This window comes from Acidobacteriota bacterium (assembly GCA_016196065.1).
Taxonomy (GTDB): domain Bacteria; phylum Acidobacteriota; class Terriglobia; order Terriglobales; family Acidobacteriaceae; genus Acidiflorens.
The window spans coordinates 461,238-518,908 of sequence record JACPYL010000025.1 but is presented as its reverse complement, the minus strand read 5'-3'; the positions used below and the strand labels follow the sequence as shown (position 1 = coordinate 518,908).

Sequence of the window (57,671 nt, the reverse complement as noted above, 5' to 3'; positions counted from 1 at the left end):
CGGCAGATCGTGCTGCGTATCGGGCCCGACCACGATATCGCCGTAGTCGCGGAACCAGATTCCTTTCCTGGCGGCCAGGTTCCACAGATACCCACCCAGCGGGTTGTCGGCTTCGTCGCCGGCAGTGTCCGCCCGCCGGTCGGAATACATGGAAGGAACTACCTTTTCGCCGTAATCGGTAACATAGGCCGCGGTGGACCAGACGTGTCCTTGGCCACTTACTTCAGCATTGGTGAAAAAGCGGTCAAACAACCCGAAGCGAAGGGCCAGCGCGTGATGGTTCGGCGAGACGTCCTGGCCGAAGAACACCAGGCTGGGGTCACCGTCTCCTTCTTTCATATCACCAAGAACTTGATCGTAGGTACGGTTCTCCTTAACGATGTAAACTACATGCTTGAAAGGCGGATATCGCTTGGTGGATCGCTTCTGTCCCCAGCCATTCGCTTCCGCTACCCTGCGGGAATCCTGAGCCAATCGCGCGGGACTAAGATCAGCAGAAACCAGCCGTAGTGTTCCGTTGAGCTGCCCAAGGCCATAGCCTAACGGGCGTTGGATCCCCTTTCCGGGAGTTGGCCCGTCTGGGTTCGCGTGGCTACCGTGCCCCTTTCCATTCAGGATGAGCAGCCCCTTATCTGTTTCCAGAACGGCGGTCGGATACCAGTCTGTAGGAATGCGGCCAGCCGGATGCAACCCAGCTTGCGCGGCTCCTTCCAAAGTATGAAAGACGGCGACGGCATTGTTGTCGGCTTCGGCCACAAACAGCTTGGAGCCGTCCCGGGAAAGGCTGAGCGCATTGGGGGTACTTCCCTGTGAAGGAGCGCCGGGGGCTTCGTCTTTGAGATAGCGCAGAACTTTTTTCGCATGTGTATCTACCACTGCAATCCGGTCTGTGCCCGCTAAGGCAACGAACAACCGCGATCCGGATGGATTCGACTTAAGCGCCGACGGCCGCTGCCCAACCTCGAGCCGGCCGGTATAGACCAATGTTCCGTCCGGGTTTGTCCGGAACATTGAAAGAGTGTGACCGCCCCACGCGGAGACATACACGTTGCCATTCGCAGCCACTTCGACTGCGTAAGGATAATGGTCGGTCGAAAATCGCTGCACGACCTTCCCCAAAGATGGGTCCACCACGGCAAGGCTGTCGCCGACATTCTCCACAACGTAAAGAAAATCGCCCCGCTTTGAGGCCGCAAGGCCCGCCGGATATCGTGATCCTGTTTTGTCCTCTTTCTTTTGTCCCAGGACAATTTTTTTGTCCAGGGCCGCAACCCCGTCGCGCCACGAATAGCAGTAGATCAAATCTTCATTGCCGCCGGAAACGTACAGCTTGTTGCCATCGGGAGAAAATGCCGCACCATAAAACGCCGCTTCCTGAGGAAGAGTCTGGGTCACGCGCCGGGTGGCAAGATCCACAACCTGGACTCCCTGCTCGCGCCAGCCGCTCAGGACTACAACCAGTTTCTTACCATTTGGCGCCAGCGCCATTCCCAGAGGCATGCTGCTCAAATCAACGAATTCGCCTTCGGGATCAAGGCGCACTCCGGTTGCCAGAGGAGTGGTGTAGGTTGGGGCCGAAGCCAGTTTTTGCTCCTGCGACAACAGCAACGCTGGCATGAAAAAGAAGAAGCCGACGTTCAACAGAAACCGCACCGTGCGGGTAACTCGTGGTGCGTACTTGTTTCCACCATGAACCATAGTTTGCGCAACTCCTAAAGCGGAATGCTGGGCATGCCCGTGCAATTGCATAGACGTTCCAGTACGGTATGGGTGAGCCTTCTCTGTGGGTCCACGCGCACACATGGGAATAGTGCCCGGGCCGGTTTACACAAGTTGGTTCGGGAACTCATATCTATAGTTCATAAATCAGTCCCTCTGAGGTTCTTAACGATGCAGACGAAAATCTACTGTTCGTCCTTTTTAATCTTCTTGCTTTCATGGGCAAGCCAGCCAAGTTTCGCCCAGAATCGCGTGCATCAGATGGCTCAAGATGTTTACTACTGGTCTGGTGACCTCAGCAGGCACGAACAGACCAACGTGGGCTTTGTTGTATTTCGCGACTACGTATTGGTGATCGACGCGAATTTTCCCTGGGCGGCTGGAAAGATCATTGGGGACATAAAAGCCATCACTCCCAAACCGGTCCGTTTTGTATTCAATACTCACTACCATGCCGATCACACGTTGGGAAACAGCGTATTCACTGCCCACGGCGCCACCATCGTAAGCACGGACGATCTTGCGCTGGAGCTGGGCGCCAAAGGGATGGAAGATGTCAGGGATCAGACCAAGATCAATTTGAAACATGTGGAATTACCATCGATTCGATTTCAAGATCGTCTCGTATTTGACGACGGCCAACATCGGGTCGAGCTAATCAAGTACGGACAGGCCCACACCAAAGGCGATGGAGTGGCCTATCTGCCCGCAGAAGGCATCGTTTTTGTGGGAGACTTGGCGGTCAATTGGACCCACGGAAACAATCTTTCTGATCAGGATGTCAGCTACGTGGGTTGGATTCGCGCACTCGACAACATTGCCAAGCTCCCCATCAAGACCGTGGTTCCGGCGCACGGAGATCTTGGTGATGTTGATCTGCTGCATCGCCAGCGGGACTTTATCGCCGACATGTGGAAACAAGTCAAGCAGGGTCTCAAAGCCGGAAAATCTTCCGCCGAATTAAAGAAGACAGTGCAATTGACCCAGCATGGGATCTTCGCAGCCGATCGGCAAGAAACGGAAGATACGATCGAGTCGATGTGCGACCGCGCCGCAACTCAGCCAGATTGGAATTCTGGCAATGGAAACCCTGAATAGGTCCTGATGATCTGTTCACATCGTCTGTCCCTGAATTTCTGTCCCCCGTGGACCTACTGCTGCAGTGAGAATCCAGGCGGCAAAGCTGCTTCAAGATTGATTTGTTCGCCGGTGATGGGGTGGTGGAATTTTAGAAATCGGGCGTGCAGGAAATATCCTCCATCGCCCGGGAGGCCGGGGAGATTTTCCAGAGGCTGGCCGGATGAACCGTACAGAGGATCGCCCACCAGGGGATGGCCGATGGATGCCAGATGGATCCTGATTTGATGTGGGCGTCCCGAATTTAGGCTTACCTCAAATGTTGTGGTGCCTTGTGTGCTGCTTGACGCCGTGCTGCTTGGCGCCCGTGAGATCACCTTCGCCAACGACTTTGACGGCTTGCCACTCGGGCTGGCGGCCCACACCGATCCGATACGCGGGTGCGGCACAAGTCCGATGGGTGTGAGGATCTCGTAGGCGTCGTGCTGTGCAATGCCTTGAGCCAGCGCCCAATAGATTTTTTCAATTCTGGGAGTGTTCCAGTCCGCGCCTAGTTTAGTGGCGGCCTGCGCTGTTTTGGCGAAGAGAACGATGCCGGTCGTGGCTCGGCCCAACCGGTGGACAGGGTTTGCGTTGGGGATTTGCTTTTGCACCAGGCGCAGAAGGGTGTTTTCCATGAAGCCGCCGCCGGGAAGAGTCGGCAGCCCGCCAGGTTTGTTGACCGCCAACAGATGAGGATCATCAAACAGTACTTCGAAGTGCTGAGGAGTGTCTGGTTCGATCCAGGGTGGACGGTTCCAGACAAGGGTTTGGCCTGCAATGAGTGATTCGCTTCCGGTCGCAGTGACGCCGTTGATGGTGACTTCGCAATTGTTCAGTTTTTGTTGCCAGGCTTGTGGAGTTGAGTGTGGGTAAAGGCTTGCCAAGTAGGAGAGCAGGGTTCGTCCATGATATTTGTCGCTGATGATTGTGGTGTAGGCGTAGCCCCGGTTCAGCATGTGGTTTGAGTGTAAGGTATGGCGAGTGGCGGCAGGCCGGCGTTCAAGTGATCGAGTCAAGTTTCGGGATTCCGCAATCGCAGCCCGAGTTCCATGTAAAGTCAAGTCTCATGCCGTTTGTGCAATTGGAAGAATCGCCTCACGCGCGCGGGATCGTGCCCGTGCCGATCTACTGCCGCGACGCCGGCAACGGTAGGCCTATTGTCTTTCTGCACGGTGGTTGGGGCTATGGAGTCTACTCCATCGGGCGACAGATCGAAGCACTGCAAGGTCAGGCCCGCTTCATCGTTCCAGATCGCTCCGGCCATGGGCGTTCGGCAAGATTCCCCGGATCATTGCCGACAGATTTTCATCGTCGCGCGGCGGATGAGACGCTGCTGGTGCTGGAGGCACTGGGGATTGCGCGTGCTGTTTTGTGGGGCCATAGCGACGGAGCGGTCATTGCTGCGATGATTGGCCTCACCGCTCCACAGCGATGTGAACACCTTGTTCTTGAGGCCTTCCATTTCTTCCGCAGGAAACCTGCATCGCAGAGCATCTTCTTTGAAAAGTTTGCCGATCCTCAAAATCACGTGAGCGGAAAAATGGCCGAGTTGTTGAAATCGGACCACGGTCCTGAGAATTGGGAGAACGTAGTGCGAAGAAATTGCCGAGCGTGGCTGGAACTTGCGGCACAGAGCACACGACCGGAGGAAGACCTTTATGACGGGCAACTCAGAGGACTGCGTGTCCCGGTTACGTTCATCCACGGCCGAGGCGATCCGAGAACCGAACCTGATGAGATGAAGCAGGTGCAAGAATCGATTCCGGAAGCGGAGATGCACTTCATCGCCAATGGCCGGCACAGTCCGCACAGCGAAGAAGCGTCTTCGCAGGAATGCACCGAGATTCTCCGCAGCGTGATAGCAGGGAATGACAGGGCGCGATAGCTCGATCCCCAAGCGAGACCAGTCAATCTCGAACCAACAAGTCGCCGAAGGCGCACGGCGTCACGTCGCCACAGAGGGATTTTGTGCAGCTCCCGCCGCCGGCTCGGGTAGTAGTTGCTGTCCGCAATAGGCGCAATTCGCCCAACTGGGCTCAACGGGCTTGTCACATTTCGGACACGTTGCATGCAGCAAAGTGCCGCAGCGGGGACAGAATGGAAATTTTGCCTTTTCGACATGCCCGCAGCCCGGGCACGGCTTCGGCAGAGGATCGCGGAGAATGAAGTACAAGATGATCCCAATCGCATTAGGAATGAAGATCGCCAGCAGCGTCCACATTACATACCGCATCTGCCGCCGCTTCGCGTCGCCGTAGATGTATCCGATCAGCGCAACCAGAGCCACCACGAGCAGGAAAACTCCGTAAACGAGCAGCGCTTGTCCCCAGCGTGGCCATTTGCCTACTTCCCGATCCGTTGGTGCGACCAAGAAGAACACCGGCAGCGTGAGGCACAGATAGGTGAACCATGCAACGATCCACGCTGCTCCTGGAATCACGCGCAATTCCTTTGTGAGGGCGCTCATACCAGCCTCCTTTCGCCGCGCTGCCGGATTGCCAGCATCACTGCGGCCACCCCTCCCGCGAGCCACCCGAGCGCGGTGAACGCGGCAAAACTGATCCATGTTTGACTGAGTAGCGTAGGGCTGAACCCCGGCTCCATCAAGCTGCCGAAACGCCCGCTCACAAAGCGGAAAACTGGCCAGCTCGCAATCGTCAGCAGCCACGCGAAAGCCACGACGAAAATCATGACGCGGCGGTTCCAATCATGCTCGGCCTGTTCGGTGAGCTTCGTCGCCGCGCGCGCCAGCGTGGCCTGCACCAGCCACGAAGAAGGCTGAGGCGTCGGCAATCGGCGGAGTTCGCTCGCAATCGGACGCCAAAACCCCAATTCGTTCGAGCAGGCGATGCAAGACCGCACATGCTCCGCAACTCGTTTTTCTTCGGCGCTGGTCAGCGCGTCGGCTGCGGCCAGCGCCAGAAGTTCTCGAATCTTGTTGTGCTCGCTCATTCTCATTGCCATGTACCTCCGGGATGCCGCGCTTCGAGCGCGTAACGCAATTGTTCCAGCGAACGTCGCAGCCGCGACTTCGCCGTTGATACCGGGACCGCTGTAACGTGCGCGATTTCCTCAATCTTCATCTCATCCTCAAACCGCAGCGTGAGGACTTCGCGATAGATCACGGGCAGTTCCGCCATCGCTTCGCTGATCTCCGTTCGGCGCTCGGCCGCCAACACGTGATCGAGCGCCGTGTGGTCTTTACCCGGAATCCGTTCTGCCACGGTTTCGCTATGCCAACTGTTTGCGAGCGGCTCGGCGATCGGTTCGTCCAGGCTCTGCGGACGAATCCGGCGCAAATGATCGATCGCCAGGTTGTGCGCCAGCGCGAACAGCCAGGCGTCAAAATTACGGCTTGCGTCAAAGGACCGAATCTTCTCGACCACTCTCAACCAGGTTTGCTGGAACAGGTCTTCTGCCTCGGCGGGCTGCCGCACGATGCGCAGCAGGTACCGATACAGCCGATTCTGGTACCGGGTAATCAGTTCCGAGAGAGCGTTCAGGTCGCCTCGGCGAAGCCGGATCACATCGGCATCCACGGCCACAAGCCCCTCCAGCGATAGTGCGGTCGCCCCCACCATACTCGTAATACGGATGAGTGCCCAAAAAAGACGCAAGAGATGCAGTTGCTTCGGATACTCCTCATACCGTGCATCCTTTTGATGTTCTCGCCCGTATTCCCGAAATGCTCAATGCACAGTGCAGAGCGCAGGAGAGCAACTGAGATCCTGCAAAGCTCTTTTATGGGAGGTTGGCATGCATAACACAAAGGAGCGGTTGTCTCTATTCTGGATCTTCGCGTTATTGAACTACCTGTATGCGGACGTTATTGCCCTGTTTGCCATTGTTGGCTCGCCGAATCTAGCCGACGCCCCACATCTCGCACCATGGGCTCTGCTGGGTTCCGCGGTCTTGATGGAAATACCCATCGCCATGATTCTGGCGTCTCGACTGCTTCCGTTTCGAGCGAACCGGCTGGCGAATATCATCGCGGGTGCGATTGAGACTTTCGCCGTCATTTCGATGCAATTCGTTTACCCTTTGGCCAGCGGTGCCTGGCACGAGCACATGTTTGCATCGTACATTTTCTTCGGGACGATCGAAACAGTATGCACCTCGGTCATCGTCTGGAACGCTTGGACTTGGTCAGCGGTTGAGACTGTCCGCATGTCCTAGCTGGCCGCTTAAATAATGAGGCCAACATGAAAAGAGCACGCCTGACACAGATCGTCCTGGTGATCGTGGGGCTGATCAATCTGGCCCTGATTTATTTCTTATATACGGATCTGCGGCATTCCAGCTGGCTTTTGGTTCAGAAGAACGAGTGCGAGCCGATGTTTCTGAGCTTCTTTATTCCGGCCGGGGTCTTCCTACTCATGGCCGTAAGGAGACCATCTGAACATCGCTCGATGATTGCGCTGGCAGCCTGGTGGAACATCTCCCATGGCACGGTGATGGCGATTCAAACCGTGCAAGCCTGGAATCACGGCGTCCACAGGAACTTTGCTGATGTGATCATATTTCTTGTGATCGGAGTCGTCCTGTTAATGCTTCTGCCAGCAAAACGGGAGGCAGTCGCGCCAGGAGTTGCGTGAACGAGCGGGCGTCTCTTCGTAGAATTTGACTTTCTCTATTCGTATAACCAAACTAGGGTGACCGATCGAAATGTTGGCTTCGCTTGATAAGCGAATAGGTTCTCAGGTAGTAGAGATTCGAGACATGTCGAGAATACGACTATTGCTTTTGCTAGCGCTGTTTGTGACGTCTTTCGATGTTTGTCAGGCGCAGACGGTCGTACCTGACTCTCTTCCGGAACTGAAATATCCTCAACTGGCGAGGGCCGCTAACATTCAGGGTGATGTTGTAGTGAGCTTCCGAAAGAGAGCGGACGGTCAAACTGTCGATGTAACTCCCATCTCTGGTCATCCGATGTTGCAAGGAATCGCAGTCGAAAACGTGAAGGCCTGGCTTTTTCAGCCGAAAACGGAGGTTGCGGGGCAGGCCTACAAGGTCACCTTTCATTTCCAACTCAATCCACCTGATGATGGATACAACGATGGCCAGCCAGCGACGAAGGTGATGATAGATGGAGGAGGACAAGTTCAGGTCATTTCGGGCGCTACGACGGGATTGAATCGCTCAGAATGTCCAACCCCCAATGATCGCGTGCCTCCGGCAACCGTCATGGACGGAGATTTCGTCGAACTGCGACGTTGGAACGAAGAAGTTAGGGTTGATGCAGACGGCTCGGTTCTTTGGAAGCAGGGCGATCTTTCCCAGAAAGGACAGATCACACTGGCCGAGGCAAACTCCCTGTTGGAGCGCTTTCGCACTCCAGAGATTTGGAGGCTGTGCGGCCACTACGAACAGGCGGGGCTGATGGATGGTGGCAGTAGTTCGTTTAAGGTGCGCATCGGTGGGCGGGAGAAGAGTGTCGGCGAATATGGCGATGCCGCGCCGGCGATCTTCGGAGACGTGGAACTAGCCGTTGACGAATCCGCCAATACACATCAGTGGCGGCATGGTGATCCGGCGACTGAAAGTATCGCGGAAATTACCTTCGAGTATCTACCCAAACCTGGCAGGACAAATCTCATGGATGCGACGCATCGCGGAGACAAAAAAGCCTTTTACGCCGCGTTAGCGGCGGGCGATAAGCTGTCTGACGTCGACGACAGCGGATGGACGCCTCTGATGTATGCCGCTAGTTCCTATGGCGATTCGCAGTTGAGTGAAATCATCAAAGCAGGAGTAGATGTGAATGCCCGCTCCAACAGAGGCGAAACGGCGCTGATGGCATCTGCTGTCACGGGTATGGCGGATGAGGACCTTCTGAATGCGGGCGCCGAAGTAAATGCAGTCAACGATGACGGCATGACCGCGCTTATGCTTCTGGTTCAGCGCGGGGATCCAGGTGAGGTCGACACATTGTTGAAAGCTGGGGCGGATGCTCGCATGAAAGACTCAAAGGGACGCACAGCTCTCGACTATCTCAACGCAGCGAACTGCGGATCGCCAATCATCCACGAGAAAGATCCTCGATGGATGACCGTGGGATATTCGAGATGCAATGCGCTTGACCATGACGATTATGAGAAGTCGAAAAGCCACTTAATTAACGCAGGTGCTCGAGAAACACGTACAGCAGTACCAGCTCCATTGCCAACGCAAAACCGCTGATCGGCTCGACCTTCATCCTCTTTCATTAGGTCACCTGCTGTATTCGCACCGGAAAGACTGCTCATGCGAAAAGGCTTTACAAGAAATCCAAAACCGGACGAGCCCGCGACGCCGGTCAAGAACTACATCACGCCGAGCGGTTTGCAGCGCCTCAAAGATGAGAAGCACTTTCTGCTCACCAGGGAACGTCCGGCCGTGGTGGAGGTGGTGGCGTGGGCTGCCAGCAACGGCGATCGCAGTGAAAACGCCGACTATCAGTATGGCAAGCGGCGGTTGCGGCAGATCGATGGGCGAATTCGCTTTCTCACCAAGCGAATCGAAGCCGCGGAAGTGGTGGACCCGGAAGCTCCGAGAGCGGGGCAGGCGGCGGCGAGAGCATTCTTCGGAGCGACCGTGCGCTATGCCAATGCCGCGGGAGTATCGCGGGTGGTGAGCATCGTGGGCACCGACGAGATCGATCTCGCCCGCAACCACATCAGTTGGGTATCACCTCTCGGGCGCGCGTTGAGGAAGTCGGCAGCGGGCGACGAAGTAGTCCTTCAATTGCCGGGCGGTACAGAAGACCTGAACGTGCTGGAAGTGCGCTACGAGCGCATTGCTGTGGAACCGTTCCGTGAACCGCTTGGATCCGAGGCCTCGGCAAAGGGACGCCCTCGCCGACGCTAAGCCGTCACCCTTCTAATCCCGGTATTGGCACTTCTTCATTCAAGTCTCCTTCACTAGTACGGGAGCGACCCCACGCCGTTAATTTCTTTGTCGAGAGCCAGCTTGCCGGGACAATGGGTATAAACTTGTCGCCGCGTTTGAAGTCAGCAAGGGGATTCTGGATGAAGATATCGCGACGTGAAGTGACGAAGATCCTGTTGGCGGCTACGGTCGCGCCGTCTGGACTCGCGGCCCGCGCTGCGTCACAAGCGGCCGCTGCGAAAACCTGGGACGTGGCCGTTATCGGCGCCGGTGTGTTTGGAGCCTGGTCCGCATACTGGCTAAGGAAAGCGGGGCTGCGTGTCATCCTACTCGACGCCTATGGAGCGGCCAACAGCCGCTCCAGTTCGGGAGGCGAATCGCGGATCATCCGAACAGCTTATGGTGAGGACGATTTCTACAGCCGATGGGCTTTGCGCTCCCTGCCTCAATGGAAGGACCTGGCGGCCCGCTCTGGGCAGGAGATTTTTCTAGAGACCGGCGTCCTCACATTCTCCGATGACACCGTGGATATTGTGCCCCAGAGCGCGCGTAGCCTGGAGCACCTCGGAATCGCGCACGAGGTACTCAACGCGTCGCAGTTGGCCAAGCGGTTTCCTCAGATCGGGTGGAGAGGAAATGAAGCCGGACTTCTTGAGCCACGCAGTGGAGCGCTGCTGGCCCGGCGCGGAATCCAGATATTGGTCGAAGAAATGGTGCGACAGGGAGTCGACTACCGCGTGGCTGCGGCCACTCCGCCTTCGTCGAAAAGTCCTTTGAGTTCGATCGCGACCACTGGGAATGAGACGATCTCCGCGGGAGCATTCGTCTTCGCCTGCGGGCCATGGCTGCCGAAAGTTTTTCCAGCACTGCTGGGACGATACATCCAGCCGGAGCGGGCGGAGGTTTACTTTCTGGGAGTGGCGCCCGGCGACGCACGGTTTTCCGCACCGCAAATGCCCACATGGATCTACAAGAGCAAGGAAGTCGAAGCCTACGGATTTCCCGTACTCGAGAATCGCGGTTTCAAGGTCGCCGTGGACAAACTATCGTTGCCGGCCGACCCGGATACGATGGATCGCGAGCCGACTGCTCCGTACCGCGCTCAGGTTCGGGCCTTCGTGGCCGAGCGCTTTCCTGACCTGAAAGATGCGCCGGTGATCGAGACGCGCGTATGCCAGTACGAGAATACGGAAACAGGCAACTACCTGGTCGATCGTCACCCGGAAATGGAGAATGTGTGGATCGTCGGCGGCGGCTCGGGACATGGCTTCAAGAACGGCCCCGCGATGGGGGAATACGTGGCGAGCGTAGTGGCCCACAAGGCTCCCATCGATAAATTGCTCACCTTGGGATACAAGCCGAAGCCGGGCCACCTGGTGGAATAGTGAGCGGCTCACATGCTTGCTTGTGAAAGTGCGCTTCTCGGGTAGGACTCGCGTTGGTTCAAGATGAGTAGTCGGCAATCCAGAAGCAATCCGCAAGCAGTGATCGAGAGGAGCGGCCCGAAATGAAAACGCAGTCCTACGATTCACAATTGAGATGACCCGTGCAAGAGCCTCATCGCACCCGATGGAAACTGCACGGGATTAAGAGACTTGATGTAGCCTTGGTGAAAATGCTGGCACTGCATGCCAGCCGATACCACGACGGAGTCGAACTCTTATGCGCAAGATCATTTCGGTATCATCCATCTCTCTTCTTTTGCTCGCGTCCTTCGCTTGGCCGCAGGCCACCAAAACGCCGGTCACCCGGCGCGGACCGAGTGTCGCCACCGGCAGCCATGGCGTGGTTGTTTCCGGCAGGCCAGTCGCGACCGCGGCCGGTATCAAGATTCTGGAACAGGGCGGAAACGCTGCCGATGCTGGCGCCGCCACCTTGCTGGCACTCTCCGTAACCTATGTGGGCGCGTTCTGCGTGGGAGGAGAGATTCCGATTCTGGTTTACAGCGCCGACCAGAAAAACGTGAAGCTGCTGGAGGGACAAGGGGAGGCCCCTCGCGATCCCAAAGCGATCGCATGGTACATGGAACACGGAATCCCGGATGGTGACGTGAAGGCAGCCGCAGTTCCTGGCACCATCGACGCGATTGTCACCCTGCTGAAACTTTACGGGACCAAGAGCTTCGAAGAGGTCGTGCAGCCCACGCTGGCCATTCTCGATGCGGGCGGCCCCAGTTGGTATATCGATACGGGCAGCGACAAGAAGATCGAAACCGGCGTGAACTGGCAGGCGGACATGGCGGTGACGTTTCGCAAATTGGTGGAGTCCGAAAGGGCCGCGAAAGGTACGCGGCAGCAGAAACTGCAAGCTGTTTCGGACCGCTTCTATCGCGGCGACATCGCCGACGCCTTGGAAGCCTGGTATGTCGAGAAGGGCGGCTTCCTTCGTAAATCGGATCTGGCCGAGCACAAGACTCCCGTGGTCGATCCGCTTACAACCACGTACCGCGGCTACACGGTCTACAAAGCAGGTCCGCTGACGCAGGGTCCTTATCTCTCACAGACGCTGCGGCTGCTGGAAGGCTTCGACCTGAAGAAGATGGGATTCAATTCGGCGGACTATATCCACACGGTGATTGAAGCGGAGAAACTGGCGCTGGCGGATCGCGACGAATATTACGGCGATCCGAACTTTGCGAAGGTGCCGATGCAGCAGTTGCTGTCCGATCCGTACACCAAAATGCGGAGCGAGCTGATCAATCCGAAAAAGGCATCTCTCGAGCTCCGCCCGGGCGACCCTTACAACATGAAACCGACCAAGCCGCCCACGATCACCGGCCCGTGGCATGGTGGAACCACCGTCATGTGTGTGACGGACAAGTTTGGGAACGTGATCGCGGCGACTCCCAGTGGCCTGTCGAGCACAGCCGGAGTGGCCGGACGCACGGGCATTATTCACGGAAGCCGGCTCAGCAGCCTGAACACGTTTGCGGGAACTCCGAATGTCATCCAACCCGGCAAGCGGCCGCGCATCACGCTGAGCCCCACGCTGCTTTTCCGTGACAATCAACCCGTGATGGCGGTCTCGGTAGCGGGCGGCGACATGCAGGATCAGGCGGCTATCCAGGTCATCCTCAATACCGTGGAGTTCGGCATGAGTCCCGAGGAGGCCTTCAATGCGCCGCGCTTCTCCACCACGCATTTCATCAGCTCCTTCGGTCAGGACCGCGCGAGCCTGGGCAGCCTCTCTGTGCCCAACTCCCTCCCCGAAGCAGTGCAGGCCGACTTGAGGGCTCGCGGCCACGTGGTAACTCTCGGCCGCGAGGGAGTGGGCGGAGTGGCGCTGATTGGAATTGATCCCAAGACCAGACAAGCCACCGCGGTAGGTCCGGCTGCCGGCAGAATGGAATAGGACTGTGTATTTAGTGTCAGCGAGCGACAGCCAAACGCCGGTGTTAGAGTGCTTGCCATGAATCGGAGTTGGAATCTGCGAAGGCTTCTTGTTGGTGCGCTCATTGTGTTGGGGACTGCCGCATTTGCCAATGCGCAGCCACCGTCACTGCAAACCGAAACGGACGAATACACCAGCTACGAACTCCTTGCGCCCGAGAGCGCCAGTTTCGCGATCCGTTACGAGGTGACGGCCACAACCGCCGGGGCGAAATATTACTTCAACCCGATCCGCAAGGGCAGCGTGGCTCGTGACGAATCTGTAATTGACGTGATGACCGGACGGCCCCTGCACTTCGAAATCGTGAGCGGCGAGGAGGCTGTGAAAGATCCGCTGATGAAGGGCGAAGACACGTCGGTGGACTACATCAAAGTCTCCCTCGCACGCCCGGTACCAGTGGATGGGCAGGCGCGAATCCTGATTGCGAAAACATATAAGGACGCGAAGAGCTATTACCGCGCGGGCGACAAGATCGTCTTCAACCGGTCGCTCAGCATTCCTCGAAACAAGGTCGTCTTGCCCGCGGGCTACGAAGTGGTCGCGTGCAACGTACCTTCACAAGTTCTCACCGAGCCCGACGGGCGGATTGGCATCAGCTTCATGAACGGCAGCGGGGCCGAAGCTCCGCTCATTCTGAAAGCAAAGCTCGGCGCCCAGACCGGATCTGCGGCTGCGCCGCGTCTGCCGGGTGAGGCAAGAAGTTGGGAAGCTCCGTTTGAGGGCGAGACGGAAAAAGAGCGACTCTCGCAGCGGGCGCTCGAGGACCGAGAGATTGTGTACTTCCTCCAGCAGCCGGAAACCCACGCCTTCCGTCTCTACCACGACTACACCGCGTCGCGCCCTGGCGAAGAGCGCTACTTCAACGTGGTCCGAAGCGGCAGCCAGGTTTCGGATCCTTCCGCAACCATTCTCGATACTGGTGAAAAACTGGACACCAAGATATTGACCGGAGCGGACCTGCCGGCAGCGAGGCTCGATGCTGGGGAACCGGTCGACGCAGCTGCGCAGGTGGTCGTGATCTCGTTTGCTCCCGTGAAGGCGGGACAATCATTACGGATACGGATTTCAGAAACGTACACGGCTGCGGCGAGCTACCGTTTGAACGCGGATCGAGACGGCGAAGAACTCGTCTTCGATCGTAGTCTCGGACGTCCGCGCAACGCGGTTGTTCTGCCAGACGGATGGTACCTGACAGCCAGTTCCATTCCTGCAACCGTTTCGCAGATGGCCGATGGTCGCATCCGTTTGGATTTCTGGAATGGCCGGCCGGATCCAGTCGACGTGCTGATCAAAGCGAAGCGCCGCGTGCGGTAACCTTCATGTAGAGGGTTCCGTCATCTCGTTGGCTTCCCATCTTCCATCCCGCATAAAGCAGTTCGCAAGCGAAGCAGGATTTGACCTCTGCGGAATCGCGCCGGTCCACGAGTTCCGCGAGATCGAAGCTTTCCCTGCATGGATTGCCGCTGAACGTCACGGCGAGATGCGTTATCTGGAATCGCGTGACGAAGCGGGCTATCTAAAACGGGCGTCTCTGGCTCGCGTTGCTCCATGGGCCCGCAGCGTGATCGTTTGCGCCATCAACTACAACACGGCACAACCTTATTCGACGCAATTCAACGATCCCGATCGCGGCTGGATTTCGCGTTATGCCTGGAGCCGCGAGGACTACCACGATTCCGTACTCCGCCGATTGCGAGTGCTGGAAGCCGCGCTCCAGAATGACTTAACCAATCACCAACCACTAGTCACTAGCCACTCTTTTCGCTCCTACGTCGATACCGGCCCCCTGATCGAACGGGTGTATGCAAAATACGCCGGGATCGGATGGCTGGCGAAAAATACCTGCGTCATCAATCAGAAACTGGGTTCGTGGCTGTTTCTGGGAACGATCCTGACGTCGCTCGATTTGCAGGCCGACTTGCCCGCCGCGGACCGCTGCGGAAGTTGCCGGCGCTGTATCGATGCCTGTCCCACGCAGGCAATCGTCGCTCCCGGCGAACTCGATGCTCGCCTTTGTATTTCCTATCTCACGATTGAGAAGCGCGGAGAAATCCCCGAGAGCCTGCGCACCGGCACAGGACGGCATGTCTTCGGCTGCGACATCTGTCAGGATGTGTGTCCCTGGAATCGCAAAGCACCGGTCTCCGCAGCCGCCGAATTTCAGCCTCGCGAACGACTCGTCAATCCGGACCTCGCTTGGCTCGCCACGATGCAGCCCGAAGAATTTCGCACGGTCTTCCGCGGCTCGCCGATTCGGCGCACGAAACTGACCGGCCTGCGCCGCAATGCTGTAGTCGCAATGGGAAACAGTGATGACGTAAAATTTGTGCCGACACTAAGAGACCTTGCAGAAGATCCTGACCCCGTCGTAGCCGAGCACGCCCAATGGGCACTCGACAAGTTGAAGCGAGTAGCCAGGAGCTAGAAGCCAGAAGCCAGAAGCCAGAAGCCGCACTCATGTTCAAAAGCGATCTTCTCCGCAATAAGCGAATCCTCATCACCGGCGGCGGCACTGGACTCGGCAAGGCCTCCGCGCAGCGCTTCCTCGAACTCGGCGCTGAGGTCTACATCTGCGGACGCCGCGAAGACGTGCTCAGCGCGACCGGCGAGGAATTAACGAAACGTACGGGCGGTAAGATCCATTTCCGCCGCTGCGACGTGCGCGATGCTGCGGCTGTTGACGCCATGATTAGCTCGATCTGGGCCGATGGCCCGCTCGACGTCCTGATGAACAACGCCGCCGGCAATTTCCTGGCGCGCACCGAAGAGCTTTCGATCGGAGCATTTCAGTCCGTGATCGGCATCGTTCTGATGGGCACGCTGCACACTACGCTCGCGTGCGGGCGCCTCTGGCTTCAGGCTGGACGCAGTGCGGTCGTCCTGAATATTACGACGACTTACACCGAAACCGGCTCCGCGTATGTCGTGCCCTCCGCTGTTTCCAAAGCTGGCGTACAGGCGTTGACGCGCAGCCTGGCGGTCGAGTGGGGCAATCGCGGGATTCGCATGAATGCGATTGCGCCGGGTCCTATTCCGACCGAGGGAGCGTTCTCGCGTCTACTGCCGCGGCCGGAACTCGAGCAACGCGCGAAGCAGAAGAATCCGCTCGGACGTTTCGGCACAGTCGAAGAGTTCGCGAACCTCGCCGCCTTTCTGGTCAGCGACGGTTCCGGCTATATCAACGGGGAAGTCGTCACCATGGACGGAGGCGAGTGGCTGCAGGGCGCGGGTGAATTCACGGAACTCGGCCGCCAGCTCACGGAGCAAGAGTGGCAGTCGATGAAGCCGAAGAAAACTCCTTCCCCGAAATAACGACACATATCTCTCGATTTTCCCGGCGTCTTCCGGGATAATGAGTATCTACTAAACCGATTTAGTTGGAGACGCCATGTCCTCTATTTGCCGTGCAGCTCTGCTCGGGGCTCTTTTCAGTCTCTTTTCCAGCTTTGCTCCCGCACAAGCACGTACAGAAACAATCGTGATCGACGCTTCTGCTCCCGCACATGCGTTCCCGCATTTCTGGGAACAGACTTTTGGATCCGGCCGAGCCGTGCTTGCCATGCGGGAGAGTTACCGCAACGATCTGCGGGACGTCCGCAAGGTCACGGAATTCCGTTACGCGCGCTTTCACGCGATCTTTCATGATGAAAACGGTGTCTATGACGAGGACGAGCAAGGCAATCCTGTCTACAATTTTTCCTATGTGGATCAGATTTACGACGGGCTCCTGCAGAATGGCGTGCGTCCTTTTGTGGAGATCAGTTTCATGCCGCGCAAGCTGGCAGCGAAAGAAGCGATCCATCCTTTCTGGTACAAGCAGAACGTTGCGCCACCCAAGGACTATGCGAAGTGGGACGGACTGATTCGCAACTTCGCCGAACACCTCGTCGCACGCTATGGCATCGAAGAAGTCGCGCAGTGGTACTTCGAGGTGTGGAACGAGCCGAACATCGATTTCTGGGCCGGAGAGCCGAAGCAGCCTACCTACTTTGAACTTTACGATCACACGGCGCGCACACTGAAAGCGGTCAGTCCGAAGTTGCGGGTGGGGGGACCGTCGTCCTCCTCCGCGCATTGGGTGGATGACTTTCTGGCACATGCCGCTCGCGAGCATGTTGCGGTCGATTTCGTCTCCTCGCACTCGTACGGCGATGACACGGTCGAAGATCTTTTCGGCACCAGCGAAGAAATACCGATGGACCAGCGCGTCTGCCGTTCCATCCGGAAAGTACACGATCAAATCGCGGCCTCGGCCTTTCCCAAAGCCCCTCTAATGTGGACGGAATGGAACGTGCCGTCGTTTGGCGATCTCAAGTCGCGGGACACGATCTATGTTGGCGCGGCGCTTGCCGACGACATCGCGCAATGCGATGGCCTGGTCGACATGATGTCATTCTGGACGTTCTCCGATGTTTTCGAAGAAGGTGGCCCCGTGCAGGAACCCTTCTATGGCGGTTTCGGACTGATGGCCGCTGGAGGAATCAAGAAGCCCTCCTACAACGGTTTTGCACTGCTCCACAAACTTGGCCACCAGCGAATCGCGAATGCCGCTCCCGGAGTATTGGTCACGAAAGAGAAGAACAAACTCGCTGTGGTCGCATGGAATCTCGTTGATCCGGACCGCACCGGCCCGACGAGAACCGTGCGTTTCGATTTCAAGGGTGTGCCTGCGAGCGCCAAAGTCCGAGTGACGCGAGTTGACTCCCAGCATGGCAACACGTTGGCGGCGTACGAGAAAATGGGCAAGCCACGGTATCCCACGCGCAAGCAGATTGCCGAATTGAATCGCGCTTCGGTTGTCGTCCCGCAGACGAGCGTTCTGAAAGATGGAAAAATCGAGATTCAACTTACGCCGAACGCTTTGGTGTTGTTGGAAATCGAAAAATAAGGCGAGCAAAACTGTTCGCGAGACACGTAGTGCGATCCGACTGACTCTGCTGCCCGGATGTGTGTGGCGGGCCCGGGGTGACTCGAACACCCAACCCTCGGATTAGAAACCTGAGCGCCGGAACCTTAAGAATCTAAGGCTTTCGGCTCCCTCCAGCGGGCGCTCAGGGGTAATTTTAGACCTACTTGTTATGAAGCACTTCCGCAGTGGCTTGGCTTGGCTCGGCTCGGCTCGGCTCGGCTCGGACTCTAGTTCAGGGAAGCGTATAGCCAATCTCACTACACCGCTTGATATAAGCGCCCCACCACTCGGCACGAATTCGTTTTTCTCCGTGCAGAATCTTCACGACCTTATGAGGATCTAGGATGAGGATGTAGCCTTGAGGTCGGGTGCCCCTCGGGGCGATGCGTACGAATCCGAGTTCGACCAGCGTGTCGATGCGTTCCTTCCATGAGCGCACGCTTCGTTCCGTCGTGAAACCCGCCGCGAACGCGCAGGATTCTTCGTCCGGACCGTCTAGAAATCCTTCGTCAAAGGCGCGGCACCAAAGTTCGAAATAGACTCGGGATACGTCGTGTCCTTTTTTCCTTTCAACCAACTCTTCAATAAGAGTCATAATTAGGCCGAGCGTCCTAGGAATTGTCGTAAAACCCTTGCCCACCTTCCTGTTCCAAACCTCCCCCGACAAACCAGGCCACAGTTGCTCTCGCAGAGTTTCCCGTTTCACGGCTGCTGCATTAATTGTTGTTCTTGGGATCATATAAACCATTCGTTTTGCTGAAGATGCACCGCGTGAGCGCGCTCACGCGGTGTGAATTGCCCAGATCGCTCGCCGATACGAAGGACGATGCCTTCTGAACTGCTGTCATGATGCTACATAACTACATTAAATACAATGACTTAGATGCGCCGAGTCACACATGACCTGTCTACAGATACGACATAGAGACTATCAAACCTGTGCGCGCCTGCGCGAGTCGACTAAAGATTATCGCGGGTTTGCGCCTGACATTCATTGACCCTATTGAGTTTACGCTCACTTGGCGTGCTCCATGTGCTATATGTGCTCGCAATGTGCTCCATGTGCTCAAATGTGCTCCCAGTGGAGAGGGGAGGGTGGGGAGGTGGGGCAGAAGCCTTCGTTCAGTCGGCGCCGTTATAGCGAACAAAAAGCGAACATGATAACCTGCCGTGATGGACGAGGGGCGCAAGCGCGTGCTGCTGATCGCCGCCGCCATCCTCGCCGCGCGGAAACTGAGCCAGCTAGACCCGGACAAGCGGGTTCCCGCCACGATCACCGCAATCACGGAGGCGGTTCGGTGGGCGGAACGGCTGCTAGACGAGATTGATCGGCGGCACCCATCGAGGTAAGCGATTACGCACAAGAGTCAGTAGAATGACTGGCCTATGGATTTCACTTTGGCAATTGCGACGGTTATGTTCCTTTCCGGGGGAGGAGGCGCCTATCTCGGAAGCTACCTCAAAAAGAAGGGTGAGAATCTAGCAACCCACGAAGACATAGATCAACTCGTCGAGCAAGTGAAAGCTGTCACCACGGCCACGAAACAGATTGAAACCAAGATCTCCGGGGATCTTTGGGACCGCCAAAGGCAGTGGGAACTGAGGCGCGAGATCCTACTCAGCGCTGCGAAGAAGTTGTCTGAAATCGACAACAACCTGCTGGGTTTGCACCATTTCGAGAAGCAGTTGGTAGGCGGAGAGATTGAGGGTGAGGAGTCAAAGATTCGCCTTAAACATGACTATGTTTCCAGTTGGAACAATTGCATGCATTCATTTGAGGAAACCGAGTCGCTCATTTACGTCACATGTTCGAAGGAAACAATGCGGGCGTTCGCTGAGCTTGCCGATTTGCTTCGATGGATGGCTGGAAAGATCGTAAAAGGCGATCTTGAGGTTTATGACAAGAGAAAAGATGATCTATTTGCGAAATTCACATCCGTGAGGATAGGAATTAGGAAGGAACTCGGGATCGGTTTCGACCTAATACCTCAATCGAAATCAGGCGAATAGATTGGCAACAACCTTCGCCCGCTTCCAAAGTTTCGTGCGGCAGGGACCCTCGGGCCGGGCCACGCAACGGTCCAGCTTTCGATGGATGTTTACGATTCCATCGACGCAACGGACCTGCATGGAACGTTATGTGATGTTATGAAAAGTCCGACGGCGGCCTGAAAAGTGCCAACTGTATGGCATGTGGTGGGCCCGGGGTGACTCGAACACCCAACCCTCGGATTAGAAATCCGATGCTCTATCCAGTTGAGCTACGGGCCCGCACCCTGATTTTATCAACGAATTGTGAGTTCGAGCGGCGGATGTTCGGCACGTGATAGTAGTCAGGAAGAGGCAATTTTGATCGCCGTCTGGGAGGCCGCGAAATGAGGATCGAGTTCCTAACCTCGATCCATACTCAGAATCGTCTGCAACAACACGTTCGCACCGTTCGCGCAATCCGGCCAGCGGGAGAGTTCTTTGGGCGAATGGCTGATGCCGGCCACGCTGGGAACGAAGATCATGCCCATCGGCCCGAGCATGGCGATCACCTGTGCATCGTGGCCTGCGCCGCTGGGTAGACGCATGGTCTTCAGCCCTAACCGGGCGGCAGCAGACTCGATCTGCGACTGAATGGCAGACGTGGCCACTGCCGGTGGGTCGTGCTCGACCTTCCGCATGGTGATGTCTGTCTTGGTTTCTTGCGCGATTTGCTGAGCGCGTTTCTGAATTTCGTCTCCCAGTCGCGCGATCTTTTCAGGCGAAAGGTCGCGCAGCTCGATGGAGTGCTTGACCACGCCGGGCACCACGTTGCGGGCGTTGGGCGATACTTCCAGGTGTCCCACGGTTCCAACCTGCCGTCCCGGCTCTCGGGTAACGATTTCCTGCACTGCTTCGATCAGCTTGGCGGCGGCCAGCAGTGCGTTGCGGCGTTCGGGCATGGGCGTGGTTCCGGCATGATTGGCGAAACCATGAATCTCGACCTCGTACTCGTCAATAGAAACGATGCCTTCGACTACCCCGATCGGGATGCCTGCTTTGTCGAGAGTTCCACCCTGCTCGATGTGCAACTCCAGATAGCAATGGATGGACCCTGGGGCCATGCGCGCTTCCGCCAACCTAGCCGGATCGCCACCAATCTTGCGCAAGCCATCGGCGAGGGAGATCCCACCGTACATTCTCTCCAAGTCTGACGCCTCCATGTCGCCGGCTGCGGCACGGCTTCCCATCGTCAGGGACTCCTCGTTCGACCAGATCGCGATCTCAAGCGGATGCCGCGTGGGGATGCTGTGTTCCTTCAGCGTGCGCACGACTTCGATGGCGGACATCGAACCCACATCGCCGTCGAAGTTACCGCCGCTGGGCACGGAATCGATGTGCGACCCAAACAGTATCGGCTTGAGAGAGCGGTCGCTTCCCTCGCGCCGCCCTAGGATGTTTCCGGCGGTATCAATTCGCGGATCGAGGCCCGCCGCTCGCATCAACTCCATGGCGTACTTTCGTCCGGCAATGTCCGCATCCGAATAGGCCACACGGCTGACGCCGTCGGCGAAGGTGCCGCCGGCGGGGCGTCCGAAAATGCTGAGCCCTTCCAGGCTTTGCTGCAGACGGGCAGCGTCGATGTGCAACGCGGAGACACTACTTTGAGCGAATCCCAGGTCAGTTAGAGCAGAAGTGACAGACGCGGCGGCCAGCCCGGCAAGCAGTTCACGACGAGTGATTAGCATGCCGGGGATTGTAGACTAGACAGACGTCCTCCCGCTCGCTCGCGGAAGCGAATCTGGACGATGGCCACCTTTTTCGTAGTTGGCGTAATCGCCTGGTTACGCCAACCGTCTAGAACCTGATGTAAAGTGTGGGCGTGAGACGAAATCTCGCCGTTCTTGGCGTCGTAGGCATTGCCGCCGTCGCGGCTGCTGTATTGGGTCGTGATGTGCGACCGGTTCTGATTCGGATGCCTTTCGGCGTCAATCAGGAAACAGGCGACCACAACTACGTGCTGTTCAATCCCTTTCGTGACCGATCACCAGAGCACGCAGCAGCAGCGTACCTAGACGCAATGAGGAGTGGTAACTGCACGGACGCAGCAAAACTGAGCACAGACCTTGTACTTCCCAACGCACTCACGTGTGAAGAGATGCAGAGCGAGTATCGTGACCACCGATCCCTATTCGTGCAACGATTGCGGGATCGCAGGAAGGAGGGAAGCGATGTCGTCCTGTACTACTCGGACACTGGAGTTGGTGTTGAGGGCAACTGGGTGGCTGTGCGACAACTCGGAGGCGACAGGGCAGGTTGGCGAGTCGTCGGCTTCAACAAGATTTGGTAGCACGACCACGGGTGCGGGATCGTAGTTGGTGTAATCGCCTGTTAACGCCAACTACTTCGATTCTTGGAATCTTTGGCCCACATCAAAGAATAGGCGAGCCCAACGGTTGGGTACACGAAAACCAAATAGTCCCACAAACCCCACGATGAGGTTTGCCTTAATGCTAGACCGAGCAGCGATACGCAGAAGGACAACCAGAATGCGAAATGGAGGATCAGGAGAACTACGTTGAAGCCGTCCGAAACTGGCCATCTTTCTCGCGTCCACAAGATCAGCACACAGATGGAAACCAGTAGTTCGCAAGCCCCGAAGATTCTGGGGAGTGCATATAGACACACAAGCGGGAACCCTGCAACTGCTATGAATCCCGTAAAAACCCTGAGAGCTTTGAGCGTCGAACGGAAGTGCTCAACCGCTACTACCGAAACGAAGACGGCAATCGCAGGGATGAGGAAAAAGACAACATACGTCAGTAGGAAGCCGTCTAGGCTTATGCTCGGGGACTTGGGATGCCACATATAGAAATATCGGTGCGGCAAATCCCACGCGTAAGGAGGTTTGCAGACGACGGCAAACGCGATGAGAAGAGATGCGTAAGCAGCGAACATCGCGTCGAGATGCAGCGGTGGTCTCAGCTTGTTCGTATCGTCCGTGCTCCTAGTCGATGACACAAATCGCAGCATAATGCTGGCGAGCAAGCTGTGCACGTTACTTTCGGTTTGGACGGCGCAGCTTTGCGAAAGCATGAGGACGCCGCATGACTGGCGTCAAATCGCCATTACACCAACAATCGCCCCAGGCGCCTCCCCGCCGACGCCTTACCAGGGTAGTTGGTGTAAACGCCTGTTAACAACAATTGAGGACCAGTTCGCGTCCGATGTTTATCCCGCAGCGAGCTTGCCTCTAGGTAGAATGGTGTCCTTTTCACGTTTCCCCAAGGAGGCCGGATGCGGATTACGAAGACAATCGCTGTATGGTCCTGTTGGCTGGGACTGCCGATCGTTTGTGCAGTCGCGCAAGATCAGGTTGCACACCTTGGCGAAATTCACGTTCCCCCGCCGGACTCTAAAGCGGGTGTTCTGCTCTCTCTCAAACCCTCCGGGAGCAAGATTGCTGCATCGCCCGAAGCAGTGAAGGTGATGGGTGAACTCATCAAGACAAACGGGCTCGAAACTTTGCCAACCACACCTTGGCACATTGAGCTTACTTATGATGAATTCGATGAAGATGGAGATAATGCCCACAGCGGGACTCTGGAAGAGTTTTACGTTAGTCCGAAAAAATACCGCGTGGTGATCAAGACGGACGAGTTAAGTCAAACAGAAGTCGCGAGTGGTGGGGAACTCTATCGGTCTGGGGATCAAAACTGGCCGCCCGCGGCCACCTCGCAGGCGATGCGGGAGGTAGTGTCACCACTGTATCAATATCAATTGGGCACAGTTGGCGATACAAGTCCTGACAAGCTCGACTGGGCCGTCGGCGAGGTAAAGCTGTCGTGTGTCGTTCTCCGTAGTCCAAGAGTACTTTCTGAAAGCGGCTTGCAGAAGTTTTGCTTTGAGCCGGGGACGACTATCCTGCGCTACTCACGCGGGACGGGTTGGGATGAGACGGTTTACAACGGTGTCTTTCGGTTGGGCGAGCGTTACTTGGCGCGTGATGTCGAAGTTACGCACGGAGGGAAACCTTTCCTGAAGATTCATCTCGCAAAGGCCGAAACCGCGCCACAGCTTGAAGAGTCCCTATTCTTGCCGCCGACCGGTAGTCCAGGGCCACTTACGGGCGTAGTGAGTGTGCCCTCTTCGATCCTGATGAAAGAATATATGGTGCACAGAGAGTTGCCCCCGCATGTACCGAGAGGAGTACACGGCAAGGTGACTGTGAAGTTCACGGTCAACAAAGAGGGGCGCGTGGTCCGGGCGCAGGCGACCGACGGACCGGAAGAACTTCGGAAGCCGGTAGAAGAGAACGTGATGAAATGGCAATTTCGCCCATTTTTGATCCTCGATAGGCCAGTCGAGGTGGAGAGCACGACTTTCTACAACATCCAATAGTGCAACCCTAGTCTCTCCCTCCCCAAGCGGGCGGGACGATTTCGTGATTGGCGTAACATCGCGATTACACCAACAACTCGGCCCCGGCAGGCCGTTGGGGTAGTAGTTGGTGTAAACGCCTGTTAACAACAGTTATCTGCCAAACTGATTGTTGCTGAAAATTGTGCAGCGTTCTTGGGTCATGACATCGGAAGCATTCTGGGCAGTTCCCTGCCTCTGCTAACATGTTTCGCGGCGTGGCAGATAAGGACGGTCCCCATGGGAGTTCCAGCCCCGAACTGCCTAAGAGTGATCTTGCAGACGGCAGTTCTTCTGGCGTTCGGCGGAAGTGCACCTCCGTCAGCCCTCGGACAGGCCCCGGTTAACACAGCACCACAAGTTTCGATCTCTTCCCACTCCGACCTCGTGTTGGTACCAACCGTTATAACTGACCGCTCTACCCACTTTGTCGGTGGCCTATCTGCATCTGAGTTCGTGGTTCGGGAGAACGGGAAACCTCGGAAATTAAGCATATTTGAGGAGGTCACTTCATCCGCTGAACCTCTTCGGCGCTCTGTATCGCCCGACACTTACACAAATTCCTTCGACAAGCCCGTGCCACGCCGCTTGGTTGTAATTGCAATTGACACGGTGAACACGAGTTTCCTCGACCAGTCTTGGGGCCGACGCCAACTAGTCAGCTTCCTGAATGAACACGTGGACAACCGCGCCTTGTTCGTGCTTCTCACCATGAACGTGAGCGGGGTCAAAATCATCCATGACGCAACGTCCGATCCCTCAATTCTGGTTGCGGCACTGCAAAAAATTCACGGCGCTCGCCTAAGTGTGGATGAGCCGAAACTGACGCAGATTACACCTAGCCCCTCGCCTTCTCCGGTTACTCAACCCGATCCTAAGACCGACACTGAGGTAGCAGAGATTAGAAAAGTCGCAAACAGTGCCCCGGAAAAGATGTCAGACCAAATGCGGCTAAATTCGCTCAAAGTGACACTGGATTCGATGGAGGCCATCGCCCGGATATACGCCGGTGTACCCGGAAGAAAGGCCCTTGTCTGGGTGACCGGATCGTTTCCCTACAACCCATTCGACCAGCCTCATTACGAGCACACGTGGAAGGTACTCAACGAAGCCAATTTCGCCATCTATGGCGTGGATCTTCGCGGGTTGGTGAACCCGGCGGCATTCTCCGCGGATATCGCCCGCTTCAACGAAGGCTGGGTCCCGTCGGAGAGTAGTCTCCATACCGACACGCTATCCACGTTGAACCTTTTCGCGGCCGCGACCGGGGGAGAGGCTTATTACAATACCAACGACGTCACTCGCAGCCTGCAGCGGGCGACGAGCGACTCCGGCTCCTACTATCTTCTTGGCTACTACCGGGACACGAAAGATTCGACTCCAGGATGGCGTGATTTGAAAGTTTCAGTTCGCCGCGTCGGTGTCCATGTTCGCGCGCGGGGGGGATATTTTGTGATGCGTCCCGCCGCCGCACGTCCAATCGATGACGTCCAAACCGCCTTCCAAGCGCCCGTCGAGTTTACTGGGATACCGCTCGCCTTCCGGTGGATCCAAGCTCAGGGAGAAGTGGCGCCGGACGGTACCCGTAAGAGGCTGACGGCCTTTGAATTGGCTTTGATGCCGATTGCATCCGCGGCTGGCGCATACAACGGGAATCACGTGAATCTGCTGTTCGCCGGGATCGCCCGCGACAACGACGGAAACATCAAAGCGCGGTTCTCGCAAAGCGTCGAAACAGATCTGAGTCCGACGGAAATGCAAACGGTGGGGGAGCATGGTTTCGTTTACAAGGGGCAATTTGCGTTGCCAGCTGGAGAATACACCGCTCGAATTGTCGTTCACGACAATACGACAGGAAGAATGGGAAGCGTGATCGTTCCACTCGTGGTTCATTGAGGGAAACGCGCCCCGACTGGAAAAGTGAAAACGATTGCATCGCTCAGTAGCACTCCGCCGATCAATCACACCGCGTCCGACGTCTTGCTCCTGTGCACCCGTTGCTCATTGGCGTAACATCGCCATTACACCAACAAGCTCGCCCAGCAGCCTGGAACAGTTGTTAGAGTAAGCGCCTGATTTCAACAGTCGGGGGCAATTATCACTGCAGGGCCTTTTAGAGTTATCCTTGGTCGCCGTGGATTACTCATGGTTCAAATTCAAGGCATTACCGGCATGACACTCAATGAAATCGCCTTCGAGTTGAATCGGGGCGGGAAATTTGTTGTTTATCGTTATTGTTTTTCGGCGGTTTTCGTAACCGTAATGCAGGGCACACATGTGTACTTCATCCATGCCAGCAAAAACCGCATCGTTAAGGGCCTGCCTTGGACTCTACTCACGCTACTTGCAGGCTGGTGGGGCATTCCGTGGGGACCGATCCGCACGTTCCAATCATTGTGGATAAACCTCCACGGTGGCACAGACGTCACAGCAGGTGTCGCTGACTCGCTGCAGTTGACTGGCGTGAACTGGAATGTTGTCGGTGCGCACTGAGGCTTGGGGCTGGGCTGCGGAGATGTACCGTGGTTGTAGATGTAAACGCTTGGCAACAATAATTCTCGAATATTCAGCCGATCACCACGCTTACTTCCGCGAGGATAACGCCGCTTCAGCCGCCTTCAATTTCTTCGCCACAAGCAGGGGATTGCCCACTTCAAAACTATTGGGAGCGGCGCGATTGGGATGTTCGATGCGTTGCCATGTTTTGAGACTCTGCGAATACCACGAGCGCGCTTCTGTCCCGGCTGATTGTCGCTCCGCAGCTGTCTCTTCACGCTGTTGTGCTTCTTTCATCCTGAGATCACCCATCCCGGAGTACGCATCGGCGGCCACGTAAAGCGCATCAAGATCGGCCTCACCATCGGCATGCGAGAGCAAAGGCTCAACGATCGTCAACGCCCGGCGAAAATATTCGGCGGCGGCTGGATCGCGTCCTGCAAGAGTGGCAGCTTCGCCCAGTTTGACGTCGCAGGCTGCACTATCGGTATGCGGATCGCCCGGCTCATACAGCGATTCATAAATGGACCGGGCATGGTCGAGTTCCGCGATGGCGGCGTCCGAGCGCTTGGCCCTAATCAGAATTGTGCCGCGCGCCGCCAGCATGGCCGCAAAGATGGAACGCTGGGCTGAATTCTGCGGGCTTGCCGCCACCAGGGAGCGCATGATTTCCAGGCCTTTGCTCGAGTCGTCCAGGCTTTCCGCGATATTGCCGGTCCCGGCCAACGCCGTCGCTGTGTTGACATACGCGATCGCGAGTCCCTGCCGCAACAGTGCATTTTTCGGATCCGTCCGGTTCAGGTCCTGATACATTTCCAGCGACTTGCGGTTATTCTCCACCTCTCGCGCAAAGTCGCCGAGGTCGGCGTAGACATCGGCGATGTTGGAATAAGAGACCGCTACGCTGCGCGCGTACTGTATCTCCGTCGATCTCTGCGTCAGCTTGCGATTGATTTCCAGCGCCTTTTCGTAATACGGCAGGGCCGCTTGCGGATCGGTTGGCTCCAGGAAGTCTCCGATGTATCTCGAATCCACGGCGTATCCATGCAGAGTTTGGACATCGTCGGGCTGAATCGTGAGCACCATTTCCTCGACCGCCAGTGCTCTCCTATAGTCCTCAATCGCTTTCTGGTCCTCCCGTTCTCCGAGGTGTGCAATCGTGCCTGACACTTCGTGATCGAAGCTCAGTTCGTAGAGAACCTTGGAGTTGTTGGGCTGCGCCGTGCCAAGAACCTCGGAAATGGCGATCGCGCGATCGATGTTCTCCCGCGACCCGCTGCGGTTGCCGGTGGCCCATTGTTGATGCGCTACCAGACGATAACCTGTTGCTAGCGCCAGGCGATCTTGCCAATCGTCGGACTTGGCATCGATCTGTTTCCGAATTTCCAACGCCTTGTCGTAACTGGCCAAGGTGCCCTTGGAGTCCCCGAGGTTATTTTCCAGATAATCGCCTTGCACCGATCCGACCCTCTCAAAGGCTGCCGCCAATTCACGCTGTAATCCCAGATCGCCGGCGGATTCCTGGGCCAGCACGTTGAGATATTGCAGCGCGCGATCGATGATGATTTTTCTGGCTGGAGTCGAACCCGGAAGGTCTTTGATGGAGTCATGGACATCGAAGATCAGCGAATTCGCCAGGCTGCGAACATCATTGAAGCGACGTTCCGCGATCCGCGCTTCCCGGATCGTGATGACAAGTCCAATCACCAATATCAAGGCGACCACTGCCGCCGCTGCCACGCCTGCTTTGTGTCGGGCGACAAATTTCGATGCGCGATAACCGGCAGTATCCTTGCGCGCGGTAATCGGAAGGTGCGCGAGATTGCGTCGAATGTCTGCCGCGAATTGTTCCACGGAGGCGTAGCGGCGCTGTGGCTCTTTGCGCAGAGCCTTAAGAACAATGTTGTCCAGATCCCCTCTCAGCAGCTTCCCGAGTCGGTCAGGCGCGACGGCATCCTTAACCGAAGCATCGTGCGAAGTGCGGGTAAGATTTTTTCCAGAGCGCACGACCGTGCTCAGTTTCAGCGGTTCATACTCGCAAGCTGCGCGGGCGGCATCGTGGGGAGCGCCACTGGTTTTTGGGTAAGGACTCTGGCCGGTCAGCAATTCGTACAACACCACGCCGAGCGAATAGACATCGCTCGCTGTCGTAATCGATTCGCCCCGGACTTGTTCCGGGCTCGCATATTGCGGAGTTAAGAGCCGGAACAGGGTCAAGGTGGAATCGCCCAGACTGCCGTCGGGTTCCACTTCCAAGATCTTGGCGATACCGAAATCCAGCAGCTTCGGTACCCCGTCCGCGGTGACCAGAATATTTCCAGGTTTGAGATCGCGATGGATGATCAAGCGCTGATGCGCGAACTGCACTGCATCGCAGACCTGCAGGAACAACTGCAATCGTTCATTCACGGAAAGACTGTGTTGCTCACAATATTCATCAATACGCGTGCCCTCGACTAACTCCATGACGAGGTAGGGCACACCGGTCTCGGTCGTGCCGCCATCGAGCAGCCGCGCAATGTTGGAATGTTCCAGTGACGCCAGAATCTGCCGTTCGTTGCGAAAGCGTTCCAGCAGCACGCTCGATCCGCCCTGAACGAGTTTGATCGCGACGTCTTTCGTGTACTGCCCATCGGCGCGAACCGCGCGATAGACTTCGCCCATGCCGCCGCGCCCGATCTCTTCGGTGATCTCATAGGGGCCGATCCGCTGTGGATGGCCACGCGCCGGGGTGGCGCTTGTTCCTTGCTCAAGCTCGACAGCAGGCCCGTTCAGGAAATCCGTCCCTGCCTGATCGTGAAACGAGAGAAGAGAACGCACCTCGCGTTGTAGTTCGGAGTCGCCCTGGCAGAGACGATCGACAAAGGACTCACGCTCCCTGACCTCAAGGGTCATGGCTTCCCCAGCCAGTTGCTTGACCCGTTCCCAACGTTCCGGGTTCATGTCTGCGCTTCTCCGGTCATTGCGCGGAGCAGCCACGCGCGCGCGACCAGCCAGTCGCGTTTCACCGTGGCCGGTGAGACGCCCAATACTTCAGACGTATCTTCGATCGTCAGCCCGCCAAAAAAGCGCAACTCCACGATGCGGCTCTGCTGCCCATCCAGTTCTGAGAGTTCTGTCAGCGCTTTGTCCAGATCGATCACATCCAAATTGACTTTTTGAGGGAGCGCGATCGCTTCATCCAGGACTAATGTGCAGGCGCCGCTTCCACGCTTCGCCGCATCTCGGGTGCGCGCGTGATCAACCAGGATCTGCCGCATGAGGCGTGCTGCGATGGCAAAGAAATGTGCCCGATTTTGCCACTCGGGAGGATCTTGTCCGGCGAGTCGCAGGTAAGCCTCGTGCACGAGAGCCGTGCTTTGCAGCGTGTGGTCGCCTCGCTCCCCACGAAGATGGCGGCTCGCCATCTGGCGCAGTTCGGCATAAACCAGCGGCATCAACTGCTCGAGAGCGTTGCGGTCCCCTTCGCGCCAGCGGAGAAGGAGTGTCGTAACTGGAGTGGACGGATCAGAACGCAAGGAAAGCCCCAAGCGCCTTGTGGGCAGGCGCGCTTAGCGGGGCAGCATAGTCGCTTTTCCAAGCATTGTCAATCAACTGAAAACAGAGCGGTTATAGGCCAAGGGGCCGAAATATTCCAGACGTTGTTCCCGGTTCCGCCGTCATCGCGCACTCGACTGGATTGGAAACTCACCGGACAGAATCGACGCTCACGAATATCGCGTGAGCCAGTTTCGCCGAAATTTCCGCATTTGATCAATAAGAAAGCCGAACGAGACGACGGACGCCCGCTGTTTCGAGGTAGCCGAGTGGCACAGGAGAAATTCTCATGAAGCTGCGACATCTGGTTTTCGCTTTTGCTGTTGTATTTCTTGCCGCGTCGACGATTCCCCTTCTTGCGCAAGCGCCGCCGAGCGCGGACGCCTTCGTCAGCAGCACGTATCCCGCAACCAATTTCGGCTCCGTGAATAGCCTGGCCGTGAGCCCCGGTTCCACCAGCTACGTGCAGTTCAATCTCGGCACCATTCCCGCCGGCGCCACCGTGAGTAAGGCTACTTTGCGCTTGTACGTGGACCTGGTCGTCAAGGCAGGTAAGTTCGACCTCTACCAGGTCAACAGGAATTGGAGCGAGAGCGGGCTCACTTACAACAACCAGCCGCTTCCCCTGGGTGCATCGCTCACGGGTGGAACCGGAATCCCCGTGACCGCTGCCAGTTGCAATCAGTTTCTGCTGGTTGACATCACTTCGCTAGTTCAGACATGGGTGGCCAGCCCGGATTCGAACAAGGGCGTGGCGCTCATGCTCACCAGCGGTTCGAACGGCAACTTCTACTTCGACGCGAAGGAGAGCCTGCTGACCGCCAACGGGCCGGAGCTGGAGATCGTGCTAAGTAGCGGCGGAGGACAACAAGGACCTCCTGGGCCGAAAGGTGACAAGGGTGACCCAGGAATTCAGGGTCCAACCGGGCCTGCAGGTCCGCAAGGGCAGATGGGCGACACGGGATCTCAGGGACCAGCCGGGCAGCAGGGAGCGACTGGCGCCACCGGCGCGCAAGGCACCTCTGGTCTGCAAGGGCCTCCCGGGATTGACGGCGCAGTTGGGCCGAAGGGAGACAAAGGTGACAAGGGTGATACCGGTGCCCCGGGTTCGACCGGAGGTCTCAAGGAGCAGAAAGCAGCGCTCCTGCAGTGGTATCGGCAGGATTTCGCCACCGGAGACCTTCCTGTTGGCCTTGCCTTCGACGGTGCCAACATCTGGGTTTCGAATTTCTCCAGTAACACCCTCAGCAAACTGCGCGCCAGCGATGGCGCCGCTCTCGGAACCTTCGCAACTGGCCACTCTCCCAAGGGTGTTGCCTTCGACGGCGCCAACATCTGGGTCGCAAACACTGCTGACCACACCGTCAGCAAGTTACAAGCTAGCGACGGCGCCAATCTCGGAACCTTTCCTACCGGCAATGATGACGTTACTCAGTACCTGGCTTTCGACGGCGCTAACATTTGGGTGACGAATTTTCAAAGCAGCACCATTACTAAACTGCGAGTTAGCGACGGTGCCATCCTCGGAACATTCCCGACTGGAGGGGCAAATCCTACGTATGTGGCCTTCGACGGGGCAAACGTTTGGATAACGCATCAGTCCGACAATACCATTTCCAAACTGCGAGCAAGTGACGGCGCCAATCTCGGGATGTTCAATGGCGGGGAAGGGCCCTCGGGCTTGGCATTTGATGGAGCCAACATCTGGGTCGCAAATCGTATCAGTAACAACGTCAGCAAGCTGCGAGCGAGTGACGGCGCTATTCTGGGGACCTTCGCCACTGGTGGGGCAGGCGTGAGCGTGGCATTCGATGGTTCCAGCATCTGGGTCGTGAATGGCAACACGGTTAGTAAGTTCCGCCCCAGTGATGGCGCCAATCTCGGGAACTTCGCTACTGCTTTCGGCGGCAGGGATGTAGCGTTCGACGGTGCCAACATCTGGGTCGTAAATTCTTCCAGCAACACAGTTAGTAAGTTCTAGCCCGGTGCCGGGTGCCCCATCCTTGCGCGTTCTTTGCGCAAGGGTGGGATTCCACGGACGGGTCGCGCTGAGGCCGACTAGCCTAATCGATTTCTTTACGACACAGGAGAACTCTCATGAAGAACTACAGCGACAAGTTGGTTGGTTTTCTGGCGGGCGCGATTCTGATGTGCGCAACCGCGCTGGGGCAAAACGGTGGTCTGCGATTCACGCTGACGGATCTCGGTGTCTTTGGCGGCACTTCGAGTGAAGCCTTCGCTATCAACGATAGCGGGATGGTGGTTGGCTCCTACACCGTGGCGGGAGGGAAAAGGTGCTTTATTCTGCAAAACGGCGCGGTCCTCAAGTTCGATGGCGGGACCACCCCACCAAAATGCGAAGCGCTTGCGGTCGATATTAAGGGCAATGTTGCGGGACGCATGTATACGCCTAGAAGTGCCTCAGTTTACCGCGCATTTCGCTACGACAATGGGGGCCCGCTGACCGTTCTGGATCCACGACCAGGATACAACGCGAGCATGGCACTGGGTATTCGCGGCGGGACCGTTGTCGGTGGGATCGGCAACTCCTTTTACGGGAACTACTGCGACTGGTGTCCCTTCTGGTATTCGGGACTAGAGGAAGCCGTTTATTGGGACTCTAGCGGTGTGTTAACAACGATCGTGTCCAAGCAAGGAGGAACCTTCGGGAACTATGCTCGCGGAATCAACGGGCGTGGTGAGATCGTCGGCCGCGTTTTCAACTTCAATAGCCGTTCGACTCCCTGGCTATGGAAAGCTGGCGTCTTAACCTATTTGGCGCTGCCGGTAGACCCATACTGGCTCCCATCACCCTACGGCTTTGCTGACGCCATCAACGCCAACGGGTCGATTGTCGGCGGCGGCAACTTTGCCAACGGCACGCAAGACGGGATATGTGCAGAGATGTGGAGCTCACGTTCGCCCGCGACCCAGCCGATCCTACTTCCGAATTGCGGGTATCAAGATATTAGTGCGAATGCAGTTTCAAACGACAACTGGGTTGTCGGGAATAGTCATGATCTCCCGCCTCGTTTCCCTTTCCTTAGCGTTCCCGATCCGAATTGCGTTCTTACCGACCTCAACACGCTGCTGGATGCGTCCGGAAGAGGTTGGACCCTTACAACTGCATACGGCATCAACAGCCAACACTGGATCGTTGGGGCCGCAATTTCCACCAGGAACGGTCAACTGCACGCCGTCCTGCTAACACCGAATAACTCGCCGTTGTGTTAGCCGGATTGAAACGTCATCACAACAGCGGCACGTGACTCCAGAACGCGGAGAACAATCTCGAAACGATCATCAATTCCGATCTAAGGAGAACTCTATGGCAACGTTCAGCAGACTCATGTATCTGTGCCTCGGCTTAGGAATTCTCACGGTCACAATTGGAATGCTGTCGAGTCATCCGGCGGCAGCTGCCCCTGCCGTCGGACCGATCAACGTCAAAGTAACCAATTCACAAACGCAGCCGGTCCCGACGTCGGATGCGCAGAACCAGCCTTTTGCCACTCTGGTGGACGCCCTTCTGCCAGATGGCTCAGTTCGCGGTTCCGCAGATTTCACTGTGCCTAGCGGAAAACGCCTGATTATCGACTACATCGCCGGCAACGTCTGTCTTCCCGTCGGTCAAAAAGCGATCTTCGACGTGGACGTTCAAGTCGGAACCACGCCCGTTATTTATGTCTTGCCGGCGATCGCACAAGGGACATTCAACAGCTTTGGCGGCGGACCGTGCGACAACTTTGCTGTCAGCCAGCAGGTGCGGATCTACGCTGATCCCGATACGACCGTCAGCTTAGCCGTCGTACGCAGTGATTCAACTGGGAGCACGTTTTCAGGGCTGGCAGTTTCAGGGCACCTCGTAAACACGCAGTAGTTAGAAGTTGCGGTGACGATCACCCAAGGAGTCTTCCTATGTCTAGAGCTTCGATTACCATGATTCGGCGCACGGTGGTTGTCACCTTCTTGTTGTTCCTCTTCGTTGCCGCCTCACCGGCGGTCGCCCAGAATTGCGACTGGGACAAGGTCAAATCGTGGACCGGCCACTATTCGATTACCCAAGCGGGAACCGTGAGCCAACCCGAGGGCGTGTACACGATCAACAATTCCTTCAGTGCTGACTTCGCTCCCGCGGGCCTGATTTCCTGTGCGGGACAAAACATCCTGCTGAGCATCCCCGACCCGCACTACGCGGTATCGGCCAATGACAAACTGGCCGTCAACCCATGCGGGACTGAAACACTCACCGGAACCTCGGGTCTGAGCCAGTCGTTCTTGGTCATCGATCCAGCAGCGGGCACATATAGTTTTATTCCCAATCCCAACGTTGACTTCGTCGAAGTCCAGGACTACTCAGCCTGTGGCGGCAGTAAGTTCACAAACACCGGGACCATGGCTTTAATGGATGTAGGCGACCCCTGGCCCTTTACATTTCCTTTGCCCGGCAAGGCCCAGTCCTTACAGCAGAGTGTTTCGTTTCAGGCGGCGGATCCGTGGCGGAGCCAGATTGTGGGCATGACCTTCACATTCACCCTTACGCCAACTCTGGACAAAGACGATAAGGTCGACAACGAGTGCGGCCAGTCTGGGGGTTCGGTAATCGGATGCCAGAATCAGACTCTCGGCGAGGACGTGCCCATCGTCGGCACCGATTTCTCTCTTCACTATCAAAGCGACCGGTTACCCGGACGCGCCGATGCCAATTCCGTCGCCAAGTCCGATGCTCTCGCCACCGGCGGATGGACGGTGAATGTTCATCATGCGTACGATCCGGCAACCAATGCGTTGTTTCTAGGAGATGGGCGCCGACGCAGCACCTGGCAATTGGCGGGATCGATGACGTACAACGGAAACACGTTGGTGACGTCAGAGGATGGCAGCGAAATTTACCTGTTTGATCTTGCGACCGGACGTCACGTCCAAACTGTGAAGCCATTGACCGGCGCTGTGAAGTACCAATTCACTTATGACGGTTTTGGAAATGTGATCGCGATAAAAGACGGCAGCAACAACGTAACCGCCATCCAACGCAACGGGTCGGGACGACCTACGGCAATCGTTTCGCCCTTCGGTCAAACCACAACACTGACCGTGGATGGCAACGGATTCTTGACTCAGGTCGCCGATCCCGCCGGCCATACGGCCAGGTTTACAAATAACAGCGGCGGTCTGATGACCTCGCGCACCGACGCGAACGGAAATGTCTACAACTACACCTACGACGGCTCCGGCCTTCTCACGAATGATTCAGATCCCGCCGGCGGATTCGTCAGCCTGACTCGCACCAATACCGGCACAGGTTACAACGTCACGAAGACCACAGCGTCGGGACGCACGACAACGTATGGCGTAGCGACGGGAACGCCAGGGGAACACTTCACCAACATCTGGCCCAGCGGTTTGCAGGCTACAGTCAGCGATACGCCTGCCGGTGGCCAGCTGTCAGAGAGTTCAGTGCTGCCGGACGGCACTAGTTCAACCAGCACGATGACGCCGGATCCCCGCTGGGGATTGCAGGCACCCATTGCGAGCACCGGTACTCTCGCGCTCGGGAGTCTTACCGCCAGCAGCAGCTATGCCCGGAACGTGGCGCTTGCCGTGCCAGGCAATCCGTTCAGTCTCACAAGCCAAACCGATACGGCGATTGTGAACGGCCGCACCTACACGTCTGCCTTCACGACTCCTACCAAGACCTATCTGGATACCACCGCGGCTGGAAGGACTACGACGCGTGTTTTGGATTCTCTTGAGCGGCTTAGCAAACTGCAAGTGAGCGGCATGGCGGCAATGAAGTTCACGTATGACACGAAAGGCCGCCTATCCAAAGTCAATTTCGGACCACGGATAACCAAACTGGCCTACGGATCCGATGGCTTGCTCTCCAGCAGCACCGATCCGTTGAACCTGACCACCACTTTCACTCGCGATTTGGCCGGACGTTTGACGAGCACGACTCTACCTGATGGCCGCGTTATCAACTATAACTATGACGCTAACGGAAATCTTGTCGCCGTCACGCCGCCGGGCAAGTCTCCACATGATTTCTCATTCACCAGCGTGAATCTCGTTTCAACCTATTTGCCACCCGCTGTCACGGGCGGAGGGCCGACCACATATGGCTACAATCTCGACCGCGACCTCACCTCGGTGACTCGTCCGGACGGCCAGGCCATCAACTTCTCCTATGACAGCGCTGGCCGCTTGGCATCGACCACGACACCTACTGGCGTGATCAGTTATGTCTACGACTCACTAACCGGCAATTTGAACAGCACCTCCATTGGCGGAGGCGAAGCCATCGCCTATAGCCACGATGGCCCGCTCGCAACATCAACCACGTGGGCCGGCACGGTCGCCGGCAGCGTGGGGCGCGCCTACAACAACAATTTCTGGGTCACCTCTGAAAATATCAATGGCGCCAATACGATTAATTTCACGTATGACGACGACGGCCTTTTGAAGAAGGCCGGGGCCCTCGTGGTTAGCCGCAATCCGAAGAATGGCCTGATCAAGGGCGCGACTCTCGGAAAGGCGAAGGACACTGTCACTTCCAACACCTTCGGTGAGCCGACGGCCTACTCGGCTAAATATGGTGCGGCGGTTCTTTTCAGCGACCAGTTCGTGCGCGACGCCGGAGGCAGGATCGCACAGAAGACCGAGACCATTGGAGGAGTTCAGAACGTCTACGGCTATAGCTACGACCAGGCAGGGCGGCTGGTCGGTGTCACCACCAATGGCGTGAACTCGTCCAGCTATAGCTATGACACCAACTCGAACCGGCTCGTTGCGACCACCACTTCGGGCACTGCCACGGGCACCTACGATGCTCAGGACCGTGCTCTCACCTACGGGAACGTATCGTTCACCTACTCCGCGAATGGCGAACGCGTAAGCCGCACCGCCGCCTCTCAGACCACGACGTACACGTATGACGTGCTGGGTAACCTCACGGCGGTGCATCTGCCGACGGGTGTCAACATCACCTATGTCGTCGACGCCCGGAATCGCCGCGTTGGCAAACGCGTGAACGGGGCCCTGCAAAATGGATTCCTCTATGACCATAACCAACTGGTCGCGCAACTGGACGGCGGCAATCAGATCGTCAGCCAGTTCCTGTACGGCACGAGAGAAGCCTCGCCGGATGTCATGATCCGGGGCGGCGTGAGCTATCGCATTTTCTCCGACCATCTGGGAAGTACGCGCCTGGTGGTGAACTCTTCCACCGGAGCCATCGTCCAGCGCATGGACTACGACGAGTTTGGCAACGTGCTCAACGACACCAATCCAGGGTTCCAGCCATTCGGATTTGCCGGTGGCCTCTACGATCCCGACACAAAGCTGGTGCGCTTCGGCGCCCGCGACTATGACCCGGTCCTGGGCCGCTGGACGGCAAAAGATCCGATCCTGTTTGCCGGAGGGGACACGAACCTCTACGGCTACGTCCTGAATGACCCAGTGAACCTGTTTGACCCTTCCGGACTGGCCGACGAATGCTCTACTTGCAAAGACAAGAAAATCTCGAAGTACCAGGAAGACCTGAAGAATATCGAGGAAGTTTGGAAGATCGTGAAGAAGGCCAACAAGTTGGCCAAGATCGCGATCGACGCTGCCGCGGCCCAGAAGGCAATGGCCGAAGAGGCGGCCAATCCATCGCTCAGGGAATACAAGTTCGGCCTGGAACAAGCGAAGGAGCGCAGCGCGGACTCTGTTGCCCCTGCCAGCACCAGCTTTCAGGGGACAGGGAAGACTTGTGTCAAAAATCTGAATCCCGACTAACGACCGGGAGCCGGACCCATGTGCCCGGCTCCTTTTTACCCGTTCGTGCGCACTCGCTACCGTTGCCTCATTCAGAGTGTTGTTGTGCCATGCTTGTATTGGCCCACCTCGCCTATCCACAAAACGTATGAGCCCTGTATTTGCCTGTTGTGAGTGCCCGCTGGTGCTATCCAAAGTCTGCCGCTAACGTCTAGAACTATGTGACCCAAGCCCTTCGGCTCGAAAAGCTTACAAACTGGGCCCACTCGAGAGGCTGGCGCAATCGCGCATTCGCGGGAGAGCCTATGTTTTCAGAAAAACTAATAAGGACTGGTTTTGCAGCTGTGCTCGTTGTTGGGAGCCTCATTGGGATGGCTTGTAGCAAGTCGGACCGCGCCCCACAATCGGCCGCGGCCTCCGACGATGGCAAGATACCGATCACTACCACGTCCGACGAAGCGCGAAAAGAATTTCTTGTGGGCCGCGATCTCGCTGAAAAATTGCAGATGCAGGAGTCGGTGGCGCACCTCGACAAAGCCATCGCACTCGACCCGGAGTTCGCCTCCGCAGAATTGGCGCGTGCCAATAGTGCCGCTACCGCCAAGGAATTCTTCGAGCATCTCAACAAAGCCATGGCGCTGGTCGGCAAGACGTCGGAAGGGGAACGTTTGCTCATTCTGGCCAGTGAGGCCGGAGCCAACGGTGACGTCGCCAAGCAGAAGGAATATCTCGATCGCCTGATTGCCATTCATCCCAACGATGAACGCGCCCTTTTCAGCCTTGGCAGCTACCACTTTGGGCAGCAAGAGTACGAGCAGGCCATTGCGCACTACAAGAAAGCTACCGAAGTGGCACCGGGTTATTCGCTGGCTTACAACCTGCTGGGGTATTCCAATCGTCAGGAAGGGAACTACCCGGAGGCGGAGCGAGCTTTCAAGAAATACATTGAGTTGATTCCCAACGATCCGAACCCGTACGACTCCTACGCCGAATTGCTGCTCAAGACGGGCCGCTTCGATGAATCGATTGCGCAATATCGCAAGGCCCTCAGTATGGACAGTCACTTCGTGCCTTCGTACTTTGGAATTTCGGCCGACCTGATGTATCAGGGGAGACATGCGGCGGCGGCTGCCGAACTCGAGAAGATGGCTGCAATGGCGCGCAATGATGGCGAGCTCCGCACCGCATACTTCGGCATGACGGTGGTGGCCGTGGACAATGGACAGCTGGCTCAAGCGGTCCAACATATGGACAAGGAATATGCGGTTGCAGAAAAAAAGAATGATCTTGCAGCCATGGCCGCCGATTTGCAGGCCAAAGGAAACATCCTCGCCGAGATGCAGCGCTATGACTTAGCGCAGCAGGCGTTCGATCGATCGGCCCAGTTGATGGCGGAGTCCTCTCTTTCGCAAGCGATCAAAGACAATGCCAAACTTCAGCACCACTTCAATCTGACGGTCCTGGCGATCGGCAAGAAAGACTACGTCGCGGCGAGGAGCCATGCGCTGGAGTATCGCTCAGGAGCGGACTCCTCGAAAAATCCGGGACAACTCAAACTCGCGCACGAACTTGCAGGAAGGATCGCTTTTGCGGAGAGGGACTATGACACAGCGATCACAGAATTGGAGCAGGCCAACGAGCAGGATCCTCGCAACCTGTTTCGCCTGAGCCAGGCCTACCAGGCCAAAGGAAACAACCGGCAGGCGCAGGATTACTGCCGGAAAGCAGCAGAGTTCCACTCCCTCCCGCAACTCAACTACGCGTTCATTCGCAGCAAAGCACAGAAGAACGTGTCAGTGAAAAAAGCATCCTGAAAATCTTGCTGAAATAAAAAAGGGGACTGCATGATGCAGCCCCCTCCAAGCAAGCAAACCTACAAAGTTAGTGACACACTGGCTGTGGTGCGGCAAATGCGTTCAGGAACGTGTACCAGCCGTTCACCGAAGTGGACGGGCTGACGCGAGCAAACCAGGGGAAGAACACCAGATCTTCCGGATGGTAGGTGAACGGAAAACCGCCGCCGGTCGTAACCGTAAACGCGCTGCCGGTAACCGGGTCACCAGTCTCGAGATTGTTCTGGCATCCGCCCACTTGGCCAATATGTCCCCACGGTGGAACGAAGTTGGTTCCAGGGATGAGCGGATCATCCATCCACTCGCCGATTTCGTGGCTCAATGCGTGAATGTCTCGAATTCCCGCTGCACTGAAGATTCCAGGATCGCTGTACGCGGCCACCGCATAGGCCTGCGTCCCGGCGTTATTCGTGCTGTGGTAACCGAGGATGCAGCATCCGCCCGAAGTCAGGAACGTGTTGTAGTCCAGGAACAGCGGCAGGGTGTTGGCAGGAATGTTCAGTGAGGTCAACAGGCCCATCGCGATGTTATCGAAGAAGTTGATGTCCACTTCGCCGATGCGGGCACAGGGGCCAGCTACGCTGGTGCCATTCGCGCCAACATTGATGGTCTGGAGCGGCTTCACAGTCACCGGACTCAGCAGCACGTGGTAGTTCGGTGACGTCGTGCTGACGGCACTCCAGAAATTGGCGCGTTGGAATGCATCAACATATTGCGTGGTCCCGACGTTCGTGCCACCGGGCGCGAAAGCAGCCTTCTTGATCAGCGGAGAGTTCTTCACCCGGAAGTTCGTATTCTTCACGTCGCCGCAAACTTTTTGCGTTGCCGAGAGCACGGTTCCGTCCGAGAATTTGAACTTGAGAGGGATGATCACCAGCGGAATGTTCGAAGTTGCAGATCCAGCCGCTGGGTCGGTGCCTACCATGTGATAGGTGAATGTCTGGTTGTTGAACTTGAACGTGTTTGTCCAGATCGGAACCTGCACATCCGGCTGATTGGGAGATGGTGTTTCAACCGCACGGGGAAGTACCGCGAACATCGGCTTCGCACCCTTGATGTACGCCGAATCTCCATTCCGTACTTCGAGCTTGGTGAGTTTCTGCGCGAAACCCGCAGTCACACACAACGTGAGACAGAGAGAGGCCACTACGAACTTCTGGAATTTGCTCACTGCTTCCTCCTGAGAGAGTTGATTCGATTTGCCGTGCTGTAATTGTTTGTCCCTTTTTACCGGAGGGATTCCGGGGGGAACAGAGGGGTCCAACAAAACATGGGAACGATTCTGTCTTCACTTGCCCCGTGTGTCAAGGGTTTTGCGCTGTGGAACGCCAAATACTATCGGCCAATAGTAGCTAGGGGGCAGGGTTTTAAGGGGTAGTATTCGAAACGCCGCGATAAGAGGATAAGGAAAGAAGATGAGGGCGGGATGACCATCCCGCCCTATCCGACTTCGTACCAACGTGCCTACTTGCCGGTTCCCGTCAAGCTCACATGCTGCGGAGAATCCGGCGCATTGTCAGTGATGGTGACCTGACCAGTACGTACTCCAAGCTGGGTTGGAGTGAACGTTACCTTGATCAGGCAGCTCGCTCCCGCCGCCACCGTGGCTTTGCAGGACTTTGCCACAGTCTTAATGGCGAAGTCCCCGCTCGCGGCAATGCTGCTGATGTTCAGGGTCGCAGAACCCGTATTGGTGAGAGTGATCGTCTTCGCTCCACTCTTCACGCCTACGAAGATCTTGCCCCACTTCAACGAGGCTGGTACCAGGCTCACCGCCGGACCACCGCCGCCTCCACCGCAGTTGGTGAACGCGAAGGATCCGATGCGCGAATTCCAGTTAAATGTGCCGCTCACTTTTTCGTACTGATCGGTGTACCAGAAGGTGCAGTCATCAGCCGGATCAACCTGTAGGGCTGTGTAATCACCCCAACGGCTCAGGCCGGCAGTCTGCGATCCAGTACCTTCGAGGATGCTCGCTTCGGTTTCGAGCGTGCCCGCCGGATCGCTGGGCACGCGGCCCGTAAAGCGAATGGCCGGATTGATAGTAGCGCTGGATGCACTGTAGCCGATGGCAATGTCGTTGGACTTGTCCATCGCAGCACTGGCCATCCAGCGGTAAGTAGCATCCGGTGCGAATGTCCCTTGTTGGTTGACTGTCGGCGCGGTGAGCGGGTCGAGAATCTCGTACCAGCGCACTGCTACCGGGCCGCCATTGTCTACGGAGTGGTTCACGACAACCCGGTCATGATCCGCGAAACGGCGATACGCCATGCGATACATCATGCGATCGCCCAGCGTGTCGAGCGTTTGCGTCGTGCCCTTTTGCGGAACGCAGGTGCCGCCGTTTCCACAAGCCAGAGTCGCGTTCGCCACGTTGATCGTGATCGGGGCTGACAGCGAAACTGCGCTGGTCGCGAAGTTCATGGTGAGCTTACGCAGGAACAGCTGTCCAGGATTGTTGTTCTGCCACGTGAGGAATGGTCCCGGCTGTCCGTCGACAGGAGTGGTCGGGCCATCCAGGTCGGCGGGTAGATAGCCACCTTCCGTGTTCGGTGTCATAACGCAAAGTTGGGCGGGATTCGCCGCACCTGCCAGCATCTTTGTCCGGTCGAAGCCGCAGATATCAGAGCCACCGAACGCCCGGCCGTTCAGGAAGATGTTGTAGGTTGCGAGATAGGCGCTGTTGCTCGCCGTTGGCCAGACTCCTAGCTTCGGATAATCGTTCAAATTCGCCCCAAAGCTGAAGTTGTAGAGCACATAGGCTCCGGCCGGATCATTCGTCTTGGAAACCGCCACGCACTCCGAGAATGTGGCGCCGATGCCTACATCGCTGATCACCCAGCGATCCGCGAGACGGTCGTAGTTCACAATCGGATCGCTCGCGCCGGCCGCGCAGGCTCCGCCCACGGGACCAAAGAAAGTCGTCAGGTTGGTGGGACCGGAAAGGAGTGCGCCGCTCTTGTTGTACACCGCGAGCCGCACGTTGACGGTCTGCACAATGTGATTCGGACCGACAGCCAGGTTCACGTCGGAAGGAGCAAAACCGCTGGCTCCGATGCCTTCGAAATTGATGCCCTGCGTTGCGCCAACGTTCGGGCGGACTTCTTTTTGTAATACCGAGTCTGGTCCGGCCGGCTTGGCAGTTCCGCGCACACCCATCGGAATCGGCTTCGGTTCGGGAGCTTCCCGATCATGCAGGCCCAGCACATCGATGGGCAGTTCGCGAAGCGGTTGTGATACGGCGTGACCAGCGGGATATCGAACCGTCGTCTTGCTGTTTTGAGCGAATGTCAGTGCGCCCGTCAGCGCGAGACAACAAACGACCATTGTCCCGCTGCGGAAAACAAGTTTCTTGGATTGACTCAAGGCCTTCCTCCTGGAAGAGAGTTGCAGTTGATAGGGTTCCCATGCCTGCCGGGAAACTGGAGACGTGAAGAAAACACTGCCCAGCATTCTGGGCGTTCTCAGAGCTGCTGTCAACTATTTGTGGTAGTAGATTAGGCCATGGGAGCGCGATTGAGCGCATTCGAAACCAAGATCGCTTAGTCTTTGAGGGGTACCATGGCCAGATCACCACGGCAAAAAGTTGCAACTCTGAGCAGGCCACCGGTTGCCTGCGGCATGGTCATCACGGGGCCATAGCAAAAGACCGCATGCCCGCTCGCTGCCATATGCCATCGGCCTCCCTTGCGAACCTCCTGTTTGAGGGAGGTGGGAGAGGGCCGAGGTGGGGGCGCCAACCTGGGGACGGGTAGAGACAAGAGTAAGGCGAGGGTCAGGGCCTTCATAAGGGTCGTCTCTCAATCACAGCCCTACCACGGGCCGTCGATCTCACAGAACCGTAAACACAAATCTGAAACTAGATGACCCGCGTCGACCTTCGAACATCCTGCAGGTCGGCCGCAGGTCTCTCCGGAGCTTCTTTCCGGATGCGCGCCGATCTTCCAGGCCTCTTCGGGTCCTTGACTGGTGCTTTCGGCGTCGCGTTCGGAGCACTGCCCGTGACGGCGTCCTTCTGATCCATCTGGGTCGGTGCCTTATCGTGAGCCTGCACGGCAACCTCGTGCGCCAGCTTGTCTTTCAGGGTTGCCAACTGCCGGCTGTCCTTGAGCATTTCCCGCAGCAGACTGCGTTGCGCTTCGATGGTGCGCCCTTGTTCGACCACGAGCAGGGTCAGAATCCCGTAGGAAATCACGAACAGGACCACCAGCAGCGGAAGCAGCGCGCCTCGTGTTTTCGGCTGAGGTTCTGCACTCTGCGAGGAATAAATGACTGTCAAGGTGCCCCCAAGCTGCCCGATGCCTTGGGCTCGCCTTACTAAGTGCACCTGTCAAACCATCTGCGCGGTAGAAGGTAAGTGTTAGCCAGATAAGCAGTTAGCCGAGGTTGCGAGCATGGAAACTGCAATGCGCATGCAAGCCTCTGCACATTATGAGTAACGCAATTATCGTTACCAGCGTAAGTGGCGAGGCCTGAGGTTTGGCCCATGACGCTCCAAATGCCGCGGTGGACAAGGGTTTTGGGGCGGGCAGCTTCGTCCTTCGCCGTTCGCCCTTCGCGCTAACCCGAGCGAAAAGCGTCTTCAGCCTTGGCTTTCGCCAACAACGTTGGTTCCTCCACGAGGTGTTGGATGCCCACGTATTGGCCCTTCACGCGTGCCCACCTTGTGCAGTGGTTGCGCACGTCCACATGGAGGAAACCGTGGTCGTAGGCGCCGATGCCTCCCTCCGCAAAAGCGGACACGCCGAGCGCGAGGTCGTACATTTGTTGCAGAGACAACCCTGGGATATTGATATCCGCAGCCAGCCCGCGCGTATGTTCGCTATCCGTGACCCCGCCTACTTCCTGATTATGGTGGTCGCACCGATAGCCATCATGGATCACGAGCGGCTTTCCCACCAAGCGCCGCAATTCTTCCAGGGCGTCGACGAGCCGCCAGTCGATCTTGAGAGTGCCGCAGCAGTGGCAGGCCAGCTCAGCTTTGGAAAAATGAGGACTCAGGTCGCCCATATGCAATACGCCGGCTTCCTTCTGTCAGGTGGAATGGCCGCCGTGTTGGCCATGAGACTGGAAATTCGTAAGAATTTCTGTGCGCGTCATCACACTGAATTTGTTCGGTTCCGTGGCGGTCAGGACGGCACTACGATAGCTGGCAATATGGCGGAGTCAGGTCCTCGGCTTGCCACTTTTTCGTGCTTCCTGCATCTTATCTTTGGAGAAAGAAATGCCTGAAAAACTGAACGAAAAAGTGGTTAAGACCGAAGCCGAGTGGCGAGAGCAGTTGTCCCCGGAGCAGTTTCACGTCGCGCGGGAAGCCGGCACCGAACGCGCCTTCACCGGCAAGTATTGGAACCATCACGAGGGCGGGACGTATCACTGCGTCGGATGTGGCGCACCGCTGTTTGATTCCGAAACCAAGTTTGATTCCGGCACGGGATGGCCCAGTTTCTATGCTCCGACTGACCCGCAGCACGTCAGCGAGCATACCGATCGCACCTACGGCATGACCCGCACAGAAGCTCGTTGCGCGCATTGTGACGCGCATCTTGGACACGTGTTTCCCGACGGCCCAAAGCCGACCGGGCAGCGCTACTGCATGAACTCAGCTTCCCTGGATTTCAAGCCGAAAAAGTAAAACTGCTCAACCGAACCAAATGTAGAGGCGCGGCTTGCCGCGTCTCCCGCGCCGGCACCATCGTGATGGCGGAGACGGGGCAAGCCCCGTCTCTACATAAGCAGGTTATGCACAAACAAAAAGGGACAGGCACTTGGCCCGTCCCATCTTTATTTCGAAGTCGAAATCTCGATTACGCGCCCGCGGTAGCGGCCATCGTCTTCGGAGCGTCCTGTTTGCCCTGATTCTGCTGCGGTTTCTTTTCCGGAGTGCGTACTTCAACGCCGCCCTTCAGGATTGCGCCTTCTTCGACGCTGATGCGATGCGTAACGACATCGCCCGAGAGCGAGCCCTCGGCGCGGATATCCAGGCGATCGGAGCATTCCACGTTGCCTTCAACCTTGCCCATGATGACCAGCTCTTTTGCGATTACGGTGGCGGTCACATTTCCATGGCGGCCTACGGTGACGCGGCTATCCGGAAAACTGAGACTTCCATCCACACGGCCGTCGATAAAGAGTGCTTCGGAGCCGCTCACTTCGCCCTTGATAACCAGGGTTTTTCCGATCGTGGCCTGCTCCATTGTGGGAGCTGCCGTCTTTACGGGGACATAACTATTTGTGGGGGTCGCTGGAGAATACTTCGGTTCCGGAGACTGCAGCATGTGTGAACCTCTCAAGAGTTCCGCGGCTGAATGGGAGTGGGCCCGATTCCGCGGTCGGTGCGGCTTACCGCATTTGCAGAATCGCACGAAAGGATTAGGCACAACAGGTTACCGAAGGTGATGTACAAGCGAGGGAACAACGAAGTCAGAGGTGAGAGGTCGGATTGCAGAGGTGCAAATTAATTTGGTTTTGACGTTCACCTCTGCAATCTGACCTCTCACCTCTGACCTTACTTGATCTTCAGCGACCGCAGCATCTGTTCAAATGCCGGCCGCGCTTTTCCGAAATCACCGTCGGGTGCGATGAAAACTACAAACAACAACGATCCATCGGATCGCGGAAACGCTACCAGCCAGTCGCGCTCGCGAGTGGGTGCGCCCTGCGAGTCTTTGATCGGCGACGAACCAATCAGGTCGGCAGATTTCCCGGTAATTCCATTCACCCGGATATCTTCGTCGCGCCCTACCAGCCGCAGATCCGGATTCGACTGTTTCAAGGAATCAATCAGTTCATGCGTATTCTTATCGAGTCCAGCGGAACTGGTTTCTGGCTGATAGGTATTGATCATCACGCCATAGGCAATCGCATTCTGCGAGATGCCGTTCTCGGGAGCGATGGTGACCGCCGAAGCATTGTCGCCATAAACCTGCCAGTTGTCGGGATACGAAATGCGAAATTGATTGTGCTCCAGAGTTTTCGTACTTGTACTCGGGATCGCGGCGCCCGCTCCCAGCCCGCCCTGCGCTTTTTGTTGTGCCGCAATTTCCTGTGCGGTGAGGGGCTTCATTCCGGAAACGCGCTGTTTGACCGCCAGAAATTCTCCCGTATTGCCGCGATAGCTTTTTGCGGGCAGGGAATTGGCCTCTTTCGAAACATACTCGTAGCGATTTCCCGGGTCGGGGTGATCGCTGAGGAATTCCGGCGCCCGCGATCCACCCTGTGCTTGCAGCTTGCGGAAGAAAGCGGCCATCTGGTGCGGATCGTATCCCGTGTCATACAGGACGTCGCTGCCCAGTAGATCTGCTTCCCGCTCGGCGGTGCGTGAATTCTTCAGAAAGTACGAGCCAATCCCGAACGACAGCCCGAGTTGCGTCATTTTAGACAGAGCGCCGCCACCCAGCAGTCCGCCGAGTAGAGCCAGCGGAAGCTGGGCGGCCATCTGCTTACTTGCGGCCCGCGTTCCGTGGCGTTGCACGACATGCGAAATCTCATGCGCAATTACGCCGGCAAGTTCCGCCTCGTTGTCCGAGGCCTGGATCGTTCCCAGATTCACGAAGACCGGCCCGCCGGGCAATGCGAAGGCATTGATTTCTTTCTGATTGACCACATGAAACTGGTATGGCCACTTTTCGCCCGGAGCATGCGCCGCCAGCTGCGCGCCCAGGCTCTGGACGTACTTCGTCACAGGATCTGAATCGGGCAGCAGCGGCAATTGCTTCCCCACCTGGTCCGCCGCCTGTTGTCCGGCCTGTACTTCTTCCTGCGCGGAAAACATGTTGAAGCCGTGCGACGGCTGAACCCGTGCTTCCAGTAGTCCCGGCGTCACCAGGCACAGCGTTAGACCGAGTGCGATAGCTCGAGTACTGTGCGACGATCGGATCATTGTTGCCTTTCGTTAATCCCTGGTTCTGGGACTCATCAAACGATGACGCCCGCTATTTTAGATGCTTCGACAAGGGATTGCTGGGGTTGTCCAGGGACTGGCAGGGGCAAGCCGTGCGGGAAGGCGTATTTGCCGGAATGGCTCCACGCAAAAAAAGGGACACCGCTGAGCGGTGCCCTCTTTTACCTACCGCAACTCAATATCTATTTACTCTCGTTCAGCCCGGCGCCGAATTCCTTGCGCACCGCTATCGGACGTGCCGCTCGCGCTGCCACTGCCGGTGCTCCAGCTGCTGCTCCATAGCGTTCGAGCAGCACCGGGACCATCGCGCCTTCGGCTTCCTTCACGAAAGTAAGCTTGTTTTCACCCAGCATATCGATCCGGATGAAGTCTCCCAGCTTGACCTGCCCGGTCGCCACCAGGTTCGCCAGCGGAAAGACAATGTTTTTCTCAATCGCCCGCTTCAGGTGGCGCGCTCCGTATTTCGGATCCGTGCCTTCCACCAGCAGAAACTCCTTAACCTTCGGAGTGCAATTGAAAACGAACTGGTTGACGCCCGCAGCCATCAGTACGCGCTGCTGGACCATTCCCAATTCAATTTCCAGGATCTGTTCGAGGTCGCTGGGTCGCAGCGTCTTGAACACGACCACCTTGTCGATACGGTTCATGAACTCGGGCGAGAACTTGCGCCGCGCCGCGTCCACGGCCGTGCGGTTGATTTTGTCGTCGAGCGTCGAATCCACTTGCACCGCTTTCGGTGCAAAGCCCAATCCGCCGTTTACCAGGTTGCCCATCTCGCTGGCGCCCAGGTTCGAGGTCATGATGATGATGCAATTCGACAAGTCGACGCGCCGGTTATCGCCCAGCGTGAGCGTGGCCTTGTCGAGAATGCCGAGCAGTAGCTGCCAGAGCGAGTCCGAAGCCTTCTCGATTTCGTCGAACAGGAGAATCGAGAGCTTCAGCTTGTCGGTGTGCCACTGGTTCAATGCTTCCTGCGTCAGCAGGGGATGCGTCTCGCGATGTCCCAGGTATCCCGGAGGCGAACCGATCAGCTTTGCAATCTCGTGCGAGTGCTGAAATTCAGCGCAGTCGATCTTGATGCAAGCGCGCGCATCGCCGAAGAGTGCTTCGGCCATTGCTTCGACCACCCGCGTCTTGCCGGAACCGGTCGGTCCCAGAAACAGCAGGTTGCCCACCGGACGTCCCGGCGCGTTCAGTCCGGCCAGGAACATCTGGTAAATTTCCGCCACTTTTTCGACCGCCTGATCCTGTCCGACGATCTTCCGCCGCAGGGTGCTGTCGAAGTCGCGCGCATCGTTGCTGCGACGAGTCGGGTCGAGGACGGTTGCGAGATTCGTTCTCATAGGGTCAAGACTCTTCTTTCTTTCTGGGAACTGGAAGCTTCCTGGTACGGTCGACATTCAGCACCTTTCACCGGAGGAGAAAGGCAGGTTGTATCCCGCCCCACCCTGCATACAGCAACCGGCTAGCCATCCTCAAAAATGGACCTATTCCGCTCTTCCTCAACGTTTTAGATGCAGCTAGCCCCGCCCGGGATAGGGCATCCCGATTTCCACTTCTCCCCGGGAAGGAAATTGTTTGCAGACTTCTGGAGAACTTCCCCCGCGCTCCCGTGCCCCTTTGTCTTACTTTTGCCGTTGTCCGTAAACCCAACACCTGCTTGGCCTGCGGTAACTGGCAGGCGCAGGTTACCCAGCCTACTCTAGTAACATCGTTATCAACCGGAGAAAAACATTGTCACGACTTTCGGCGCGAGTTCTTGTCGCTCTGGCGTTCCCCCTGATCCTGGCCGGCTTCCCTTCATCTGCTGACGCGGTGCAGAACCCCCACGCAGCGCACCTGATTTCCGTCAAGACTCAGGTCACCAAGCCCAAGGCTCCGGATGCGGTTCCGATCGTCGCGCCTCCCGGTTCGGCCGTCTACGAAGCCCACCGCGGAGACAGCATTCCTTCAGTTGCGCGACAGTACTTAAAGAAGACAAGTTTCTTGACGTCCAGCGAACTCGCCGACGCCATTCACCAGGCCAATCCAAACCGGCAAGGAACATTCCTTCATCCCGGGGAACAATTGATCGTGCCCGGCATTTTGGAATCGCCCATTGTAGAGAAAACTGTCGCGGTCCCCAAGGACTTTGAAGTGCGGGCTATTTACCTGACCGGAGTCATGGCCGGCAGCGATCACGGAATGCGCATCATTCGTCACTGGCGCGAAGTCGGTGGCAACGCGGTTGTGTTCGATATCAAGGACAGCGACGGCATCGTCAATATCGCCTTCGACCACCCCCTGGCCAGCGGCCAGAAACATTACATCCACGATCTGCCAAAGTTCACCCGTTTCCTGCATTCACAAAACATGCACGCCATTGCTCGGATCGCGATCTTCCGCGACGAGCACCTGGTCGCGACGCACCCGGAACTGGCGGTGAAGTCGCATCGCTCCGGACAGCCGTGGCGCGAGAACGGCAAGCTGGTCTGGACCGATCCTTCCAATCCCAAGGTGCAGGATTATGACATCGCGCTGGCGAAGTTCGTCGCGCAATCCGGCGTCGACGAAGTGCAGTTTGACTACGTACGTTTTCCCGCCGAAGGCGATCAGAAAGATGCCGGATTCACCTATCAGACCGATCATCCGAAATGGCAGCGCTCTGAAGTCATCGCCGACTTCCTGAAGCGCGCCTATGCCGAGATTCATCCCTCGGGTGCACTGTTCTCGCTCGATGTGTTCGGAATCATGGCGTGGCAGCGGCAGGTTGACCTGGCACATACCGGGCAAGACATCGTAGCCATGGCGAAGCACTGTGACGTGCTTTCTCCCATGATCTACCCCTCGCACTTCTTTGGCATGGACGGTATCGCCCGTCCCGGTGATGCTCCCGAGCATTTCATCGGCGAGTCCATGGACCGCTTCATGAAGATCACGAAAGACAGCGGCGTCGTGATTCGTCCCTGGCTGCAAGCCTTCGCGTGGCGCACCAAGACTTATTCGCCAAAATACATTGAAGTGCAGATCACGGCTGCCAAAGAAAAAGGCGGAGTAGGCTTCCTGTTCTGGAACGCCAACAATGACTACTCCAAGCCCTATACCGCGATGCCGGAGATGCGCGCATCAAAAGGCAAGTTCTTCCGCGGCGACGATGTCCCAGCGAAAGCCGAGGCTCCAGCGCCGACAGCCTCTGCTCCAGCAGCGCCAACTCCCACTCCAGTCATTCAGCCTGTTTCCAGCCCAGCGAAGATCTGGAGACACTAGGCAAGCGGAGCTTTAACCACAGGGAGCACGGGGTACAGACAGGAATCGAGGAACAATGCACCATCCTTGATTCCGGCTATGCCTGCGTCAGCAACCTTTATAAACTCCTATTTAGAGTAAGGCTCTCCTCCTCTCTCCTTCGAACACCCATCTTGCATGGCATTCGTGTAATAGAATGCGTCCGGGCCGAATCCTCGGTGCGCTACAGGTACTTAGCATCCACGGATCCTCATGGAAGACTTTGGCATCCTCATCGGGCTGGCTGTGCTTGGCGCGCTCATTGTTCTTCCCATCTGGATGATTGCAAGGATCCTGGGCCTTCGCCGCCAGCTTGAGGATGAGCAGCGTGGCAACACACTCCACTGGCAGAATCTCACCGCACGGCTCCACGTTCTTGAAACCGAAGTCAAGGAATTGAGGGGGTCGTCTACAGCGACAGCTCCAGCGGGTCAATACCGTGAAGGTCGATCCGATGTGCCCGCTAATACTCCGGTCGCGGAAATCTCGCAGGCGCATGACGCGACGCCGACGATTCCACCGGTCATGGCGGACATCGTCCCGGCGACCCCACCGGAAGTAGAGCCCCCGACAACTGTTCTGCCGCCGCCACCGGTGCGTCGCCCGCCGACTCCTTCAGCAGCGGAGACGTCTGTCGCCGCTCCGTCTCCGCCTTCGGAAGTTGCTCAGGCCCCTCAGCCAGCTTCACGAAGTGGACTTGATCTCGAAGAAATGCTTGGCACGAACTGGCTAAATAAGATCGGTATTGGCATCCTCGTGTTGGGCTTGGCATTTTTTCTCGCCTACCAGCTTCAAAATCTCGGGCCCGCCGGAAAGGTTCTCCTCGGGGTTGCGCTCAGCGGCGGCATGATCGCGATCGGAGTGCGTTACGAATCGAATCAGCGCTACCGCATACTCGCTCGCGCGAGCGCCGCTGGAGGTTGGTCTCTCCTTTATTTTGTCAGCTACGCGGTCTACCACGTCCCCGCCGCGCATGTGATTGAGTCCCGCGAGTTGGATTTCTTCCTGATGATCGCGGTCGCAGCCGCCATCGTTTGGTACAGCCTTCGCTACAAATCGCAAACCACGACCGCATTGGCGCTGGTTCTTTCCTATCTCACCGTCGGCATTCATCACGCGTCGTTTTACAGCCTCGCAGCCAGCATCATCCTGGCCATCACCATCGTTACCCTCGCCCTCCGGATGCAATGGTTCGCGCTCGAAATCTTCGGCATACTCGCCACCTACTTCAATCATTTCCTGTGGGTCTCGCCAGTGATTGAAAGCATGGGACCCGTCCGGGTTGAGTTTCCGGAATTTCGCCTCAGTATTCTTCTGCTCGTCTTCTATTGGCTGCTCTTCAGGCTTTCCTATATCTACCGAAAGATTGATAACACCGAGCAGGAGCGTCTTTCCACCGCCGCCGCCCTGCTCAACGGGTTCTGCCTGCTCGGCCTCTTTCGCTATCAGTCCGTACATCCTGAGTGGGCATTCTGGGCTCTACTTCTGCTCGGGGCCGTCGAACTGGGATTGGCTGCTTTGGCTGCGCGTCGCCGCCGGGTTGCCTTCATCGTGCTAGCGACCCTGGCTTCAGCCCTTCTGTTCGCGGCGATTCCATTTCACTACAGTGGTTTGGATCTATCCGTGCTGTGGCTGATCGCCGCCGAAGCCTTCCTGTTGGCAGGCGTGTTCACAAGCGAGGTTGTATTCCGCCGTGTGGGGATGGTCACCCTCCTGGTCGTCACAGGGCAAATGATATTCGGGACGGGCGCGACTTTACTGGAGTTGCGATTAGGCAATGTCCCAAGCACGCCACCTGATTACGCCACCGGTGTGCTCTTCGCCGTGGGTTCGTTCCTTTGTTATCTCAACGCGCACTGGGTCCGGACACGCTGGCCGGAACTATTCAAACTCGAGTTCGACGCCGCGATTGTCGAATCTTTCACTTATGTCGGAGGATTCCTCGCTCTCCTGGGAACATGGTTTGCATTTCCGGGGATGGCAACCGCTGTCGTCTGGGGGACTCTCGCTCTTCTGCTAGGCGTGGCCGGGAATAAATTTGTGCAGCAGTCGTTGGCGATTCAAGGGAACCTTGCCGCTCTCGCTGCGATCGGCCGCCTGATTACACTCAATCTCACTTCTGATCAGCAATGGCACGGCCTCAGCCTGCGATTGGTCACCGTCGGTATAACCGCCTTGCTGTTGTATGCTGCTGCACCTTTTGCACGCAGCGCTGATCAGGAAGATGGCGGACCCTGGTCGATGTTCACGGCAGCCTATACCTGGGCTGCTTCGATCTTGCTCGGGGCGTTGATCTGGTACGAAGTGGCTCCGGTTAACGTTGCAGTGGCATGGATGGTGCTCGGCCTCGTGCTCCTCGAAATCGGTATCGCCTGGCAAGCCGGTTTCTTGCGATGGCAGAGTTACACGGCACTCACCGCCGGCTTCCTGCAGGTCATGTGGGCCAATCTCGAAGCGATGGGCGGCGGACAGATCAGCCCGAACACCTCCCGAGTGCTACCTCTAGCACTCGCGTACTACTACGCGGATTGGCGCCTGGGCCGCGCAGGATCGAAGAGTGCGGAATCGAAACTAGCGGGCAAATTCTTCGCCTATCTGGGAACGGCCACGCTGGTCGCGCTGCTCTATTTTGAATTACCGGATTCGTGGATCGCGGCCGGATGGGCTGTACTGGCTCTGATCGCCATAGCCTGTGCATTTGCAATCCAGCGGCGCGACTACCTTCACCATTCTTACTTGGTGGCGTTTGCCGTCGCAATCCGGGTCGTCGGCTATAACTTCTTCCAATCCGATCCTGCCGGTACCTTGTTTGCACAGAGCCAGAAATTTTATGCCGGAACCGCAATCGCACTCTTGTTCGCCGGGTTACCATTTGCCTTCGCGCTGCGCCGAGCGAAGTTGTGGCACACCAGTACCTTCCCGCTGGACCGTCGGCCGGAGCAAGTATTCTTCTTTGTCCCCGTCAGCCTGCTGACCATCTTGATTGCGCTGGAATCGACGCGCGGCCAACTCACGGTCAACTGGGGTATCGAGGGCGTGACCGCCTTCCTGTTCGCCGTCTGGGTCGGAGAGCGCAGCTTCCGGCTTACAGGACTCGGCTTGCTCCTGGCATGCGCCGCCAAGATATTCCTGATCGACGTCTGGGGACTCGATCCGCAGTCTAAATACATCACACTGATTGCACTCGGCGCGGCATTGGTGCTGGTTTCGTACCTCTATACGAGGTACAAGGAGAAGTTCCGGCAGTATCTGTGACACGTTCCGCCACATACCTGGCCCTCTTTCCTTTCGTGACAAGTCTCAAAACCATCCTTCCCATCTGTCCATAGCTGGACTCTGATTTTTATCCCGACCGTGCAATTGACACTCCACGAATGCCGCGTTACTCTCGCCGCGGCACTGGAGAGCCACTTCTGACGCGTCGATTTCTGTCTGGCCTGTTCTTTGTCGTTCTTTCTGTCGGAGCGTACGCCTCCGACTCAGCTGCGGTTCCTGCTCCCGCCGCGCGTGCCAATGACAATCGCACTCCTGCCGGCGAACTGAAGAATGGCGTTTTAACTCTGCAACTCGAGATTGTCCCGTCTACCTGGTATCCCGAACAGGACGGAGGCAAGAGCTTCCCGGTGTACGCCTTCGCGGAAAAGGGAAAGCCGCCGCAGATCCCAGGGCCGCTGCTGCGCGTGTCTCAGGGCGGCATCGTGCGCGTCGAGATTCGCAATACGCTGGCGATGGCGATGTTCGTTCGCGGTTTTCAGACGCCGTTACCCGTTCCCATCGCCCCTGGAGGCACGGCCCACGTGGAGTTCTCGGCCTCCACTCCCGGCACGTTTTACTACACGGCGCGCAGTTGCAAGATGTCGATCCGCGACATCGGACTTCTCGATCTCGTGGCGGACTTGTCGATGGGTGAGAATCCATTTGAAGTGGAAAGCCAGCTCGAAGGCGCGTTCATCGTGGATCCTCCCGGAGCCTCGACCAACGACCGCATTTTCATGATCACGAACTGGATGTCGGGAGTGGTTGCGCCGCCGTTTCGTGAGGCTCTGGCCATCAACGGAAAATCTTGGCCTTACACCGAGCGCCTTACATATAGCAGCGGCGATTCGGCGCGCTGGCGTCTCATCAATGCCAGCGTCAGCGATCACGCCATGCATCTGCACGGATTCTATTTCGCAGTGAACAGCGTCGGAGACCAGGATCGCGATCAAATTTACGCGCCCGACCAGCTTTTTCATGCGGTCACGCAGCGCCTCGAACCGGGAACGACTTCATCGCTCACGTGGGTTCCCGAACGCGTTGGCCGATGGCTCTTTCACTGCCATATGACGGGCCACATGGCGCCGAACAGTGTTGTCCTCACGGGACAAATGGATTCCCATGCGCCTCATGAGATGCCCAGTGATTCGGCGGGCATGATGGGCCTGGTGCTCGGTGTCACCGTTACTCCCGGAAAGGATCGCACTGCCACGCCACCTCCGACACAGAAGGCGCGCCAGCTCAAGCTGTTCGTACGCGAAACTCCGGCAACTCCGCTCTCACTCGTGCGCATGGGGTACGTCCTGCAGGAGGGCGAACCCAAAGACGGAGCTACGAAAGAGAGCGATGCGCCGTTTTCCGTGCCCGGTCCGCCCATCGTGCTCACGCGTGGCGAGCCCACCGAGATCACCGTCGTGAACCAACTCAAGAATCAAACCGCCGTTCACTGGCACGGCATCGAACTCGAAAGTTACTACGACGGCGTGGCCGGATATGGCGGCAATTCGCCGCAAGTCACGCCCTCGATTCCCCCCGGAGGCACCTTCGTTGCGCGCATGACTCCTCCTCGCGCCGGGACCTTCATCTATCACACCCACTGGCACGACGTTGAGCAGCTCACGAACGGGCTCTATGGTCCGATCATCGTGGTCGAGCCGGGAGAGAAATTCGATCCTGAGACGGACAAGATTTTTGTCATTGGCCGCCAGGCTCCTGATGAGAGTCCATCGACAGTTCAGGTGATTAATGGCTCTGCGCAGCCTGCGGAAATGCAGTTTACTAGTGGCACGAAGTATCGCCTGCGGTTTATCAATATCGGGTCCAACGACGCCGACTTGTCGGTTTCGATCCTTGCCAATAATGGACAGCCCGTTACGTGGAGAGCTCTGGCAAAGGACGGTTGGAGCCTACCGGCCGCGCAAGCCACGGTTCGTCCCGCTATTCAACCCATCAGTGTCGGCGAAACCTACGACTTCGAATTTAAGCCCGAACGCCAGGAGGAATTAACCCTCCTGATCCGCGCGCGATTTTCGAAGATCACAGTCGCCCAATCCGTTCGAGTCAAGTGATACAAGCCGGCCGCGAGGCGTGTCTCGCTCAACCCCGCCGCGTCTTCTGATCTAGAAACGCCCGCAGCCGCGCGTACCCGCTACGGCTCACTGGAAGTTGGCTGCCATTCGTCAGGATGACGACGTGGTTGTCCTTGCTGTAGGGCTCGATCTTCGTCACTTTCTCGAGGTTCACAATGTATGACCGGTGAATGCGCAGAAAGCATTGCGGATCGAGTGCGGTTTCCAGGCTGGAGATCGTCTGCTGCTTGAGATGTTTCTTCCCCTCGGTACAAAGCGCAACGTAATCATCCTGTGCTTCGGCGTAGTCCAGCTTCGCTGCCGGAATCACATACACGCGCGTGCCGTCTTTCACCACCAGCCGTTCGAGGAATTGTTCCGCCGGACGCGCGCTGCTCGCCAATTCTGCAGGCGGGGGAAGTTTTCCGCCGAGCCGTTGTTTGACCCGTTGTAGCGTCGTCTCAAATCTTTCTGCCGCGAACGGTTTCAAAAGATAATCCACCGCATGAATTTCGAATGCCCGCAGAGCGTATTCGTCATAGGCCGTGACAAAGACCACGGCCCGGTCCGTGCCAATCAATTCCAGCACTTCAAATCCATCCAGCTTGGGCATTTGTATGTCGAGGAAGACCAGGTCGGGCTTCAATTCCGCGACTGCTTTTACGGCTTCGAATCCATTGGCGCATTCCGAGACAACTTCAATCTCGGGATGGGTCGCCAGGAACTCCAGCAGCACCTTCCGCGCGAGTTCCTCGTCGTCGACGATTACGGTCCGGATTTTCTGGTCGCTGTGATTCATAGGCTGCTCATACCCGGATGCCGGTTTGTTGCTCCGGCAACCGCAGTTTCACTGAAAATGTCGTGCCGGACGACCCGAAGACCACATTGGCATCGTCCCCATAGCGCGCATGCAGTCGTCGCCGAACGTTATCGAGTCCCAGTCCTGTTTTGAGTTTCGACGGCGTATCCGGATCAAAACTATTTTCTACTAATATCGAAACGAAACCCTCGCTGCGCTGGATATTCAGACTGATTACGCCGCCTTCGGGCAGATTTGCGACACCGTGCCGGATGGCATTTTCAACCAGCGGTTGCAGCAAAAGCGGAGGCAGCAATATTCCCAGCGTCTCGTCCTCAACGTGCTC

At 57.1% G+C, this 57,671-nt stretch carries 44 protein-coding genes and 2 tRNA genes (2 of these 46 cut by a window edge); 26 read left to right on the top strand and 20 right to left on the bottom strand.

The window, feature by feature from the left end; genetic code table 11:
- A protein-coding gene (locus HY010_20065) for a bifunctional YncE family protein/alkaline phosphatase family protein (protein ID MBI3478035.1) crosses the window boundary here: on the bottom strand, positions 1-1,698 show its 5' portion. 708 nt of this gene lie to the left of the window's left edge; only the first 1,698 of its 2,406 coding nucleotides appear in the window; its start codon is at positions 1,696-1,698; its stop codon lies beyond the left edge, outside the window.
- 282 nt (positions 1,699-1,980) lie between these two features.
- Between HY010_20065 and HY010_20060 the strand changes: the two genes are divergently transcribed.
- Entirely contained in the window at positions 1,981-2,817 is an 837-nt protein-coding gene (locus tag HY010_20060) for an MBL fold metallo-hydrolase (protein MBI3478034.1), read from the top strand.
- A 53-nt stretch (positions 2,818-2,870) separates the two neighbouring features.
- Here the strand turns inward: HY010_20060 and HY010_20055 are convergent, their stop codons facing one another.
- Complete coding sequence (locus tag HY010_20055; protein MBI3478033.1) at positions 2,871-3,794, bottom strand: RluA family pseudouridine synthase; 924 nt, start codon at positions 3,792-3,794, stop codon at positions 2,871-2,873.
- Between the two features lie 5 nt (positions 3,795-3,799).
- On the opposite strand from HY010_20055, the gene HY010_20050 reads away from it, so the two are divergent.
- A complete protein-coding gene (locus tag HY010_20050) occupies positions 3,800-4,723 on the top strand; it encodes an alpha/beta hydrolase (protein MBI3478032.1) in 924 nt (307 codons plus the stop codon).
- A 60-nt stretch (positions 4,724-4,783) separates the two neighbouring features.
- Here HY010_20050 and HY010_20045 read toward each other — a convergent pair whose 3' ends face one another.
- Genes HY010_20045 through HY010_20035 form a run of 3 tightly spaced genes read right to left on the bottom strand, consistent with a single transcriptional unit; the run spans position 4,784 to position 6,383 of the window.
- The gene (locus HY010_20045; protein ID MBI3478031.1) at positions 4,784-5,305 is read right to left on the bottom strand and encodes a zinc ribbon domain-containing protein; all 522 of its coding nucleotides are present in this window, start codon (positions 5,303-5,305) and stop codon (positions 4,784-4,786) included.
- Positions 5,302-5,802, bottom strand: coding sequence for a hypothetical protein (locus HY010_20040; GenBank protein ID MBI3478030.1), 501 nt, complete (start codon positions 5,800-5,802; stop codon positions 5,302-5,304). Before HY010_20040 ends, HY010_20045 begins: the two co-directional genes overlap by 4 nt.
- On the bottom strand, positions 5,793-6,383 hold the full coding sequence (locus HY010_20035; protein ID MBI3478029.1) for a sigma-70 family RNA polymerase sigma factor: 591 nt from the start codon (positions 6,381-6,383) through the stop codon (positions 5,793-5,795). Before HY010_20035 ends, HY010_20040 begins: the two co-directional genes overlap by 10 nt.
- 211 nt (positions 6,384-6,594) lie before the next feature.
- Between HY010_20035 and HY010_20030 the strand changes: the two genes are divergently transcribed.
- The 10 genes from HY010_20030 to HY010_19985 all read left to right on the top strand — a co-directional run bounded on the left by HY010_20030 (position 6,595) and on the right by HY010_19985 (position 17,983).
- Entirely contained in the window at positions 6,595-7,014 is a 420-nt protein-coding gene (locus tag HY010_20030; GenBank protein ID MBI3478028.1) for a hypothetical protein, read from the top strand.
- 26 nt (positions 7,015-7,040) lie between these two features.
- Positions 7,041-7,433, top strand: coding sequence for a hypothetical protein (locus tag HY010_20025; protein MBI3478027.1), 393 nt, complete (start codon positions 7,041-7,043; stop codon positions 7,431-7,433).
- 70 nt (positions 7,434-7,503) lie between these two features.
- On the top strand, positions 7,504-9,018 hold the full coding sequence (locus tag HY010_20020) for a TonB family protein (protein MBI3478026.1): 1,515 nt from the start codon (positions 7,504-7,506) through the stop codon (positions 9,016-9,018).
- A gap of 63 nt (positions 9,019-9,081) precedes the next feature.
- Positions 9,082-9,684, top strand: a complete 603-nt coding sequence (greB, locus tag HY010_20015; protein MBI3478025.1) for a transcription elongation factor GreB — start codon at positions 9,082-9,084, stop codon at positions 9,682-9,684.
- 161 nt (positions 9,685-9,845) lie between these two features.
- Positions 9,846-11,090: an FAD-dependent oxidoreductase gene (locus HY010_20010; protein MBI3478024.1), complete on the top strand. Its 1,245-nt coding sequence runs from the start codon at positions 9,846-9,848 to the stop codon at positions 11,088-11,090.
- Between the two features lie 277 nt (positions 11,091-11,367).
- Entirely contained in the window at positions 11,368-13,056 is a 1,689-nt protein-coding gene (locus HY010_20005; GenBank protein MBI3478023.1) for a gamma-glutamyltransferase, read from the top strand.
- Between the two features lie 57 nt (positions 13,057-13,113).
- Entirely contained in the window at positions 13,114-14,409 is a 1,296-nt protein-coding gene (locus HY010_20000; GenBank protein ID MBI3478022.1) for a hypothetical protein, read from the top strand.
- 28 nt (positions 14,410-14,437) lie between these two features.
- Positions 14,438-15,520, top strand: coding sequence for a tRNA epoxyqueuosine(34) reductase QueG (queG, locus tag HY010_19995; protein MBI3478021.1), 1,083 nt, complete (start codon positions 14,438-14,440; stop codon positions 15,518-15,520).
- 32 nt (positions 15,521-15,552) lie between these two features.
- A complete protein-coding gene (locus tag HY010_19990) occupies positions 15,553-16,407 on the top strand; it encodes an SDR family oxidoreductase (GenBank protein ID MBI3478020.1) in 855 nt (284 codons plus the stop codon).
- A 76-nt stretch (positions 16,408-16,483) separates the two neighbouring features.
- Positions 16,484-17,983, top strand: coding sequence for a glycosyl hydrolase family 39 (locus tag HY010_19985; protein ID MBI3478019.1), 1,500 nt, complete (start codon positions 16,484-16,486; stop codon positions 17,981-17,983).
- A 64-nt stretch (positions 17,984-18,047) separates the two neighbouring features.
- Here the strand turns inward: HY010_19985 and HY010_19980 are convergent.
- Together HY010_19980 and HY010_19975 are read right to left on the bottom strand one after the other, a co-directional pair.
- Positions 18,048-18,134 (bottom strand) — tRNA-Arg (locus HY010_19980).
- A gap of 102 nt (positions 18,135-18,236) precedes the next feature.
- Complete coding sequence (locus HY010_19975; GenBank protein MBI3478018.1) at positions 18,237-18,599, bottom strand: hypothetical protein; 363 nt, start codon at positions 18,597-18,599, stop codon at positions 18,237-18,239.
- A gap of 803 nt (positions 18,600-19,402) precedes the next feature.
- Between HY010_19975 and HY010_19970 the strand changes: the two genes are divergently transcribed.
- Positions 19,403-20,014 (top strand): hypothetical protein, encoded by a 612-nt coding sequence (locus tag HY010_19970; protein ID MBI3478017.1) that lies wholly within the window; start codon positions 19,403-19,405, stop codon positions 20,012-20,014.
- Positions 20,015-20,198: 184 nt separating this feature from the next.
- Here the strand turns inward: HY010_19970 and HY010_19965 are convergent.
- Both HY010_19965 and HY010_19960 read right to left on the bottom strand, forming a co-directional pair.
- Positions 20,199-20,275: transfer RNA gene (locus tag HY010_19965), tRNA-Arg, on the bottom strand.
- A gap of 119 nt (positions 20,276-20,394) precedes the next feature.
- On the bottom strand, positions 20,395-21,720 hold the full coding sequence (locus HY010_19960; protein ID MBI3478016.1) for a Zn-dependent hydrolase: 1,326 nt from the start codon (positions 21,718-21,720) through the stop codon (positions 20,395-20,397).
- A 134-nt stretch (positions 21,721-21,854) separates the two neighbouring features.
- Between HY010_19960 and HY010_19955 the strand changes: the two genes are divergently transcribed.
- The 4 genes from HY010_19955 (at position 21,855) to HY010_19940 (ending at position 26,884) form a co-directional block, all read left to right on the top strand.
- Positions 21,855-22,322 carry a hypothetical protein gene (locus HY010_19955; protein ID MBI3478015.1) on the top strand — a complete coding sequence of 156 codons (468 nt, stop codon included), beginning with the start codon at positions 21,855-21,857 and terminating at the stop codon, positions 22,320-22,322.
- A gap of 947 nt (positions 22,323-23,269) precedes the next feature.
- Positions 23,270-24,373 carry an energy transducer TonB gene (locus HY010_19950; protein ID MBI3478014.1) on the top strand — a complete coding sequence of 368 codons (1,104 nt, stop codon included), beginning with the start codon at positions 23,270-23,272 and terminating at the stop codon, positions 24,371-24,373.
- 294 nt (positions 24,374-24,667) lie between these two features.
- Entirely contained in the window at positions 24,668-26,287 is a 1,620-nt protein-coding gene (locus HY010_19945) for a VWA domain-containing protein (GenBank protein ID MBI3478013.1), read from the top strand.
- Positions 26,288-26,536: 249 nt separating this feature from the next.
- Positions 26,537-26,884 (top strand): hypothetical protein, encoded by a 348-nt coding sequence (locus HY010_19940; protein MBI3478012.1) that lies wholly within the window; start codon positions 26,537-26,539, stop codon positions 26,882-26,884.
- Positions 26,885-26,974: 90 nt separating this feature from the next.
- Here the strand turns inward: HY010_19940 and HY010_19935 are convergent, their stop codons facing one another.
- Positions 26,975-29,830 (bottom strand): serine/threonine protein kinase, encoded by a 2,856-nt coding sequence (locus tag HY010_19935; GenBank protein ID MBI3478011.1) that lies wholly within the window; start codon positions 29,828-29,830, stop codon positions 26,975-26,977.
- Entirely contained in the window at positions 29,827-30,405 is a 579-nt protein-coding gene (locus HY010_19930) for a sigma-70 family RNA polymerase sigma factor (GenBank protein MBI3478010.1), read from the bottom strand. The genes HY010_19935 and HY010_19930 overlap by 4 nt, the downstream gene beginning before the upstream one ends.
- A gap of 308 nt (positions 30,406-30,713) precedes the next feature.
- Here HY010_19930 and HY010_19925 point away from each other — a divergent pair, with 308 nt between their 5' ends.
- The 5 genes from HY010_19925 to HY010_19905 all read left to right on the top strand — a co-directional run bounded on the left by HY010_19925 (position 30,714) and on the right by HY010_19905 (position 39,996).
- On the top strand, positions 30,714-32,405 hold the full coding sequence (locus HY010_19925; protein ID MBI3478009.1) for a DNRLRE domain-containing protein: 1,692 nt from the start codon (positions 30,714-30,716) through the stop codon (positions 32,403-32,405).
- A gap of 116 nt (positions 32,406-32,521) precedes the next feature.
- Positions 32,522-33,658, top strand: a complete 1,137-nt coding sequence (locus tag HY010_19920; protein ID MBI3478008.1) for a hypothetical protein — start codon at positions 32,522-32,524, stop codon at positions 33,656-33,658.
- 94 nt (positions 33,659-33,752) lie between these two features.
- Positions 33,753-34,304, top strand: a complete 552-nt coding sequence (locus HY010_19915) for a hypothetical protein (GenBank protein ID MBI3478007.1) — start codon at positions 33,753-33,755, stop codon at positions 34,302-34,304.
- A gap of 38 nt (positions 34,305-34,342) precedes the next feature.
- The gene (locus HY010_19910; GenBank protein MBI3478006.1) at positions 34,343-38,203 is read left to right on the top strand and encodes an RHS repeat-associated core domain-containing protein; all 3,861 of its coding nucleotides are present in this window, start codon (positions 34,343-34,345) and stop codon (positions 38,201-38,203) included.
- A 350-nt stretch (positions 38,204-38,553) separates the two neighbouring features.
- Positions 38,554-39,996 (top strand): tetratricopeptide repeat protein, encoded by a 1,443-nt coding sequence (locus HY010_19905; GenBank protein MBI3478005.1) that lies wholly within the window; start codon positions 38,554-38,556, stop codon positions 39,994-39,996.
- Between the two features lie 67 nt (positions 39,997-40,063).
- Here HY010_19905 and HY010_19900 read toward each other — a convergent pair whose 3' ends face one another.
- The 4 genes from HY010_19900 to HY010_19885 all read right to left on the bottom strand — a co-directional run bounded on the left by HY010_19900 (position 40,064) and on the right by HY010_19885 (position 45,045).
- A complete protein-coding gene (locus tag HY010_19900) occupies positions 40,064-41,206 on the bottom strand; it encodes a hypothetical protein (protein ID MBI3478004.1) in 1,143 nt (380 codons plus the stop codon).
- Positions 41,207-41,499: 293 nt separating this feature from the next.
- Positions 41,500-43,401, bottom strand: coding sequence for a choice-of-anchor D domain-containing protein (locus HY010_19895; protein ID MBI3478003.1), 1,902 nt, complete (start codon positions 43,399-43,401; stop codon positions 41,500-41,502).
- Positions 43,402-43,894: 493 nt separating this feature from the next.
- A complete protein-coding gene (locus HY010_19890) occupies positions 43,895-44,314 on the bottom strand; it encodes a hypothetical protein (GenBank protein ID MBI3478002.1) in 420 nt (139 codons plus the stop codon).
- Positions 44,315-44,595: 281 nt separating this feature from the next.
- The gene (locus HY010_19885; protein ID MBI3478001.1) at positions 44,596-45,045 is read right to left on the bottom strand and encodes a DUF882 domain-containing protein; all 450 of its coding nucleotides are present in this window, start codon (positions 45,043-45,045) and stop codon (positions 44,596-44,598) included.
- A gap of 214 nt (positions 45,046-45,259) precedes the next feature.
- Here HY010_19885 and msrB point away from each other — a divergent pair, with 214 nt between their 5' ends.
- Complete coding sequence (gene msrB, locus HY010_19880; GenBank protein ID MBI3478000.1) at positions 45,260-45,670, top strand: peptide-methionine (R)-S-oxide reductase MsrB; 411 nt, start codon at positions 45,260-45,262, stop codon at positions 45,668-45,670.
- Positions 45,671-45,842: 172 nt separating this feature from the next.
- Here the strand turns inward: msrB and HY010_19875 are convergent, their stop codons facing one another.
- From HY010_19875 to HY010_19865, 3 genes are all read right to left on the bottom strand, one after another.
- A complete protein-coding gene (locus tag HY010_19875; protein MBI3477999.1) occupies positions 45,843-46,313 on the bottom strand; it encodes a polymer-forming cytoskeletal protein in 471 nt (156 codons plus the stop codon).
- 230 nt (positions 46,314-46,543) lie between these two features.
- Positions 46,544-47,917, bottom strand: a complete 1,374-nt coding sequence (locus tag HY010_19870; protein MBI3477998.1) for a M48 family metalloprotease — start codon at positions 47,915-47,917, stop codon at positions 46,544-46,546.
- Between the two features lie 203 nt (positions 47,918-48,120).
- Positions 48,121-49,281, bottom strand: coding sequence for an ATP-dependent Clp protease ATP-binding subunit (locus tag HY010_19865; GenBank protein ID MBI3477997.1), 1,161 nt, complete (start codon positions 49,279-49,281; stop codon positions 48,121-48,123).
- Between the two features lie 391 nt (positions 49,282-49,672).
- Here HY010_19865 and HY010_19860 point away from each other — a divergent pair, with 391 nt between their 5' ends.
- From HY010_19860 to HY010_19850, 3 genes are all read left to right on the top strand, one after another.
- Complete coding sequence (locus HY010_19860) at positions 49,673-51,184, top strand: hypothetical protein (protein ID MBI3477996.1); 1,512 nt, start codon at positions 49,673-49,675, stop codon at positions 51,182-51,184.
- A 231-nt stretch (positions 51,185-51,415) separates the two neighbouring features.
- The gene (locus HY010_19855; GenBank protein ID MBI3477995.1) at positions 51,416-54,457 is read left to right on the top strand and encodes a DUF2339 domain-containing protein; all 3,042 of its coding nucleotides are present in this window, start codon (positions 51,416-51,418) and stop codon (positions 54,455-54,457) included.
- Positions 54,458-54,576: 119 nt separating this feature from the next.
- Positions 54,577-56,526 carry a multicopper oxidase domain-containing protein gene (locus tag HY010_19850; protein ID MBI3477994.1) on the top strand — a complete coding sequence of 650 codons (1,950 nt, stop codon included), beginning with the start codon at positions 54,577-54,579 and terminating at the stop codon, positions 56,524-56,526.
- A gap of 28 nt (positions 56,527-56,554) precedes the next feature.
- Here the strand turns inward: HY010_19850 and HY010_19845 are convergent, their stop codons facing one another.
- Both HY010_19845 and HY010_19840 read right to left on the bottom strand, forming a co-directional pair.
- A complete protein-coding gene (locus HY010_19845) occupies positions 56,555-57,304 on the bottom strand; it encodes a LytTR family transcriptional regulator DNA-binding domain-containing protein (protein MBI3477993.1) in 750 nt (249 codons plus the stop codon).
- Positions 57,305-57,332: 28 nt separating this feature from the next.
- Positions 57,333-57,671 carry the 3' portion of a histidine kinase gene (locus HY010_19840; protein MBI3477992.1) on the bottom strand. 729 nt of this gene lie beyond the right edge of the window, so 339 of the gene's 1,068 nt are visible here — the last part of the coding sequence; the start codon falls outside the window, past its right edge; it ends in the stop codon at positions 57,333-57,335.

Excerpts from the sequence above, each read along its gene's own strand:
- HY010_19885 (MBI3478001.1), bottom strand. The coding sequence starts at position 45,045 with ATGGGCGACCTGAGTCCTCATTTTTCCAAAGCTGAGCTGGCCTGCCAC.
- HY010_19975 (MBI3478018.1), bottom strand. The coding sequence starts at position 18,599 with ATGACTCTTATTGAAGAGTTGGTTGAAAGGAAAAAAGGACACGACGTA.
- HY010_20045 (MBI3478031.1), bottom strand. The coding sequence starts at position 5,305 with ATGAGCGCCCTCACAAAGGAATTGCGCGTGATTCCAGGAGCAGCGTGG.
- HY010_19960 (MBI3478016.1), bottom strand. The coding sequence starts at position 21,720 with ATGCTAATCACTCGTCGTGAACTGCTTGCCGGGCTGGCCGCCGCGTCT.
- HY010_20020 (MBI3478026.1), top strand. The coding sequence starts at position 7,504 with ATGTTGGCTTCGCTTGATAAGCGAATAGGTTCTCAGGTAGTAGAGATT.
- HY010_20030 (MBI3478028.1), top strand. The coding sequence starts at position 6,595 with ATGCATAACACAAAGGAGCGGTTGTCTCTATTCTGGATCTTCGCGTTA.
- HY010_20010 (MBI3478024.1), top strand. The coding sequence starts at position 9,846 with ATGAAGATATCGCGACGTGAAGTGACGAAGATCCTGTTGGCGGCTACG.
- HY010_19935 (MBI3478011.1), bottom strand. The coding sequence starts at position 29,830 with ATGAACCCGGAACGTTGGGAACGGGTCAAGCAACTGGCTGGGGAAGCC.
- HY010_19875 (MBI3477999.1), bottom strand. The coding sequence starts at position 46,313 with ATGCTGCAGTCTCCGGAACCGAAGTATTCTCCAGCGACCCCCACAAAT.
- HY010_20025 (MBI3478027.1), top strand. The coding sequence starts at position 7,041 with ATGAAAAGAGCACGCCTGACACAGATCGTCCTGGTGATCGTGGGGCTG.
- HY010_19855 (MBI3477995.1), top strand. The coding sequence starts at position 51,416 with ATGGAAGACTTTGGCATCCTCATCGGGCTGGCTGTGCTTGGCGCGCTC.
- HY010_20060 (MBI3478034.1), top strand. The coding sequence starts at position 1,981 with ATGGCTCAAGATGTTTACTACTGGTCTGGTGACCTCAGCAGGCACGAA.
- HY010_19940 (MBI3478012.1), top strand. The coding sequence starts at position 26,537 with ATGGTTCAAATTCAAGGCATTACCGGCATGACACTCAATGAAATCGCC.
- HY010_20005 (MBI3478023.1), top strand. The coding sequence starts at position 11,368 with ATGCGCAAGATCATTTCGGTATCATCCATCTCTCTTCTTTTGCTCGCG.
- HY010_20000 (MBI3478022.1), top strand. The coding sequence starts at position 13,114 with ATGAATCGGAGTTGGAATCTGCGAAGGCTTCTTGTTGGTGCGCTCATT.
- HY010_19950 (MBI3478014.1), top strand. The coding sequence starts at position 23,270 with ATGCGGATTACGAAGACAATCGCTGTATGGTCCTGTTGGCTGGGACTG.
- msrB (MBI3478000.1), top strand. The coding sequence starts at position 45,260 with ATGCCTGAAAAACTGAACGAAAAAGTGGTTAAGACCGAAGCCGAGTGG.
- HY010_19915 (MBI3478007.1), top strand. The coding sequence starts at position 33,753 with ATGGCAACGTTCAGCAGACTCATGTATCTGTGCCTCGGCTTAGGAATT.
- HY010_20055 (MBI3478033.1), bottom strand. The coding sequence starts at position 3,794 with ATGCTGAACCGGGGCTACGCCTACACCACAATCATCAGCGACAAATAT.
- greB (MBI3478025.1), top strand. The coding sequence starts at position 9,082 with ATGCGAAAAGGCTTTACAAGAAATCCAAAACCGGACGAGCCCGCGACG.
- HY010_19985 (MBI3478019.1), top strand. The coding sequence starts at position 16,484 with ATGTCCTCTATTTGCCGTGCAGCTCTGCTCGGGGCTCTTTTCAGTCTC.
- HY010_19910 (MBI3478006.1), top strand. The coding sequence starts at position 34,343 with ATGTCTAGAGCTTCGATTACCATGATTCGGCGCACGGTGGTTGTCACC.
- HY010_19925 (MBI3478009.1), top strand. The coding sequence starts at position 30,714 with ATGAAGCTGCGACATCTGGTTTTCGCTTTTGCTGTTGTATTTCTTGCC.
- HY010_19990 (MBI3478020.1), top strand. The coding sequence starts at position 15,553 with ATGTTCAAAAGCGATCTTCTCCGCAATAAGCGAATCCTCATCACCGGC.
- HY010_19870 (MBI3477998.1), bottom strand. The coding sequence starts at position 47,917 with ATGATCCGATCGTCGCACAGTACTCGAGCTATCGCACTCGGTCTAACG.
- HY010_19905 (MBI3478005.1), top strand. The coding sequence starts at position 38,554 with ATGGCTTGTAGCAAGTCGGACCGCGCCCCACAATCGGCCGCGGCCTCC.
- HY010_20040 (MBI3478030.1), bottom strand. The coding sequence starts at position 5,802 with ATGGCAATGAGAATGAGCGAGCACAACAAGATTCGAGAACTTCTGGCG.
- HY010_19920 (MBI3478008.1), top strand. The coding sequence starts at position 32,522 with ATGAAGAACTACAGCGACAAGTTGGTTGGTTTTCTGGCGGGCGCGATT.
- HY010_19865 (MBI3477997.1), bottom strand. The coding sequence starts at position 49,281 with ATGAGAACGAATCTCGCAACCGTCCTCGACCCGACTCGTCGCAGCAAC.
- HY010_19850 (MBI3477994.1), top strand. The coding sequence starts at position 54,577 with ATGCCGCGTTACTCTCGCCGCGGCACTGGAGAGCCACTTCTGACGCGT.